General features: G+C 57.3%; 48 protein-coding genes and 1 pseudogene (1 of these 49 running past the window's edge). 25 read left to right on the top strand and 24 right to left on the bottom strand.

Features of this window, described 5'->3' with window-relative positions; all coding sequences use genetic code 11:
• Positions 1-73: 73 nt before the first annotated feature.
• The gene (locus ENTHG_RS19635) at positions 74-478 is read right to left on the bottom strand and encodes an OsmC family protein (protein WP_044183769.1); all 405 of its coding nucleotides are present in this window, start codon (positions 476-478) and stop codon (positions 74-76) included.
• 307 nt (positions 479-785) lie between these two features.
• Between ENTHG_RS19635 and crp the strand changes: the two genes are divergently transcribed.
• Positions 786-1,418, top strand: a complete 633-nt coding sequence (gene crp, locus ENTHG_RS19630; RefSeq protein WP_000242755.1) for a cAMP-activated global transcriptional regulator CRP — start codon at positions 786-788, stop codon at positions 1,416-1,418.
• Positions 1,419-1,469: 51 nt separating this feature from the next.
• Entirely contained in the window at positions 1,470-3,548 is a 2,079-nt protein-coding gene (locus ENTHG_RS19625; RefSeq protein ID WP_044183766.1) for a YccS/YhfK family putative transporter, read from the top strand.
• Here ENTHG_RS19625 and argD read toward each other — a convergent pair.
• The 5 genes from argD to ppiA form a co-directional block, all read right to left on the bottom strand.
• Positions 3,545-4,765, bottom strand: coding sequence for a bifunctional acetylornithine/succinyldiaminopimelate transaminase (gene argD / locus ENTHG_RS19620; RefSeq protein WP_044183763.1), 1,221 nt, complete (start codon positions 4,763-4,765; stop codon positions 3,545-3,547). The two genes, ENTHG_RS19625 and argD, sit on opposite strands and share 4 nt — an antisense overlap.
• Before the next feature lie 79 nt (positions 4,766-4,844).
• Entirely contained in the window at positions 4,845-5,417 is a 573-nt protein-coding gene (gene pabA, locus ENTHG_RS19615) for an aminodeoxychorismate synthase component 2 (protein ID WP_044183760.1), read from the bottom strand.
• A gap of 31 nt (positions 5,418-5,448) precedes the next feature.
• On the bottom strand, positions 5,449-6,051 hold the full coding sequence (locus ENTHG_RS19610) for a putative adenosine monophosphate-protein transferase Fic (RefSeq protein ID WP_044183757.1): 603 nt from the start codon (positions 6,049-6,051) through the stop codon (positions 5,449-5,451).
• A complete protein-coding gene (locus ENTHG_RS19605; RefSeq protein ID WP_044183754.1) occupies positions 6,048-6,212 on the bottom strand; it encodes a YhfG family protein in 165 nt (54 codons plus the stop codon). Before ENTHG_RS19605 ends, ENTHG_RS19610 begins: the two co-directional genes overlap by 4 nt.
• A 129-nt stretch (positions 6,213-6,341) precedes the next feature.
• Complete coding sequence (ppiA, locus tag ENTHG_RS19600; protein ID WP_044183751.1) at positions 6,342-6,914, bottom strand: peptidylprolyl isomerase A; 573 nt, start codon at positions 6,912-6,914, stop codon at positions 6,342-6,344.
• A 436-nt stretch (positions 6,915-7,350) separates the two neighbouring features.
• Here ppiA and nirB point away from each other — a divergent pair, with 436 nt between their 5' ends.
• The 9 genes from nirB to ENTHG_RS19555 all read left to right on the top strand — a co-directional run bounded on the left by nirB (position 7,351) and on the right by ENTHG_RS19555 (position 17,876).
• Positions 7,351-9,894: a nitrite reductase large subunit NirB gene (gene nirB / locus ENTHG_RS19595; RefSeq protein ID WP_044183747.1), complete on the top strand. Its 2,544-nt coding sequence runs from the start codon at positions 7,351-7,353 to the stop codon at positions 9,892-9,894.
• The gene (nirD, locus tag ENTHG_RS19590) at positions 9,891-10,217 is read left to right on the top strand and encodes a nitrite reductase small subunit NirD (protein ID WP_044183744.1); all 327 of its coding nucleotides are present in this window, start codon (positions 9,891-9,893) and stop codon (positions 10,215-10,217) included. The genes nirB and nirD overlap by 4 nt, the downstream gene beginning before the upstream one ends.
• Positions 10,218-10,416: 199 nt before the next feature.
• A complete protein-coding gene (nirC, locus tag ENTHG_RS19585; protein ID WP_044183740.1) occupies positions 10,417-11,226 on the top strand; it encodes a nitrite transporter NirC in 810 nt (269 codons plus the stop codon).
• Positions 11,227-11,237: 11 nt separating this feature from the next.
• The gene (gene cysG / locus ENTHG_RS19580; RefSeq protein ID WP_044183737.1) at positions 11,238-12,602 is read left to right on the top strand and encodes a siroheme synthase CysG; all 1,365 of its coding nucleotides are present in this window, start codon (positions 11,238-11,240) and stop codon (positions 12,600-12,602) included.
• Positions 12,603-13,002: 400 nt separating this feature from the next.
• Complete coding sequence (gene frlA / locus ENTHG_RS19575; protein WP_044183734.1) at positions 13,003-14,343, top strand: fructoselysine/psicoselysine transporter FrlA; 1,341 nt, start codon at positions 13,003-13,005, stop codon at positions 14,341-14,343.
• A 20-nt stretch (positions 14,344-14,363) separates the two neighbouring features.
• Entirely contained in the window at positions 14,364-15,386 is a 1,023-nt protein-coding gene (gene frlB / locus ENTHG_RS19570) for a fructoselysine 6-phosphate deglycase (protein WP_044183730.1), read from the top strand.
• Between the two features lie 49 nt (positions 15,387-15,435).
• Positions 15,436-16,266 (top strand): fructoselysine 3-epimerase, encoded by an 831-nt coding sequence (frlC, locus tag ENTHG_RS19565; protein WP_044183728.1) that lies wholly within the window; start codon positions 15,436-15,438, stop codon positions 16,264-16,266.
• Positions 16,263-17,048, top strand: a complete 786-nt coding sequence (gene frlD / locus ENTHG_RS19560; protein ID WP_044183725.1) for a fructoselysine 6-kinase — start codon at positions 16,263-16,265, stop codon at positions 17,046-17,048. Before frlC ends, frlD begins: the two co-directional genes overlap by 4 nt.
• A gap of 96 nt (positions 17,049-17,144) precedes the next feature.
• On the top strand, positions 17,145-17,876 hold the full coding sequence (locus tag ENTHG_RS19555) for a GntR family transcriptional regulator (RefSeq protein WP_044183722.1): 732 nt from the start codon (positions 17,145-17,147) through the stop codon (positions 17,874-17,876).
• A gap of 74 nt (positions 17,877-17,950) precedes the next feature.
• On the opposite strand, the gene trpS is transcribed toward ENTHG_RS19555, so the two are convergent.
• From trpS to ENTHG_RS19495, 12 genes are all read right to left on the bottom strand, one after another.
• Positions 17,951-18,955: a tryptophan--tRNA ligase gene (gene trpS, locus ENTHG_RS19550; RefSeq protein ID WP_044183719.1), complete on the bottom strand. Its 1,005-nt coding sequence runs from the start codon at positions 18,953-18,955 to the stop codon at positions 17,951-17,953.
• Positions 18,948-19,709: a phosphoglycolate phosphatase gene (gph, locus tag ENTHG_RS19545; RefSeq protein ID WP_044183716.1), complete on the bottom strand. Its 762-nt coding sequence runs from the start codon at positions 19,707-19,709 to the stop codon at positions 18,948-18,950. The genes trpS and gph overlap by 8 nt, the downstream gene beginning before the upstream one ends.
• A complete protein-coding gene (gene rpe / locus ENTHG_RS19540; RefSeq protein ID WP_044183714.1) occupies positions 19,702-20,379 on the bottom strand; it encodes a ribulose-phosphate 3-epimerase in 678 nt (225 codons plus the stop codon). The genes gph and rpe overlap by 8 nt, the downstream gene beginning before the upstream one ends.
• A 67-nt stretch (positions 20,380-20,446) precedes the next feature.
• The gene (gene dam / locus ENTHG_RS19535) at positions 20,447-21,277 is read right to left on the bottom strand and encodes an adenine-specific DNA-methyltransferase (protein WP_044183711.1); all 831 of its coding nucleotides are present in this window, start codon (positions 21,275-21,277) and stop codon (positions 20,447-20,449) included.
• Between the two features lie 185 nt (positions 21,278-21,462).
• Positions 21,463-22,782, bottom strand: a complete 1,320-nt coding sequence (gene damX / locus ENTHG_RS19530; protein ID WP_044183708.1) for a cell division protein DamX — start codon at positions 22,780-22,782, stop codon at positions 21,463-21,465.
• An 89-nt stretch (positions 22,783-22,871) separates the two neighbouring features.
• Positions 22,872-23,960, bottom strand: a complete 1,089-nt coding sequence (gene aroB / locus ENTHG_RS19525; RefSeq protein ID WP_044183706.1) for a 3-dehydroquinate synthase — start codon at positions 23,958-23,960, stop codon at positions 22,872-22,874.
• Positions 23,961-24,136: 176 nt separating this feature from the next.
• Positions 24,137-24,658, bottom strand: a complete 522-nt coding sequence (aroK, locus tag ENTHG_RS19520) for a shikimate kinase AroK (protein ID WP_044183704.1) — start codon at positions 24,656-24,658, stop codon at positions 24,137-24,139.
• Between the two features lie 294 nt (positions 24,659-24,952).
• Positions 24,953-26,191 carry a DNA uptake porin HofQ gene (gene hofQ / locus ENTHG_RS19515; RefSeq protein ID WP_044183701.1) on the bottom strand — a complete coding sequence of 413 codons (1,239 nt, stop codon included), beginning with the start codon at positions 26,189-26,191 and terminating at the stop codon, positions 24,953-24,955.
• Complete coding sequence (locus ENTHG_RS19510; RefSeq protein ID WP_052332740.1) at positions 26,103-26,510, bottom strand: HofP DNA utilization family protein; 408 nt, start codon at positions 26,508-26,510, stop codon at positions 26,103-26,105. Before ENTHG_RS19510 ends, hofQ begins: the two co-directional genes overlap by 89 nt.
• The gene (locus tag ENTHG_RS25720; protein ID WP_052332739.1) at positions 26,497-26,955 is read right to left on the bottom strand and encodes a HofO family protein; all 459 of its coding nucleotides are present in this window, start codon (positions 26,953-26,955) and stop codon (positions 26,497-26,499) included. The genes ENTHG_RS19510 and ENTHG_RS25720 overlap by 14 nt, the downstream gene beginning before the upstream one ends.
• Positions 26,939-27,478: a PilN domain-containing protein gene (locus ENTHG_RS19500; protein WP_044183699.1), complete on the bottom strand. Its 540-nt coding sequence runs from the start codon at positions 27,476-27,478 to the stop codon at positions 26,939-26,941. The genes ENTHG_RS25720 and ENTHG_RS19500 overlap by 17 nt, the downstream gene beginning before the upstream one ends.
• A 117-nt stretch (positions 27,479-27,595) precedes the next feature.
• On the bottom strand, positions 27,596-28,264 hold the full coding sequence (locus ENTHG_RS19495) for a DNA utilization protein HofM (protein WP_425325303.1): 669 nt from the start codon (positions 28,262-28,264) through the stop codon (positions 27,596-27,598).
• Positions 28,265-28,384: 120 nt separating this feature from the next.
• Between ENTHG_RS19495 and mrcA the strand changes: the two genes are divergently transcribed.
• Positions 28,385-30,937 carry a peptidoglycan glycosyltransferase/peptidoglycan DD-transpeptidase MrcA gene (gene mrcA / locus ENTHG_RS19490; RefSeq protein ID WP_044183696.1) on the top strand — a complete coding sequence of 851 codons (2,553 nt, stop codon included), beginning with the start codon at positions 28,385-28,387 and terminating at the stop codon, positions 30,935-30,937.
• An 85-nt stretch (positions 30,938-31,022) separates the two neighbouring features.
• Here mrcA and nudE read toward each other — a convergent pair whose 3' ends face one another.
• On the bottom strand, positions 31,023-31,583 hold the full coding sequence (gene nudE / locus ENTHG_RS19485; protein WP_044183694.1) for an ADP compounds hydrolase NudE: 561 nt from the start codon (positions 31,581-31,583) through the stop codon (positions 31,023-31,025).
• Positions 31,584-31,898: 315 nt separating this feature from the next.
• Here nudE and ENTHG_RS19480 point away from each other — a divergent pair, with 315 nt between their 5' ends.
• From ENTHG_RS19480 to pckA, 5 genes are all read left to right on the top strand, one after another.
• A complete protein-coding gene (locus ENTHG_RS19480) occupies positions 31,899-34,037 on the top strand; it encodes an intracellular growth attenuator family protein (RefSeq protein ID WP_044183692.1) in 2,139 nt (712 codons plus the stop codon).
• 64 nt (positions 34,038-34,101) lie between these two features.
• Positions 34,102-34,782: a GMP/IMP nucleotidase gene (yrfG, locus tag ENTHG_RS19475; protein WP_044183690.1), complete on the top strand. Its 681-nt coding sequence runs from the start codon at positions 34,102-34,104 to the stop codon at positions 34,780-34,782.
• A complete protein-coding gene (gene hslR / locus ENTHG_RS19470) occupies positions 34,782-35,183 on the top strand; it encodes a ribosome-associated heat shock protein Hsp15 (RefSeq protein ID WP_044183687.1) in 402 nt (133 codons plus the stop codon). Before yrfG ends, hslR begins: the two co-directional genes overlap by 1 nt.
• A gap of 24 nt (positions 35,184-35,207) precedes the next feature.
• A complete protein-coding gene (gene hslO / locus ENTHG_RS19465; protein ID WP_044183684.1) occupies positions 35,208-36,086 on the top strand; it encodes an Hsp33 family molecular chaperone HslO in 879 nt (292 codons plus the stop codon).
• A 347-nt stretch (positions 36,087-36,433) separates the two neighbouring features.
• A complete protein-coding gene (gene pckA / locus ENTHG_RS19460) occupies positions 36,434-38,053 on the top strand; it encodes a phosphoenolpyruvate carboxykinase (ATP) (RefSeq protein WP_044183681.1) in 1,620 nt (539 codons plus the stop codon).
• A 119-nt stretch (positions 38,054-38,172) separates the two neighbouring features.
• Here pckA and envZ read toward each other — a convergent pair whose 3' ends face one another.
• Together envZ and ompR are read right to left on the bottom strand one after the other, a co-directional pair.
• Positions 38,173-39,519, bottom strand: coding sequence for a two-component system sensor histidine kinase EnvZ (envZ, locus tag ENTHG_RS19455; protein WP_044183678.1), 1,347 nt, complete (start codon positions 39,517-39,519; stop codon positions 38,173-38,175).
• Positions 39,516-40,235, bottom strand: coding sequence for an osmolarity response regulator transcription factor OmpR (ompR, locus tag ENTHG_RS19450; RefSeq protein ID WP_001157751.1), 720 nt, complete (start codon positions 40,233-40,235; stop codon positions 39,516-39,518). The genes envZ and ompR overlap by 4 nt, the downstream gene beginning before the upstream one ends.
• Before the next feature lie 203 nt (positions 40,236-40,438).
• On the opposite strand from ompR, the gene greB reads away from it, so the two are divergent.
• From greB to feoC, 5 genes and pseudogenes are all read left to right on the top strand, one after another.
• Positions 40,439-40,918: a transcription elongation factor GreB gene (gene greB / locus ENTHG_RS19445; protein WP_044183675.1), complete on the top strand. Its 480-nt coding sequence runs from the start codon at positions 40,439-40,441 to the stop codon at positions 40,916-40,918.
• A gap of 80 nt (positions 40,919-40,998) precedes the next feature.
• Positions 40,999-43,320, top strand: a pseudogene (locus ENTHG_RS19440) (Tex family protein); the annotation flags it as partial.
• Between the two features lie 445 nt (positions 43,321-43,765).
• Positions 43,766-43,993 (top strand): ferrous iron transporter A, encoded by a 228-nt coding sequence (gene feoA / locus ENTHG_RS19435; RefSeq protein ID WP_044183672.1) that lies wholly within the window; start codon positions 43,766-43,768, stop codon positions 43,991-43,993.
• 27 nt (positions 43,994-44,020) lie between these two features.
• Positions 44,021-46,339 (top strand): Fe(2+) transporter permease subunit FeoB, encoded by a 2,319-nt coding sequence (gene feoB / locus ENTHG_RS19430; RefSeq protein ID WP_044183669.1) that lies wholly within the window; start codon positions 44,021-44,023, stop codon positions 46,337-46,339.
• Between the two features lie 12 nt (positions 46,340-46,351).
• Positions 46,352-46,594, top strand: a complete 243-nt coding sequence (gene feoC, locus ENTHG_RS19425) for a [Fe-S]-dependent transcriptional repressor FeoC (protein WP_044183666.1) — start codon at positions 46,352-46,354, stop codon at positions 46,592-46,594.
• Positions 46,595-46,627: 33 nt separating this feature from the next.
• Here the strand turns inward: feoC and ENTHG_RS19420 are convergent, their stop codons facing one another.
• The gene (locus tag ENTHG_RS19420; RefSeq protein ID WP_044183663.1) at positions 46,628-46,897 is read right to left on the bottom strand and encodes a YdgH/BhsA/McbA-like domain containing protein; all 270 of its coding nucleotides are present in this window, start codon (positions 46,895-46,897) and stop codon (positions 46,628-46,630) included.
• 114 nt (positions 46,898-47,011) lie between these two features.
• Positions 47,012-47,782, bottom strand: a complete 771-nt coding sequence (gene bioH / locus ENTHG_RS19415) for a pimeloyl-ACP methyl ester esterase BioH (protein ID WP_044183661.1) — start codon at positions 47,780-47,782, stop codon at positions 47,012-47,014.
• Positions 47,783-47,820: 38 nt separating this feature from the next.
• Here bioH and gntX point away from each other — a divergent pair, with 38 nt between their 5' ends.
• From gntX to gntT, 3 genes are all read left to right on the top strand, one after another.
• Entirely contained in the window at positions 47,821-48,504 is a 684-nt protein-coding gene (gene gntX / locus ENTHG_RS19410) for a DNA utilization protein GntX (protein ID WP_044183657.1), read from the top strand.
• A gap of 58 nt (positions 48,505-48,562) precedes the next feature.
• Positions 48,563-49,138, top strand: coding sequence for a Fe-S biogenesis protein NfuA (nfuA, locus tag ENTHG_RS19405; RefSeq protein ID WP_044183654.1), 576 nt, complete (start codon positions 48,563-48,565; stop codon positions 49,136-49,138).
• Positions 49,139-49,463: 325 nt separating this feature from the next.
• Entirely contained in the window at positions 49,464-50,780 is a 1,317-nt protein-coding gene (gene gntT / locus ENTHG_RS19400) for a gluconate transporter (protein ID WP_044183649.1), read from the top strand.
• Between the two features lie 64 nt (positions 50,781-50,844).
• Here gntT and malQ read toward each other — a convergent pair whose 3' ends face one another.
• Positions 50,845-52,550: the 3' portion of a 4-alpha-glucanotransferase gene (gene malQ, locus ENTHG_RS19395; protein WP_044183646.1), read on the bottom strand. Its footprint extends 382 nt past the window's final position; the window shows 1,706 of its 2,088 coding nt (coding positions 383-2,088); the start codon falls outside the window, past its right edge; the stop codon is at positions 50,845-50,847.

Genomic DNA, 52,550 nt, shown 5'->3' with positions numbered 1-52,550 from the left:
TAGGGTTTGCTCCCTCTCCCTGTGGGAGAGGGCCGGGGTGAGGGCACCAGACCGCACCAGCCCCCCCACTATCTCACCCCTCGACCACCTCATACGAGTGGGTAATATTGACTGCTTTTTCCAGCATCAGCGCCACCGAACAGTACTTCTCGGCGGAAAGATCCACCGCCCGGGATACCGCGGCGTCTTTCAACCCTTTGCCGGTAACGATGAAGTGCAGATTAATGTGCGTGAACAGGCGCGGCGCTTCTTCACGACGTTCGGACGTCAGCTTCACTTCGCAATCCGTCACGTCATGACGGCCTTTTTGCAGGATAGAGACCACGTCAATCGCGCTGCAGCCGCCCGCCGCCATTAACACCATCTCCATCGGACTTGGCGCTTTGTCGCCGGAATTGCCGTCCATCAGCACCTGGTGTCCGGAGGCAGACTCGCCAATGAACGTTAACCCTTCTACCCACTTCACACGAGCTTGCATTTTGTTTACTCCGCAGTTGCGATTTTCTTTACAGATTACGCGTACATAAGAAAAGGCGCAACGGAAGGCGACTTGCGTCAAGCTGAAGCGAGACACCAGGAGACAGCCGACAAAACCTATGCTAAAACAGACAGAATGCTACAGTGATACATTGACGTTATGCATGTATGCAGAGGACATCACATAATACAGGCCGCAGGCACATCTGACGGTCCACTTCCCAGGTAACGGGAAGAGAGATTGCAACCCCGGACGCAATATGTGAATCCAGCGTCTGGAGCCAGCTTATAACAGAGGAAAACCGCGCATGGTGCTTGGCAAACCGCAAACAGACCCGACTCTCGAATGGTTCTTGTCCCATTGCCATATTCATAAGTACCCATCGAAGAGCACGCTGATTCACCAGGGTGAAAAAGCGGAAACGTTGTATTACATCGTCAAAGGCTCAGTGGCTGTGCTGATCAAGGATGAAGAAGGTAAAGAGATGATCCTCTCTTACCTGAACCAGGGAGATTTCATTGGTGAACTGGGTCTGTTCGAAGAGGGTCAGGAGCGTAGCGCATGGGTACGCGCCAAGACAGCTTGTGAAGTGGCTGAAATTTCCTATAAAAAATTCCGCCAGCTAATCCAGGTGAACCCGGATATTCTGATGCGCCTGTCCGCTCAGATGGCGCGTCGCCTGCAGGTCACGTCAGAGAAAGTGGGTAACCTCGCCTTCCTCGACGTAACGGGCCGCATCGCGCAGACGCTGCTGAATCTGGCGAAACAACCCGACGCCATGACCCACCCGGACGGTATGCAGATCAAAATTACCCGTCAGGAAATTGGTCAGATTGTCGGCTGTTCCCGCGAAACAGTAGGCCGCATCCTGAAGATGCTGGAAGATCAAAACCTTATTTCCGCGCACGGTAAAACTATCGTCGTGTACGGTACACGTTAATTTCCCCGGACGGCGCGTTGTTAAAGACGCGCCGTTTTTGTTTGTCTCCCCATGTGGCGCAGGCTGATCTACCACCCGGAAATAAACTACGCACTGCGGCAAACGCTGGTGTTAAGCATCCCTGTGATTGTGGGTTTGATCGCAGGCCGCCTGGACCTGGGGTTACTCTTCTCGCTCGTTCCCGCCTGCTGCAATATCGCCGGTCTTGATACCCCCCATAAACGGTTTTTTAAACGCGTGGTCATCGGCGGCTCGCTGTTTGCCGGCTGTAGCCTGGCGGTGCAACTGCTGCTGGCGCAAAATATCCCTCTGCCGCTGATCCTCACCGCGCTGGCGATGATACTTGGCGTCACGGCGGAGATAAGCGCGCTGCACGCCAGGCTTTTGCCCGCCTCGCTGATTGCCGCCATCTTTACCCTGAGCCTTGCCGGAAATATGCCGGTGTGGGAGCCGCTGCTTATCTACGGGCTGGGCACCTGCTGGTACGGGGCGTTCAACGCCTTCTGGTTCTGGCTGTGGAGGGAGCAGCCGCTGCGTGAATCCATTAGCCTGCTTTACCGGCAGCTGGCGGACTATTGCGAAGCAAAATATAGCCTGCTGACCCAGCATGCTGACCCGGAAAAAGCGCTGCCGCCGCTGCTGGCGCGCCAGCAAAAAGCGGTCGACCTTATCAGCCAGTGCTACCAACAGCTGCATATGCTGTCGGGCAACAAACACGGCGAATATAAAAGGCTGCGCCGGGTCTTCCAGGTGGCCCTGGATTTGCAGGAACATATCTCCGTCAGCCTGCACCAGCCCGAAGAGGTTCAGGCGCTGGTGGAACAGAGCCACGCCGAAGAGGTCATTCGCTGGAATGCCCAGACGGTGGCCGCGCGCCTGCGGGTGATGGCGGACGATATTCTCTATCACCGTTATCCGCAGCGCTTTTCAATGGATAAGCAGATTGGCGCGCTGGAAAAGATCGCCCGTCAGCACCCGGACAACCCGGTAGGCCAGTTTTGCGCCTGGCATTTCAGCCAGATAGCCCGCGTGCTGCGTACCCAGCGCCCGCTCTACGTGCGTAACTTAATGGCGGAAAAACAACGTCGTCTGCCGCTCATCCCGGCGCTTAAAAGCTATCTGTCGCTGAAATCGACCGCCCTGCGTAACGCCGCCCGCATCAGCGTGATGCTCAGCATCGCCAGCCTGATGGGCAGCGCGCTCAATCTGCCGAAGCCTTACTGGATACTGATGACGGTGATGTTCGTCACCCAAAACGGCTACGGCGCAACGCGCGTGCGCATTCTGCACCGTTCGGCGGGAACGATGGCGGGGCTGATTATCGCGGGCATTACCCTGCACTACCATCTGCCGGATGCCTTTACTCTACTCTGCATGCTGGTGGTCACGCTGGTCAGCTATCTGATTATCCGCAAAAGCTACGGCTGGGCGATGGTAGGCTTTACCCTGACGGCGGTTTATACGCTGCAGCTGCTCACCCTGAATGGCGATCAGTTTATCGTTGCCCGGCTTATCGATACGCTGATTGGCTGCCTGATCGCCTTCGGCGGCATCGTCTGGCTGTGGCCGCAGTGGCAAAGCGGCCTGCTACGACGCAACGCCCATGACGCACTGGAAACCTATCAGGATGCCATCCGACTGATCTTAAGTGACGATCCGCAGGCCACGCCGCTGGCCTACCAGCGAATGCGCGTCAACCAGGCGCATAATGCGCTGTTCAACTCGTTAAATCAGGCGATGCAGGAGCCAGGGTTTGATACCCGCTACCTGTCAGATATGAAGCTGTGGGTCACCCACAGCCAGTTTATCGTTGAGCACATTAACGCCATGACCACTCTGGCGCGGGAGCATACGATGCTGACCCCCGACCTGGCGCAGCGGTATTTGCAGTCCTGTGAAATCGCCCTGCAACGCTGTCAGCAGCGGCTGGAGTATGACGGGCCGGGAAGCTCCGGGGACGTGAATATTCTGGAATCGCCAGAGACCATGACGCACGGGCCGATGAGTACGCTGGAGCAGCATCTGCAGCGTATTCTCGGCCACCTCAACACCATGCACACTATTTCGTCAGTGGCATGGCGTCAACGCCCGCATCACGGCAGCTGGCTTAAACGGCGGTTACGCTCTTAACCGTTAATCACGCTGGCCGCCGCCTTCGCAAAGCGGGCCATGCCTTCATCAATATCGCTCTCTTCGACCACCAGCGACGGCGCAAAACGCATGACGTCAGGGCCGGCATTAAGCACCATCACCCCCTCCCCGGCTGCCGCATAGAGGAAATCACGCGCCCGGCCCTTATACTGCGGCTTAAGCTCGGCGCCAATCAGCAGGCCCATGCCGCGAATATCGCTGAACAGATCGTACTGTTGGTTAATTTTTTCCAGATGCTTAACGAACAGCGCGCGCTTCTCATTGACGCCGTTCAGTACTTCCGGGGTATTAATGATATCGAATGCCGCGCCTGCTACCGCGCAGGCCAGCGGGTTGCCGCCGTAGGTGGAGCCGTGAGAACCGGCGTGGAAGGCGCTGGCAATGTCTTGCGTAGTGAGCATGGCGCTAATGGGAAAACCGCCGCCGAGCGCTTTCGCGCTGGTGAGGATGTCCGGGATCACGCCGTAGTGCATATAGGCAAACAGTTCGCCGCTGCGCCCCATTCCGCTCTGCACCTCGTCAAACACCAGCAGGGCTTGATGCTCATCGCACAGCGCGCGCAGCCCCTGCAAAAACTCCGGCGTCGCGGCGGTCACGCCGCCCTCACCCTGAATCGGCTCAACCACCACCGCGCAGGTGTGGTCATCCATCACCGCTTTTACCGCGTGCAGATCGTTAAACGGCACATGGACGATATCCGCCGGTTTTGGTCCGAAGCCGTCGGAATATTTGGGCTGGCCGCCAACGGAAACGGTGAACAGCGACCGGCCATGAAACGCGTTATGAAAGGCGATGATTTTGCTTTTGAAAGGGCTGTGGCGCACGCAGGCGTAATGGCGGGCCAGCTTAAACGCGGTTTCGTTGGCCTCGGTGCCGGAGTTCATAAAGACAACGCGTTCAGCAAAGGAGGCATCAATGATTTTACGCGCCAGCCGCAGCGCGGGCTCGTTGGTAAAGACATTGCTGGTGTGCCACAGCGTTTCACCCTGAGTTTTCAGCGCCTCAACCAGCGCCGGATGGCAGTGGCCCAGCGCCGTTACCGCGATGCCGCCCGCGAAATCAACATACTCTTTGCCCTGCTGGTCCCATACGCGGCTGCCTTTTCCCTTAACCGGAATAAAATCTGCCGGTGCATAAATTGGCAGGATGACTTCATCGAATGTTGACCGTGTGATTGCTGTGTGTTCAGTTGCCATGTACCTCACCCTTTTTTAAGCAAAAAACAGAAGTGAAAATATAATCACAAAATATGCTTAAAAAATCACTTTATAGCAACTAAAAATGGCTGCGATGCAGAAAGTTATTCAGTAAGGCATGGCCCTGCTCGCTCAGAATACTCTCGGGATGGAACTGTACCCCCTCCAGATCCCATTCGCGGTGGCGGATCCCCATAATCTCCTGCTTTTCGCTCCAGGCGGTGACCGTGAAGCAGTCCGGCAGCGAAGGGGGATCGATAAGCAGGGAGTGGTAGCGGGTGACGGTGAGCGGGTTATTCAGCCCGTGAAAGACGCCTTCGCCCGTGTGGGTGACTGGCGAAGTCTTGCCGTGCATAACCTGCTGCGCCCGGACAATGCGCGCGCCAAAAACCTGGGCGATAGCCTGGTGGCCCAGGCAGACGCCCAGCATCGGCAGCCTGCCCGCATAGTGACGAATGACCTCCAGCGATACGCCGGACTCATCCGGCGTGCAGGGGCCAGGAGAGATGACAATGCTGGCGGGCGACATTAACGCAACGTCAGCAAGCGTAATCTCATCATTACGCCTGACCTCTACCTGCGCGCCCAGCTCGCAAAAATACTGATACAGATTCCAGGTAAAAGAGTCGTAATTGTCGATAAGCAGAATCATGGCGGCCTCGTGAAAAAATAGCCGCCCTATTCTACTCAGTTTCCCCGGCTTCGCTCACCACTTTAGCAAAGATAGCGTTGAGGGGCGCAAGGTCGCCCATCGCGCCGGTCTGGTTAGCTTCGCGCCACTTTTCCGGGTCGATGTCACGCCAGTCGAGACGGTATCCGGCATGCAGCGCCAGCTGTTCAAAGAAGATGCGCTGCGTGATGCCGTTCCCCACGCGAAACGGATGGAGCATATTGATTTCGCAATAATAGTGCGCCAGCCGCTCGATAAACTGCGCTTTTTCCAGCCCTTGCAGCCAGTCCTCATCTTCCAGGGACTGCATCAGCGCATTACCTTCATTCTCGATATAGGCAAAGTGGCAAAAACGGGTGTCGCCCTGGTAGATATCTACCTCACGAAACTGCCCTGCCCACTCAAAAATATCCTGGTAAAGATGACGGTGGATGGCGCTCAGATGCGGCAGGCCGCGTGCGACGGGACCAATATCCAGCGTGGCGGCCCGTAAAGCCGTCAGCTCCCAGGCTGTCTGCTCAAGCCGCTGGGCCTGACGGATGCCCAGTAAGTTTCGCATGACATTGATACCCGCGTAGAGATACGGGTCGCGGTCGTCGCCTACTTTATCACTCATTGCGCCCCCTTAATTTCTGCCAGTCGAGCCTCGGCCTCGTCGGGCGTGAGCGTTACCAGCGGGCTGTCCACCCCTTCGAGTCGACGGCTGGCCTGGAAATTGACGTTGCGATACTGCTCCCAGAGACGGGATTTTTGTCGGTCAGTGAGTTTTTTCGGCATAACGCCTCCCTGATGTCACGCTCATGTGCCTGAAAGTATAAGCAGCAAATTGGCGTTACGCAGGGTGCGGGTAGGTTTACAGCAGAAAGAGAGGAAAGCACGGACCAGAGCAGCCCGTGCGAAACGGCGTTATGGCAGAACCTTCGCCGAGAGGATAACTACCGGTTTTGTCGGCACATTTTGATACGGACCAACGTCATGGGTCGGCACCTGAGAGATTTTATCCGCCACGTCCATGCCTTTCACAACTTTACCGAAGACGGCATAGCCAAAATCGCGCTGGCCGTGATCGAGGAAAGCGTTGTCAGCCACGTTGATAAAGAACTGGCTGGTGGCGCTGTCTTTATCTGCGGTGCGCGCCATGGCGATGGTGCCGCGCGTGTTGCGCAGGCCGTTATCGGCTTCGTTTTTGATGGGCGGGTTAGGCTGTTTCTGCTGCATCTGTTCGTTAAAGCCGCCGCCCTGCACCATGAAGCCTGGGATCACGCGGTGAAACGTGGTGTTGTTATAAAAACCACTGTTCACATAATCAACAAAGTTTTTCACCGATACCGGCGCTTTCTGGCTGTTCAACTCCAGCTCGATGTTGCCCGCGGACGTGGTAAGCAGAACATGAGGATCGCCTTTTGCCGCCAGCGCAGAGGAAGAGAAAGCAGAGAGGGCAAAAACAGCCGCAACAGCCGCCAGAGTCGATTTAACCATGAGGTATCCTTAACGAAATGCAGGTACGAAAGCGAATGGCTTGATTTTAAAGAGCACACCGCCGCCAGGCCAGCGTTTTACTTAATTTTACGCAATTGAAACATCTGTTACGGCTGGACACAGCCTCCGGACCATTTACCGCCCGGTAAAGCATTCACCGAACTTATAAATCCCGCCGTTTTAGCGCCTAAAATCCCCTTTATCCTGAGGTATTAATCCTGAAACCCTGTTTCAGGCATTTGCCAAATTCCCCGCCGATTTTTGCTTATTATTTCCGCAAACGTGAATTGCCTGAAAGATCCGTGACTTATAAAAAACGCGAAAAATCAATCATCTACCCATTAAGGAGTAGGCAAAGGTGTAATTGATTTGCATCAATAATCGCGCCAGCTGAATCGTTAAGGTAGGCAGTAATAGAAAAGAAATCGAGGCAAAAATGAGCAAAGTCAAACTCGCTATCATCGGTAACGGCATGGTCGGCCACCGTTTTATTGAGGATCTTCTCGATAAAGCCGATGCCTCCCTGTTCGACATTACCGTGTTTTGTGAAGAACCCCGTAAAGCCTACGATCGCGTTCACCTGTCTTCTTACTTCTCGCACCATACTGCGGAGGAGCTGTCGCTGGTTCGTGAAGGTTTTTATGAAAAGCATGGCGTGAACGTGCTGGTTGGCGAACGCGCGATCACCATTAACCGTCAGGAAAAGGTGATCCACTCCAGCGCCGGGCGCACCGTCTACTACGACAAGCTGATCATGGCGACCGGCTCTTACCCCTGGATCCCGCCCATTAAAGGCTCTGAAACCCAGGACTGCTTTGTCTACCGCACCATTGAAGATCTCAACGCCATTGAAGCCTGCGCCCGTCGAAGCCGTCGCGGCGCGGTAGTCGGCGGCGGTCTGCTCGGTCTGGAAGCGGCTGGCGCGCTGAAAAACCTCGGCGTGGAGACGCACGTCATTGAGTTTGCCCCGATGCTGATGGCCGAACAGCTCGATCAGATGGGCGGCGAACAGCTCAAACGCAAAATCGAGAGCATGGGCGTGCGCGTGCACACCAGCAAAAATACCAAAGAGATCGTGCAGGAAGGCACCGAGGCGCGTAAAACCATGCGCTTTGCCGACGGCAGCGAGCTGGAAGTGGATTTTATCGTCTTCTCTACCGGTATCCGCCCGCGCGACAAACTGGCAACCCAGTGCGGCCTGGCCGTCGCTCAGCGCGGCGGCATCATGATTAACGATGCCTGCCAGACCTCTGACCCGGATATCTACGCCATCGGCGAGTGCGCCAGCTGGAACAACCGCGTTTATGGTCTGGTGGCGCCGGGCTACAAAATGGCCCAGGTCGCGGTCGACCATATCCTCGGCACCGCCAATGCCTTCGAAGGCGCGGATCTGAGCGCCAAGCTGAAATTGCTGGGCGTGGATGTAGGCGGGATCGGTGACGCGCATGGCCGCACGCCGGGCGCACGCAGCTATGTCTACCTTGATGAAAGCAAAGAAGTTTATAAACGGCTGATTGTCAGCCCGGACAATAAAACCCTGCTCGGCGCGGTGCTGGTGGGCGACACCAGCGATTTCGGCAACCTGCTGCAGCTGGTGCTGAACGCCATCGAGCTGCCGGAAAACCCGGACGCGCTGATTCTGCCAGCCCATGCAGGCAGCGGTAAGCCCTCTATCGGCGTTGATAAACTGCCGGACAGCGCGCAAATTTGTTCCTGCTTCGACGTTACCAAAGGCATGCTGGTTGCCGCTATCAACAAAGGCTGCCACACCGTCGCGGCGCTGAAAGCGGAAACCAAAGCCGGCACCGGCTGCGGCGGCTGTATTCCGCTGGTGACCCAGGTGCTGAACGCCGAGCTGGCGAAACAGGGCATAGAAGTTAATAACAACCTGTGCGAACACTTCGCTTACTCCCGTCAGGAGCTGTATCACCTGATTCGCGTGGAAGGGATTAAATCCTTCGACGAACTGCTGGAAAAACACGGCAAAGGTTACGGCTGCGAAGTCTGTAAACCGACCGTCGGCTCCCTGCTGGCCTCCTGCTGGAATGAATATGTGCTGAAACCGCAGCATACGCCGCTGCAGGACACCAACGACAACTTCCTGGCGAACATCCAGAAGGACGGCACCTACTCGGTTATTCCGCGCTCCGCCGGCGGCGAAATCACCCCGGAAGGATTGGTTGCTATCGGCCGCGTCGCCCGCGAATTTAATCTCTACACCAAAATCACCGGCTCCCAGCGTATCGGTCTGTTCGGCGCGCAGAAAGACGACCTGCCGGAGATCTGGCGTCAGCTCATTGAAGCAGGTTTCGAAACCGGCCACGCCTACGCCAAAGCGCTGCGCATGGCGAAGACCTGCGTCGGCAGCACCTGGTGCCGTTATGGCGTGGGTGACAGCGTGGGCTTCGGCGTCGAGCTGGAAAACCGCTACAAAGGTATCCGCACGCCGCACAAGATGAAGTTCGGCGTCTCCGGCTGTACCCGTGAATGTGCGGAAGCGCAGGGGAAAGACGTGGGCATTATCGCCACTGAAAAAGGCTGGAATCTGTACGTTTGCGGTAACGGCGGCATGAAACCGCGCCACGCGGACCTGCTGGCGGCGGATCTGGATCGTGAGACCCTGCTCAAATACCTTGACCGCTTTATGATGTTCTACATCCGTACGGCGGACAAACTGACCCGTACCGCTTCATGGCTGGACAATCTGGAAGGCGGCATCGACTACCTCAGAAGCGTCATTATCGACAACAAGCTGGGGTTGAACGAACAGCTGGAGGCCGAAATGGCCCGCCTGCGCGATGCGGTGATCTGCGAGTGGACCGAGACCGTCAACAATCCGCAGGCGCAGGTACGCTTCAAACACTTTATCAACAGCGACAAACGCGACCCTAACGTTCAGGTGGTGCCAGAGCGCGAGCAACATCGCCCGGCAACGCCGTATGAACGCATTCCGGTCAAACTGGTGGAGGAAACCGTATGAGCCAGTGGAACACCGTCTGCACAATCGACGACATCATCCCCGCCACGGGCGTCTGCGCGCTGGTGAATGATAAGCAGGTGGCGATTTTCCGCCCGCGTCATGACGAGCAGGTTTTCGCCATCAGCAATATCGACCCGTTCTTTGAAGCGAGCGTGCTTTCCCGCGGTCTGATTGCCGAGCATAACGGCGAACTGTGGGTAGCAAGCCCGCTGAAAAAGCAGCGTTTCCGCCTGCGTGACGGGCTGTGCATGGAAGACGAAAGCCGCTCTGTTGAGCACTATGACGTTCGCGTGAAGGACGGCCAGGTGCAGCTGAGAGGCTGATGAATATGGGGGTGCAATACCCCCGCTTTAAAATTTTCTCCCCTCTGGGAGCCTTTCAACTTTTTACACGAATCATTTGTGCTGCCTCGCAGCGGCAACTGAACGACTCCCCAGCAGCATAGTTCACTATATGACTGGGGTAAGTGAAGGCGGCCAACAAAGAGGCAGCGCGAAGGATGAAGTGTAAAGGATAATCACTATGTTTACCGACACCATTAATAAGTGTGCGGCTAACGCTGCGCGCATTTCACGCCTCTCGACCAATAACCCGGTAGGTTTCTGGATAAGCTCCGCCATGGCTGGCGCTTATGTAGGCTTAGGGATTATTTTGATTTTCACCCTTGGCAACCTGCTTGACCCCGCCGTGCGCCCGCTGGTTATGGGTGCGACCTTCGGTATCGCTTTAACGCTGGTGATCATCGCCGGTTCTGAACTCTTTACCGGTCACACGATGTTCCTCACGCTGGGCGTGAAAGCAGGCACCATCAGCCACGGCCAGATGTGGACGATCCTGCCGCAAACCTGGCTTGGCAACCTTATCGGCTCGGTCTTTGTCGCGCTGCTTTACAGCTGGGGCGGCGGCAGCCTGTTGCCGGTCGATACCAGCCTGGTGCATGCCGTGGCGCTGGCAAAAACCTCTGCGCCCGCAGGCGTACTGTTCTTTAAAGGCGCGCTCTGCAACTGGCTGGTTTGCCTGGCGATCTGGATGGCGATCCGTACCGAAGGGGCGGCGAAATTCCTCGCTATCTGGTGGTGTCTGCTGGCTTTTATCGCCTCCGGCTACGAGCACTCCGTCGCCAACATGACGCTGTTCGCCCTCTCCTGGTTCGGTCATCACAGCGATGCCTATACCCTCTCCGGCATTGGCCACAACCTGCTGTGGGTAACACTCGGCAATACTTTGTCCGGTGCCGTGTTTATGGGCCTGGGTTACTGGTATGCTACGCCGAAAGCGGAGCGCCCGTCTCCGGTAAAAGCTGCTCACAGCGAAGCGGCAATCAATAACTAAGAGGTAGTGTCGTGGACCATTTACCCATATTTTGTCAACTACGTGAACGCGCCTGTCTGCTGGTCGGCGGCGGCGAAGTCGCAGAGCGTAAAGCACGGCTTTTAATGGATGCGGGTGCACGGCTTACCGTTAACTCACTCACCTTCGTTCCCCAGTTTTACGCCTGGGCGAACGAAGGGATGCTAACCCTGGCAGAAGGCGACTTTAACGAAAGCCTGCTCGATCCCTGCTGGCTGGTGATTGCGGCTACCGATGATGAAGCCGTCAATCAGCGGGTTAGCAACGCGGCGGAATCGCGCCGTATCTTCTGCAACGTGGTGGACGCGCCGAAGCAGGCGAGTTTCATCATGCCATCGATTATCGACCGTTCGCCGCTGATGGTGGCGGTCTCTTCCGGCGGCACCTCGCCGGTGCTGGCCCGCCTGCTACGGGAAAAGCTGGAGTCGCTGCTGCCCCAGCATCTCGGCCATGTGGCAAGCTATGCCGGTAAGCTGCGTCGTCGGGTGAAGGAGAGCTTCGCCAGCATTGCTGAACGTCGCCGCTTCTGGGAAAAGCTGTTTGTGAACGACAGGCTGGCCCAGTCGCTGGCGAACCAGGATATGCCCGCCGTGACAAAGATAACGGAGCAGCTGCTTGCCGAACCGCTGGACCATCATGGCGAAGTGGTGCTGGTGGGCGCAGGGCCAGGGGACGCCGGACTGCTCACGCTTAAAGGGTTACAGCAGATTCAGCAGGCCGATGTGGTGGTCTACGACCGGCTGGTCTCTGATGAAATCATGAATCTCGTGCGCCGCGACGCCGATCGCGTATTCGTCGGCAAGCGCGCTGGCTACCACTGCGTGCCGCAGGAAGAGATTAACCAGATCCTGCTGCGGGAAGCGCAAAAGGGCAAACGGGTGGTACGCCTGAAAGGGGGCGACCCGTTTATCTTCGGGCGCGGCGGCGAAGAGCTGGAAACGCTGTGTCACGCCGGGATCCCCTTCTCGGTCGTGCCGGGCATCACCGCCGCCTCCGGCTGCTCTGCCTATTCAGGCATCCCTCTGACCCACCGCGATTTCGCCCAGAGCGTGCGTCTGGTTACCGGCCATTTAAAAACCGGCGGCGAGCTCGACTGGGCGAACCTGGCGGCGGAAAAACAGACCCTGGTCTTCTATATGGGGCTGAACCAGGCGGCGACCATTCAGGAAAAATTGATTGAGTACGGTATGCAGGCGGATATGCCCGTCGCGCTGGTAGAAAATGGCACCTCGGTAAAACAGCGCGTCGAGAGCGGCGTTCTGACGGAGCTGGCCGCACTCGCCCAGCGGGTGGAAAGCCCGGCGCTCATTATCGTTGGTCGCGTCGTTGGTCTGCGCGACAAGCTTAAATGGTTTTAAGAGATTCCCGGGTGCGCTTACCCGGGCGACACATCATGTAGCGCTGAAGTTTTCGTAGCCCGGATAAGGCGTTACGCCGCATACGGCATTCCCGGGTGCGCTTGCGCTTACCCGGGCTACGCATCAGGCAGCGCTGTAGTTTTTGTAGCCCGGATAAGGCGTTACGCCGCATCCGGGACCTCGCCTATATTTTTCTGCATTAAATTCAATACGTTAATCATTCCATAACAATACAGTTGCTAGCCGGTAGCAATTTTGTGATCTCTCTCCACAATACAATTCATCATATGTTGTTATATTGATTATGTGTCGTCATATAGCAAAGCAACCGTTGGCTGTCGGCGGCTTTCAGACGACGCCCTTTTGACCCTACATACAACATTCTAAAAAAGGTATTGATATGGAAAGCCAGGAACTTCAACGCAAGCTCGGCTTCTGGGCCGTGCTCGCCATCGCCGTCGGCACCACCGTCGGTTCCGGTATTTTCGTTTCAGTGGGAGAAGTAGCAAAAGCGGCAGGCTCGCCGTGGTTAACCGTACTCGCCTTCGTCATTGGCGGCCTGATCGTCATTCCGCAGATGTGCGTTTACGCTGAACTCTCTACCGCCTACCCGGAAAACGGCGCCGATTATGTCTATCTGAAAAATGCAGGTAGCCGCCCGCTGGCCTTTCTCTCCGGCTGGGCGAGCTTCTGGGCGAACGATGCCCCTTCATTGTCGATTATGGCGCTGGCGGTGGTCAGCAATCTCGGCTTTCTGATGCCGCTCGACCCGCTTACCGGCAAGCTGGTGGCGACGGGGCTTATCATCATGTTTATGCTGCTGCACCTGCGTTCCGTTGAAGGCGGCGCCGCCTTCCAGACGCTCATCACAATCGCCAAAATTATTCCTTTCACCATTGTTATCGGCATCGGTATTTTCTGGTTCAAAACCGATAACTTCACCGTGCCGGAGACAACGGCCACCGTTACCGCCGCCTCCGGCATTATGGCGCTGCTGGCAGGAGTATCGGCCACCAGTTGGTCTTATACCGGCATGGCCTCAATTTGCTATATGACCGGCGAAATCAAAAATCCCGGTAAGACGATGCCGCGCGCGCTGATTGGCTCCTGCCTGCTGGTATTAGTGCTCTATTCTCTGCTGGCGCTGGTTATCTCCGGCCTGATGCCTTTTGAAAAACTGGCGGCCTCAGGAACCCCCATTTCCGACGCGCTGACCTACATTCCGGCGCTGGGCAGCATGGCGGGTATTTTTGTGGCGATCACCGCGATGATCGTTATTCTTGGCTCGCTCTCCAGCTGCGTGATGTACCAGCCGCGCCTGGAGTATGCGATGGCGAAAGATAAGCTCTTTTTCAAATGCTTCGCCCATGTGCACCCGAAATACAACACCCCGGATGTGTCGATCGTTTTACAGGGGGCGCTGGGGATCTTCTTCATCTTTGTTTCCGATCTGACCAGCCTGCTTGGCTACTTCACGCTGGTGATGTGCTTCAAAAACACCCTCACCTTCGGCTCGATTATCTGGTGTCGCAAACGCGACGACTATAAACCGCTCTGGCGCACGCCCCTGTTTGGCCTGATGACCTTCGCCGCCATCGGCTCAAGCCTGATCCTTGTCGCCTCTACCTTTGTCTGGGCGCCCATTCCTGGTCTGGTCTGCGCCCTGATCGTTATCGCCACCGGCCTGCCTGCTTACGCCTTCTGGGAAAAGCGCAACCGTCGGCTGGCCGCACTTTCGTAAACCCGTCTGGAGAACGTTACATGTTGGATATTGATAAAAGCACCGTGGATTTCCTGGTTACCGAAAATATGGTGTCGGAAGTGGAGAAAGTTCTGCAACAGGATGTGCCCCGCGTTCACGGCATTGTTGATGAAATGCTTCGTCGCGGTATCGACCGGATCTATTTCGTGGCCTGCGGATCGCCGCTCAACGCTGCGCAAACGGCGAAACATCTTGCGGATCGTTATTCAGATTTACAGGTTTACGCCATGTCCGGCTGGGAGTTTTGCGACAACACGCCGCACCGCCTGGACAGCCGCTGCGCGGTGATTGGCGTGTCGGATTACGGCAAGACCGAAGAGGTCATTAAGGCGTTAGAGTTAGGCCGGGCCTGCGGCGCGCTCACCGCCGCCTTCACGAAAAAACCGGACAGCCCGATCACCGTCCCGGTGGAGTATGTGGTGGACTACCAGGCCGACTGCATCTGGGAAATCCATCTGTTGCTCTGCTACAGCGTGGTGCTGGAGATGGTAACCCGCCTCGCGCCGCATGCGGAAATCGGCAAGATCAAAACCGACCTGCAGAAACTGCCGCAGGCGCTGGGCCACCTGGTGCGCAACTGGGAAGAGAAAGGCCGTCAGCTCGGCGAACAGGCCAGCTCATGGCCGATGATCTACACCGTTTCCGCTGGCCCGCTGCGCCCGCTGGGATATAAGGAAGGGATCGTTACCCTGATGGAATTCACCTGGACACACGGCTCGGTTATCGAGAGCGGCGAGTTCCGTCACGGCCCGCTTGAAGTAGTGGAGCCCGGCGTACCGTTCCTGTTCCTGCTGGGTAATGACGAAAGCCGTCACACCACCGAGCGCGCCATCCGCTTTGTCAAAGCGCGTACCGATAACGTCATCGTTATTGATTACGCCGATATCGCCCAGGGCCTGCATCCGTGGCTGGCGCCGTTTCTGATGTTCGTGCCGATGGAGTGGCTCTGCTACTACCTGTCGATTTACAAAGATCACAACCCGGATGAACGCCGTTATTACGGTGGGCTTGTGGAGTATTGATTTCGCTATCCGGCCCGTCCGGGCCGGTTTTCCCGAAAGGAGAAGAGCAATGAAAACAGGCATGTTTACCTGCGGCCACCAGCGTTTACCGGTTGAAGAGGCGTTTCGTGACGCCCATGAGCTGGGCTATGACGGTATCGAACTGTGGGGCGGGCGTCCTCACGCCTTCGCCCCGGACCTGAAAGCGGGCGGCATCAGGAAAATTAAAGAGCTGGCCCGAACGTACCAGTTGCCGATTATCGGCTACACGCCGGAAACCAACGGCTATCCGTGGAATATGATGCTGGGCGATGAGCGCATGCGCCGTGAGAGCCTGGAGATGATCAAGCTGGCTATGGATATGGCCAAAGAGATGAACGCCGGGTTTACGCTGATCTCCGCCGCCCACGCAGGTTACCTGACCACGCCGGATGTTATCTGGCAGCGTCTCGCCGACAACCTGCATGAGCTGTGCGAATACGCGCAGGAGATTGAGATGGACCTGGTGCTGGAACCGCTTACGCCGTATGAGTCGAATGTGGTTCGTAACGCCAATGACGTGCTGCGCGCCCTTTCCCTTGTCCCCTCGCCGCGCCTGTACAGCATGATTGATATCTGCGCCCCCTGGGTACAGGGCGAGCCGGTGATGAGCTACTTCACTAAGCTTGGCGATAAGCTGCGCCATCTGCATATTGTCGACAGCGACGGCGCGAGCGACAGCCACTACATTCCCGGCGAAGGGAAAATGCCGCTGCGGGAACTGATGCAAGATGTTATCGCCAGCGGCTACGACGGCTACTGCACCATCGAACTGGTGACCATGTACATGAACGAGCCGCGGCTGTTTGCCCGCCAGGCGCTGGAACGCTTTCGCGCGTTGCTACCGGAGGCGCGCCCATGAAACGGCTGGCAACCATCGGCGATAACTGCGTCGATATCTACCCGCACCTGGGCAAAGCCTTTTCCGGCGGCAATGCGGTAAACGTGGCGGTTTACAGCACCCGCTACGGCATGCAGCCGGGTTGCGTGACCTGGGTTGGCGAAGACGAATATGGCCGGATGTTAAAAGACGACCTGGCCAGAATGGGCGTCGATACCTGTCACGTGCATGTGAAATGCGGCGTGACCGCGCAAACGCAGGTCGAGCTGAAAGGCAACGATCGGGTACTGGGCGATTATACCGAAGGGGTGATGGCGGACTTCACTCTGGATGAGCATGATTACGCCTGGCTTGAGGGCTACGATATCATCCACTCCGCCATCTGGGGCCACGCTGAACACGCCTTTCCCCGGCTGCACGCGGCGGGCAAAGTGACCGCTTTTGACTTTGCGGATAAGTGGGACAGCCCCCTCTGGCAGACTTTGCCGCCGCATCTTGATTTCGCCTTCGCCTCGGCGCAGCAGGAGGATGCGGCGTTACGGGCGCGTATGCAGGCGATAGTTGCGCACGGCGCGGGCATAGCTATCGTCACGCTGGGCGAAAATGGCAGCATCGCCTGGGATGGCGAGCGGTTTTACCGCCAGGCCGCCGCCCGGGTCGATGTGGTGGACACCATGGGCGCCGGAGATTCGTATATCGCAGGTTTCCTCTGCGCCTGGGCCTGCGGCAGGCCGCTTCCCGTCGCCATGGAGCAGGGTACGCTCAGCGCGGCGCGCACAATCCAGTACCACGGAGCATGGTAATCCGTCGCTGGCATGAGCCGCATCATGCCAGCGCTCTGTTACTCGCTGATAAACAACCCTATAATTCCCCTATTCCATTCTTTTCAGGGTTGAGCCATGCCAGCTACGGACCGCTATTCTCATCAACTGCTCTACGCCACGGTACGCCAGCGTCTGCTGGATGATATCGCTCAGGGCATCTACAAAGCCGGGCAGCAGATCCCTACCGAAAGTGAACTGTGCGCGCAGTACAACGTAAGCAGGATAACCATTCGCAAGGCTATCAGCGATCTGGTGGCGGATGGGGTGCTGATTCGCTGGCAAGGAAAAGGAACGTTTGTACAAAGCCAGAAGGTGGAAAACGCCTTGCTGACCGTCAGCGGTTTTACCGATTTTGGCGTTTCACAGGGTAAGCCGACCAAAGAGAAGGTGATAGAGCAGGCGCGTATCTCCGCCGCCCCCTTTTGTGAAAAGCTGAATATTCCCGGTAATAGCGAAGTGTTTCATTTGAGCCGGGTGATGTATCTCGACAAGGAGCCGCTGTTTATCGACAGCTCGTGGATCCCGCTGTCGCGCTATCCGCAATTTGACGAGCATTACACAGAAGGGGCATCAACCTACCAGCTGTTTCAAAAGCATTTTGACACGCGGGTAGTGAGCGATAAAAAAACGATCGATATTTTCGCTGCCACCCGTTCGCAGGTGCAGTGGCTCAAGTGTGAACTGGGCGAGCCGCTGTTTCGCATCAGCAAAATCGCCTTCGATCAGCATAACAAACCGGTGCACGTTTCCGAGCTGTTCTGCCGGGCCAACCGAATTACGCTGACCATTGATAACCAGCACGCGTAGCCAGAACATCCCGGATGCGGCGTAAAGACGCCTTATCCGGGCTACCTTCTGGTTAGGGTGAAGGATTCGTAGGCTTACGGCTTCGCCACGAAACCAATGGCTTCGTAGACTTTTTTCAGCGTTTCCGACGCGCGGGCGCTGGCTTTATCCGCCCCTTCCTTCATGATCTTCTGCAGCAGGGCTTCGTCATCACGGAAATGGTGGTAGCGCGCCTGCAGCTCGGTCAACATACCGGATACCGCATCCGCCACTTCACCTTTCAGGTGACCATACATTTTACCCTCGAAGTGCTGCTCCAGCTCGGCAATGCTCTGGCCGGTCACGGCGGAGAGGATATCCAGCAGGTTAGAAACGCCCGCTTTCTCTTTAATATCGTAACGCACTACCGGCGGCTCTTCGGAGTCGGTCACCGCGCGTTTGATCTTCTTCACGACCGATTTCGGATCTTCCAGCAGGCCGATAACGTTGTTGCGGTTATCGTCGGACTTGGACATTTTCTTCGTCGGCTCCAGCAGGGACATCACGCGCGCGCCGGATTTCGGAATAAACGGCTCCGGCACTTTGAAGACGTCGCCGTAGATGGCATTAAAACGCTGGGCGATATCGCGGCTCAGCTCCAGATGCTGTTTCTGATCTTCCCCTACCGGCACCTGGTTGGTCTGGTAAAGCAGAATGTCCGCCGCCATCAGTACCGGATAATCAAACAGCCCGGCGTTGATGTTTTCCGCATAGCGGGAAGATTTATCTTTGAACTGGGTCATGCGGCTCAGTTCGCCGAAGTAGGTGTAGCAGTTCAGCGCCCAGCTCAGCTGCGCATGCTCCGGCACGTGAGACTGTACGAAGATGGTGCTTTTTTCAGGATCGATCCCGCACGCCAGGTAGAGCGCCAGAGTATCAAGCGTCGCTTTACGCAGCTGCTGCGGATCCTGACGCACGGTAATGGCGTGCTGGTCAACGATGCAGTAGATACAGTGATAGTCATCCTGCATGTTCACCCATTGACGCAGCGCACCCATGTAATTACCAATGGTCAATTCACCTGAGGGCTGTGCGCCGCTGAATACGATGGGCTTAGTCATTTTTCACTTCCTGAGTTTCACTGTGCGGGAGCCCGAGCGCGGGCAGTAGTTCGTTAAAGCGGTCGAACACATAGTCCGGCTCGCTTAAAGTAATCGGTTCGCCGTAATTGTAACCATAGGTCAGCCCTACAGAGCAACAGCCTGCGGCGCGAGCGGCGAGAATATCGTTGCGCGAATCGCCAACGAACAGCAGTTCACCCGGCGCGAGAGCCAGCTTTTCGGCCACCAGCAGCAGCGGTTCCGGGTGCGGCTTTTTGTTCTTCACGTCGTCACCGCCGATAACCACATCAAAATAGCTATCGATGCCCAGCGCTTCGAGCAGCGGCGCGACGAAGGGGGTGGGTTTATTGGTCACCAGCGCCAGCGGCAGGCCCTTACCATGCAGCGCCGCCAGCGTCTGCGCCACGTCAGGAAAGAGAACGCTCCCCTCTTTCACCGACTCGGCGTAATAGCGGTCGAACAGCTTACGCAGCATAAACGCCTGCTCTTCCTGCGGAATATCGGCGCTGTCGATAGCGGGCTTGCCGATGGCGGCACGCTGCGCGTTACGCTCCTGCAGCGACCACGCCAACGCGCGGGACATCAGCACATCCGCACCGTTGCCAATCCAGGTAATTACCCGCGCTTCACCCGCCTGCGGCAGCTCCAGCGCGTACAGGGCGTTATCCACCGCCGCGGTTAAACCCGGCGCGCTGTCCACCAGCGTGCCGTCCAGATCGAACGCTACTCCTCGAATCGCCTGCATCTTAACCATGACTTACCTTTGCCAGTTCACTGCGCATTTCATCAATCACTTTTTTGTAATCCGGCTGGTCAAAAATGGCCGAGCCCGCGACAAACATATCCGCCCCTGCCGCCGCGATCTCTGCGATATTGCTGGCTTTCACGCCGCCGTCTACCTCCAGGCGAATGTCGAAGCCGGATGCGTCAATGCGGCGACGCACTTCACGCAGCTTTTCCAGGGTATGAGGAATAAATGATTGCCCGCCGAAGCCTGGGTTAACCGACATCAGCAAGATAACGTCCAGCTTATCCATCACGTAATCGAGATAGCTCAGCGGCGTGGCCGGGTTAAAGACCAGCCCTGCTTTGCAGCCATGCTCTTTAATCAGCTGCAATGTGCGATCGATATGTTCTGAGGCCTCGGGATGAAAGGTAATGATGCTGGCGCCGGCGGCGGCAAAATCAGGTACCAGCCGATCGACGGGCTTTACCATCAGGTGGACATCAATCGGCGCGGTGATGCCATACTTGCGCAGCGATTTCAGCACCATTGGGCCCATCGTCAGGTTCGGCACATAGTGGTTGTCCATAACATCAAAATGAACCACATCTCCACCTGCGGCCAGCGCGCTGGCTGTGTCTTCGCCCAGACGGGCAAAATCCGCCGACAGAATGGAAGGGGCAATCAAATACTGTGTCATCCGCATCTCCTTTTGAACAAATTCTGGTCAATTATACCGGTTGAAGACGAACGCATTATCGAGAGCGTTACTTCAGGCTGGCCGCCGTCGGGTGATACAAGGCCAGCAGTTCGTTCACTTTTTTACGCGTCCCGCCGTTACTGCTGATGCTGCGCCGTACTTTCACCACATGGAGCTTTGCCTGACTATACCACTCGCGGGTCATCACGGTATCGTGATTGGAGATCAGCACCGGGATCTGGTTGCGCACCAGATTTTCGGCGATCTCCGCCAGATGCGCCTGCTGCTCCAGACTAAAGCTATTGGTATGGTAAGCCGTAAAATTCGCGGTTGCCGAAAGCGGGGCGTACGGCGGGTCGCAGTAAACTACCGAGTTAGCATCCGCACGCGCCATGCTGTCCGCATAGGATTCGCAATAAAAAAAGGCATTCTGCGCCTTTTCCGCAAAGTGGTACAACTCCGCTTCCGGGAAGTAGGGCTTCTTATAGCGGCCAAAAGGCACGTTGAATTCGCCGCGCAGGTTATAGCGGCACAGGCCGTTATAGCCGTGGCGATTCAGATACAGAAAAAGCGTCGCCCGACGGAACCCGTCCTGGCTCTGGTTGAACTCTTCCCGTAGCTGATAGTAGGTTTCAGACTGGTTAGTCGAGGCGGTAAACAGCTCCCGCGCGCTCTGAACATACTCATCAGCGCGGTCTTTAACAATATTGTAAAGCCCAATAAGATCGCTATTGATATCCGCCAGGATGTAACGAGAGTAGGTGGTATTGAGAAATACCGAACCTGCGCCCACAAAGGGCTCGATCAGGCACTCGCCCTGCGGCAAATGCCGTTCTATATCGGCAAGCAGGGGGTATTTTCCCCCTGCCCATTTCAGAAAAGCGCGATTTTTTTTCATGCTGGATGATTGATTACACTCTCTCCGGCTGTGGAGACAGCTCCAACAGCATCCTGCGCTTTATACACATAACTTATCTGCCTTGCGGACGGCGCGACCTTGTGACATCGACAGCGCGATAGTTTGCGCTGTCGACGTTTCAAGGTTGCCATACTGGCGCACCCTAAAGAACGGGCGAAATGAAATTACCGCAGATCGGCCTGTACCTGATTGAGCGGTTTGGCCCAGGGGTTTTTCGCCTGAACATCAGCGGGTAGCGTAGAGACCGCGCGTTTCGCCTCATCTTTCGAAGCATAAACGCCGCTTACCAGCACATACCACGGCTGACCGTTACGGGTTGTCTCATAGACCACAAAGTTTTTCAGATTCTCTTTTTTCGCCCACGCGTTCAGGTTGTTGTAGTTAGAAGAACTACTCAGCTGCAGCGTGTAGTGGCTGGACGGTGCCGATTTCAGCGATCCGACGTTGCCCGTTGAAACCGGCGCAGCGGTGCTGGCGGTTTTCGGCGGCGTTGTGGTCGTAGTAGCAGTAGCAGCCGGCGCTTTCGGCGCGGTTGCTGGCGGCGTCGTGGTCGCCGTTGCCGTCGGCGCTTTCACCGGCGCGGCAGGAGTGGTCTCAGCGCGTTTAGGCGCCTGCGCGACAGCCTTCGGCTCCGTTTTAGCGACCGGCGCTTTCGCCTGCTGCTGCGGCTGCTGGCGTTTCGGCTCGATCACCACCGTTTTGCGCTCTGGACGGGTGGTTGTATGGCTTTCGCCTGCTGCTGCATTGTGTGCGGATGAACCGCCGCCGTTGCGCACCGGCGCGACGGTAGCCGGTTCAGTCGGCAGGGTGCTGCTTGCCACGGCGCTGTCAATTTGCGTCTGGTTTTGCGGCTGCGACAGCGCGGTGTTCAAATCGCCCTGTACTTCAAGACGCTGCTGGCCCTGCTGGGTAGCAGGCGTCTGGCTCTGCGACGGGGTAGAGGAGATAGGCGGAAGCGTGACTTCCTGGCCTTGCTGCGAAGACGCGCCTGCGGTCTGTTCCGCAGAGGTCGTGCCAGGAGCAGGCTGAGCGCCATTCGCCTGATCGGCTGCGCCGCCGTTGCCGGAGAGATCGATATTTCTGCTGGCCGGCTCATTCTGGCTGGCAGCGGTGTCGTTCGACGGCGCTTTCAGCGCCGAACCAATGCCGACAATCAGCAGCAGCAGCACCAGAACGCCAACCCCCATCATGATGTACTGACGGGACGCAGGCTTCGCGGCAGCGGCTTTTTTACGTTTACGGGGACGGCGTTCTACACGCTCCTCGTCAACTGAGTCCTCTTCCGGCTCATAATCTTCTTCATACGCTTCGCGTTCATCACGCGCTTTACGCGCACGAGAAGGACGACGATCGTCGGCGTCGAGCTCAACGTCGTCAAAGTTGATTTGCGGCTCATCAACACGTTCAGAAGATTGACGAGAACGACCAGTACGACGATCGCTGGGATCGGGTTTCAGCTCGTCTTCTGGTTTGAATTCATCCATTTAACACCCCACTCAAAGGCTTATGCCAACGACAATCGCACATCACCCGAAGTTAAACACCACGCACGCGCGGCAAACCTTTCTAATCATTACGCCTGCTGACAATCAGCAATAGCGCCAAGGACAACCTCTTGTGACACTCCGCCACGTACTTCGCTTTTCCCTAAAGCCAGCGGGAGCACTAAACGCAGTTCGCCCGCCAGCACTTTTTTATCGCGCAGCATATGCGGAATATAGGCCTGCGCGGACATCTCCTGCGGGCCATTCACCGGCAAACCTGCGCGTTCAAGCAGCGTGATAATGCGCTGCGTATCTTCGTTACGGAACTGGCCTAACCGCTCTGATGCGCGCGCCGCCATGACCATGCCCGCCGCGACAGCCTCTCCATGCAGCCAGTTGCCATAGCCCATTTCAGCTTCAATGGCGTGACCGAAGGTGTGGCCCAGATTGAGTAAAGCACGTAAGCCTGTTTCACGCTCGTCAGCGGCGACAACTTCGGCCTTCAGCTCACAACAACGGCGAATACAGTAAGCCATTGCCGCGCCGTCCAGACGCAGTAGCGCATCCAGATTCTCTTCAAGCCAGACGAAAAATTCACCGTCAAGAATGATGCCGTACTTGATCACTTCCGCCAGACCGGAAGAGAGCTCGCGGGCAGGCAGCGTGTTCAGGCAGTCAAGATCCACCACCACCGAGGCCGGCTGGTAAAACGCGCCGATCATGTTTTTGCCAAGCGGATGGTTGACGGCGGTTTTGCCGCCGACGGAGGAGTCGACCTGAGAAAGGAGTGTGGTAGGCACCTGGATAAAGCGTACGCCGCGCTGATAGCTGGCGGCGGCAAAGCCGGTCAGATCGCCAATGACACCGCCGCCAAGCGCAACGAGAGTGGTATCACGACCGTGCGGTTTTTGCAAAAGCGCGGTAAACACCGTATCCAGCACCGCCAGGCTTTTGTACTGTTCGCCATCGGGTAGCACGACGCTGTCGACCTTCACGCCTGCCGTTTCCAGCACGTGACGAAGCTTGTCGAGATAGAGCGGAGCCAGCGTTTCATTGGTCACCAGCATCACCTGGTCACCGGCTTTCAGGGGTGAGAAGGAAGCTGGATCGTTGAACAAGCCAGCCGCGATGGTAATGGGGTAACTACGCTCCCCAAGAGTGACTGTGATCCTCTCCATTGCGCGACATCCACCTTAAATGCTTAGCCTGGCCCCAGGCTATAAGTTTGTCATTCTGAAACCTGGCTGCTCGCGCCCGCGAGTCATGCAAATACGTCCCGGTAGCCGGGTTGCGGATATCCAGTCATTCCTGCAACCACTGCGCAAACCCGCAGGCAAGTGCTTTAAAGCCAGAATTAGTTGCTTTCCAGCATATGGATAATCTGGTTAGCAACCACTTTAGCGCTCTGATCGTCAGTACGAATGGTTACGTCGGCAATCTCTTCATATAGCGGATTGCGTTCGTCAGCCAGCGCTTCCAGCACCTCACGCGGCGGAGCTTCCACCTGTAAGAGCGGACGTTTTTTGTCACGTTGAGTACGAGCCAGCTGCTTTTCGATAGTGGTTTCCAGATACACCACTACACCACGGGCGGAGAGACGATTACGGGTTTCGCGAGATTTCACAGAGCCGCCGCCGGTCGCCAGTACAATTCCCTGTTTTTCCGTTAGCTCATTGATGATTTTTTCTTCGCGATCGCGGAAACCTTCTTCACCTTCTACATCGAAGACCCAGCCCACATCAGCTCCGGTTCGTTTCTCAATCTCTTGATCAGAATCGTAAAATTCCATATTGAGTTGTTGAGCTAACTGACGCCCAATAGTGCTTTTGCCGGCACCCATAGGCCCAACCAGAAAGATATTGCGTTTCTCTGCCATTTTTTCGGTACTACTAAGACTATTCGTTGATGATAAATCCGCTCCGTTGACACCGTGCGAAGCCGGACATGAACTGAAACCTCATATGCGATAGTGCGAGAGTCAGACCAAAAATTATCTCAGTACTGCAACAGGTTTGGCAACTGAATAAATCACCAACCTGACGTTAATACGACTTATGGTAAGACGGAGATAGCTGACGCTCAAATCGGTACTCCTTGTAAGCTAAATCATCTCTCACGTCAAACACCTGTCGCGTGTTGTGCATAAAAAGGAGCGCAGCCCAGGTATGGATCAACGTACAGGGACAAGGCGTGGCGTAATAAAGACCACCAGTTCGCGGCGTTCATTATCTTTTCCGTCATGACGAAACAGTCGACCAAGCCAGGGAATGCTGCCAAGCAACGGCACGCTGTCAGTGGCCGCTTTGTTTTTTTGAGAAAAAATGCCGCCCAGCGCCAGCGTATCGCCGCTGTTAATCTCTACCTGCGTTTCAATTTCCTGCTTATCGATGGCCAGCACCTCGCCATCGGCCTGCTGGAGCACCTGCCCCGGCACGTTCTGGCTGATCCGTAGTTTCAGGCGCACGCGCTTATCAGGCAGCACGGTCGGCGTGACCTCCATACCGAGCACCGCCTCTTTGAACTCCACCGACGTGGCCCCGCTTTCGCCGCTGGAGACCTGATAGGGGATTTCGCTACCCTGCTTTATGCTGGCGGGCTGCCTGTGCGACGCCAGCAGCCGCGGGCTGGCGATAATCTCCAGCTGCTGTTTTTGCTCCAGCGCTGAAAGCTCGAGATCCAGCAGCCGTCCGTTGATGCTGCCGATATTAAAGCCCGCCCGCACGGTGGCCTCCTCCACGGAGAGATCGGCCGAAAGCGCGGTAACCTGCCCGCGCTGACCGGGCTTTGTCGCCTCAGCCAGCCCCCATTTAACGCCCAGCTCGCGCAGGCTTTTCTCATTGATGGTGACGATATGTGCCGCCAGTTCCACCTGCTCAATGGGCAAATCCATTTGCGCCACCCACTTTTCCATGGCGTTCAGGGCGGCCTTGTGATCGCGGATCAGCAGGCGGTTGAGCCGCGTGTCGACGGTCAGCGTGCCTTTCGGGCCAAGCAGTTTCGCCCCCGCCTTCGCCAGTTCCCCCGCGTCGGCATAGCGTAATGCGATACTGCGATCTTCCAGCGGCAGGCTCTGTTTCTGTTTTTCCTGCGCCGCCTCGCGGGCGTCGCGCTGTTGTTGTAGCCAGGCGGCGGAGTGGACGAACAGAATGTTGCCTTCGCTACGCAACGACAGCCCGGCGCTGGCGACGACGGTCTGCAACGCCTGCTTCCACGGCACCTCCACCAGATGTAGCGAGAGGGTGCCGGATACCTCCGGGGCGATAACAAGGTTGCGTTTTTCCTGCTCGGCCAGCGCCTGTAATACCTGCGCTACCGGCACATCATCCACCATCAGCGTGACCGGCGCGGGCGCTTTTGCGCTTGCCAGCGTGCTGATAAGGCACAGCATCGCCATCACTTTTTGTCGCATCCTGAACTCCTTCTCGTTGCCAGCGCCAGCGCTGGGGCTCGCATCCCTGAGCAAGCGTGATACGCATTGCCTCTTTACCAACCTCATCAATTCGCCAGCCGCCGGGCAGGGTATCGCCAGCCCTTACGCGCCGCCACCGGCCTTGCGGTTCGCGCACAATGCCCGTGGCCGCTTCCCCGGCGACAACCATCCCCTGGTAGCGCCACTGGGTAAGCGCCGCTGCCATACAGCGGTCCGGCGGCGGCCTGAACGGGTCGCGCATCGCCGTGAGCAGGAGCATCAGTAAAACCGCCGCCGCCAGGCGTTTACTCCTGCTCATCGTCTTCCACCTGCAGTAAAAAGTGCAGCCCGCCCTCTTTGGCGGTGACGGAGAACGCTGGCGCGCGCATATGGCATTCAGCAAGATGAGAAAAGACCGCCGGTATTCGTTCCCACGCCGCATCAAGAGTCATCTCGCCGCCGCGCAGGGATGGCCGCCATTGAATCAGCCGCAGCCCCGGCTCGCTAAATGCCAGCGGCGAAAAGGGCGTTTTGCTGGCGACAAACGCCGGTGCAGGGGGTTTCAGCGCCAGCAGCGCACGCCAGCGCGCCGCAAGCTGCGCCTGCGTAGCCGCCTGCTGCTGCTCAAGTGACGCCCGCTCCCGCGACACGGGCTGCACCAGCCCCCACCACAGCAGCAACGAAAGCATCGCCATCAGCAGCGCCATGCAGCCTGCGCGCCCCCTCGCGGTTAAGCCGTACCAGATATCAAGGCAGCGCCACATGCTCGCTATCCTCAACAAGCTGATATTGAAAGCGCCAGCGCCCCTGCGTATCCCGCGCCGTCTCGCCGGTGTGGCTCAGGCGAAAGCCGCGCGTCGCTTTCAATGCATGCTCCATGTCATGCAGGGCCGAAAACGAACGGGCCAGGCCAGAAATGGCCAGTTGCCCCTGACGATACCGAATTTCGGTAAGCCAGGCGCTTTCAGGCATGGCTTGCGCCAGCGTCGACAGCCGGGGATGCCAGGCAAGCGTGGCCTCCAGCCGCTGCGCCTGCGCCTGCTGGCGAAGCCACGCCTCGTGGAGCGCCTGATAATGGGGCTGCCTGCCGCTCAGTGCGGCAAGGGCACCCTCGTCAGACCGCAGCCGCAGCGCGGCGGCGAGCCGGTCGACGCGGGCACAAGCGTACAGCCCGCCTGTCGCCAGCGCGATGACCAGCCCGCCCGAAAGAAGAAAGCAGCAGTAGCGCCGCCTGCTGGCCTGCCGCTGTCGCTGTCGCCACGGCATAAGGTTGACGAGCTGCGTCATCAGGGGCGCTCTCCCAGCGCCAGCGCAATGGCGACGGCGTAGCGGTCGCCGTTTTCCGGCAGCGGCGGCTGCAGCCGCACCAGCGTACCCCAGGGGTCAAAACCGTTCGCCGCGTCGCTACAGAGCGTTATCTGCGCCTCCGCCAGCCCAAGCGTTGCCGCCAGATCGCACGGCGCGGGAGCCTCTTCGCGCGCCCGCCGCCCCCAGCCGTACTGTGTCGCCCACAGCCATTGTGCCTCGTCCTGCCAGACAACGCAGGCGGCGGGGGGCGTCAAAAAGGGGATGAAGCGCTGTAGCGCGCAGGCGTCCGGGGTGATCGCCGCCAGGTTGAGGCGCAAATTTTTTCGCCATCTCCAGCAGCTCCGCCACCTCTCTACGCTGCGCGGCCGTCACGCTCCAGGCCTGCTCCAGCGAATCTTCCGCATAGTCAAAGCGCAGATCGTCTGTCGACATCTCCAGTTCGCGCGCCACCGCGTGAGACAGCCAGGTGGTCAGCGCTTTCTCCCGCAGGAACATGGCCGGGCGCGGCAGCTTTTTTTGCAGCGTTCGGGCAGCGGGAAAGGCAAGACGCACCTGATGGCGCTGCGGTAGCGCGTCGCGCCAGGGCTGGAGTGCGGAAAAGAGCTGCTGCGGCGCTTTAAGACGCCCGTTATCCACGGTGCCTGCCGGTAAAGGAATGTGCCACCAGCGGCGCAGCGCCCGCCCCGATCGACCAGAGGAGAGCGCCACGCTAAGCGCGCTATCTTGCTGAATATGCAGACCAATCTGCCAGTGCCCGAATGCCATAAATTGCGACCTCCCTATCGCCAGTCAAGTGAACGGCTATATCAATGCATCAGGCTTGCATTTATACTACCGCGCGGTTGTTTATAAACTGCCCAAATGAAACTAAATGGGAATCCTCCGGTGAAGTTCGTAAAGTATTTATTCATCCTTGCAGTCTGTTGCATTCTGCTGGGAGCAGGCTCGATTTATGGCCTGTACAAATTTATTGAGCCACAGCTACCTGATGTCGCCACGCTGAAAGATGTGCGGTTACAAATTCCAATGCAGGTCTATAGCGCTGATGGCGAATTGATTGCGCAGTATGGTGAAAAGCGTCGTATTCCCGTCACATTGCAGCAAATTCCACCGGTTATGGTAAAAGCGTTTATCGCGACCGAAGACAGCCGTTTTTATGAACATCACGGCGTCGATCCGGTCGGGATTTTCCGTGCGGCCAGCGTCGCGCTCTTTTCCGGCCACGCTTCGCAGGGGGCCAGTACCATTACGCAGCAGCTGGCGCGTAACTTCTTCCTCAGTCCTGAACGTACTCTGATGCGTAAACTGAAAGAGGTTTTCCTGGCCATCCGCATCGAGCAGTTAATGAACAAGGATGAAATCCTTGAGCTCTACCTGAATAAAATTTACCTCGGCTATCGCGCTTACGGCGTGGGTGCGGCGGCGCAGGTCTATTTTGGCAAATCGGTGGATCAGCTAAGCCTGAGCGAAATGGCGGTTATCGCCGGTTTGCCGAAGGCGCCGTCCACATTTAACCCGCTCTACTCTCTTGACCGCGCCACCTCCCGGCGCAACGTGGTGCTGGGGCGTATGCTCAGCGAGCACTACATTACTCAGGAGCAGTACGACCAGGCCCGCGCGGAACCTATTGACGCTAATTACCACGCACCGGAAATTGCCTTTTCTGCCCCTTATCTTTCGGAGATGGTGCGTCAGGAGATGGTCAACCGCTACGGCGAGAAAGCCTACGAAGATGGCTACCGCGTCTATACCACCATCACCCGTAAAGTGCAGCAGGCCGCGCAGGACGCGGTGCGCAACAACGTGATGGATTACGACATGCGCCACGGTTACCGCGGCCCGTCGAACGTGTTGTGGAAGCCCGGCGAGCAGGCCTGGGATAGCAAGAAAATCACCGATACCCTGAAAGCGCTGCCGACCTACGGGCCGCTGGAACCGGCGGTGGTGACGGCGGCGAATCCGCAGGAGGCCACCGCCCTGCTTAGCGACGGCACGTCAGTGTCGCTGCGCATGGATGGGGTACGCTGGGCGCGCCCTTACCGCTCAGATACCCAGCAGGGGCCAACGCCGCGTAAGGTGACGGATGTGGTGCAAACCGGCCAGCAAATCTGGGTCCGCATGGTTAACGAAGCCTGGTGGCTGGCGCAGGTGCCGGATGTCAACTCGGCGCTGGTCTCCATCAACCCGCGCGATGGCGCTGTACTGGCGCTGGTAGGCGGCTTCGATTTCAACCAGAGCAAGTTTAACCGTGCAACGCAGGCGCTACGCCAGGTGGGTTCGAACATTAAACCGTTCCTCTACACCGCGGCGATGGATAAGGGCCTGACGCTGGCAAGCATTCTGAACGACGTGCCCATCTCCCGCTGGGATGCGGGTGCAGGCTCCGACTGGCGGCCCAAGAACTCGCCGAATGAGTATGCGGGCCCAATTCGCCTGCGTCAGGGGCTTGGACAGTCGAAAAACGTGGTTATGGTGCGCGCGATGCGTGCGATGGGCGTCGATTACGCGGCGGAATACCTGCAGCGCTTCGGCTTCCCGGCGCAGAATATCGTGCATACCGAGTCGCTGGCGCTGGGGTCCGCATCGTTTACGCCGCTCCAGGTCGCCCGTGGTTACGCGGTCATGGCCAACGGCGGTTTCCTGGTCGATCCGTGGTTTATCGCCAAAATCGAGAACGATCAGGGCGGCGTGCTGTTTGAGGCGAAGCCGAAAATCGCCTGCGCCGACTGCGATATTCCAGTGATTTACGGCGATACGCCGAAATCGGACATGCTGGAAAATAAAGATATGGAGAACGTGGCCATTTCGCAGGAGGAGCAGAATCCGTCCGTCCCGATGCCGCAGCTGGAGCAGGCTAACCGCGATCTGGTGGCAAGAAGCGGCGGCGAAGAGTACGCCCCCCACGTCATCAGCACGCCGCTGGCGTTCTTAATTAAAAGCGCGCTGAACAGCAACATTTTCGGCGAACCGGGCTGGCAGGGTACGGGCTGGCGCGCAGGCCGCGATCTGAAACGTAATGATATCGGCGGTAAAACCGGGACGACCAACAGCTCGAAAGATGCCTGGTTCTCAGGCTATGGGCCGGGCGTGGTGACCTCCGTCTGGATCGGTTTTGACGACCATCGCCGTGATTTAGGCCGCACCAGCGCATCCGGAGCGATAAAAGATCAGATCTCCGGCTATGAAGGCGGGGCGAAAAGCGCCCAGCCAGCGTGGGATGCCTACATGAAAGCGGTACTTGATGGCGTGCCGGAAGAGCCGCTAACGCCGCCGCCGGGCATTGTTACCGTCAATATCGACCGCAGCACCGGGCAACTGGCCAGCGGCGGCAGCAGTCGACAGGAGTACTTTATCGAAGGGACGCAGCCGACTCACCAGGCGGTACATGAAGTGGGAACGACCATTATTGATAATGGCGAGACGCACGAGTTGTTCTGATTGCAGCAGCCTCCCGGATGCGGCGTAATAACGCCTTATCCGGGCTACGCAAGCCAAACTATAAAAAAGCGCGAAAGCGCTTCTTTTATAGCCGTCCCTGCCCTTTCAGCCACTCCCTCAACAGAAAGAGCGCGCTGACGTTACGGGCTTCATGAAAATCAGGCTCTTCCAGCAGATCCATCAGATGGGCAAGAGGCCAGCGCTCCTGCGGCAGAGGCTCCGGCTCGTCTCCGGGCAGCGATTCGGGATAGAGATCCTCAGCCACCAGGATATTCATTTTGCTGGAAAAGTAGGAAGGCGCCATGCTGAGTTTTTTCAGGAAGGTGAGGTTATGCGCGCCGAAACCCACCTCTTCTTTAAGCTCCCGGTTAGCCGCCTCATAGATAGTCTCGCCAGGGTCGATTAACCCTTTCGAGAAACCCAGCTCATACGATTCCGTACCCACGGCATATTCGCGGATCAGAATAATGTGATCGTCCACGACAGGCACAATCATCACCGCCTCGCGCGTGGAGGGCCGCATACGTTCATAAACGCGTCGTTCGCCGTTGCTGAACTCCAGATCCACGCTTTCGACATTAAAAAGCCGTGAAGAAGCAACGGTTTTAACGTTCAGAATGGTGGGTTTTTGCAATGATTTGCTCATTATTATCGGTCTTTCCAGAGAATACTGCCGTCATTGTGCGACATACCACACGGTTTCGGCAATGCACTTGCAGTTTCATTTACAATTCTGCAACCTGATTGTATTGCTCCTCCAAATAAACCTAAAAGTCAAGAGGTTGAAATCAAACTAAGAATTTGCTGATATTCCAATTATCGCGGCTTTGCTAAACTCCCGCGAGTGGCCAGGCGCGTCTTATAAAATCAACGAGTTGCCTGGTACTCTTCTCATTACATTGATTACGTGGAATAGGGTGCGACTGACTACACCTGTTAAAATAAGTAAAATGGGGAAAGCATGAGCACCATGTTTATTTTTCTCGCTGCTATGCTGGCCTGCGCATGCCTTGTCGGGTGGTTTTACAGAATGCGATCGCAACGGCGATATCGTCTGCCACATCAGCAAGCCTTCGCTGGCGCGACAACCCGTAAATTAACTCCAGATGAGCGCAACGCCGTTGAAAATTATCTGGAATCGCTCTCCCGTATCCGCCAGGTACCCGGCCCCACCGGCGCCACCACTGCCCCCGTTTCTCTTGCGCTTAACGCGCAAAGCAATACCGTTATCAGCGTTACGCGCGCCATTACCCGCTATGGCATTACCACCGATGCGCCCAATAAATGGCGTTACTATCTCGATTCCGTGGAAGTCCATCTCCCGCCGTTCTGGGAGCAGTACATTAACGACGAAAACAGCGTCGAACTGATTCGCACGGATACCCTACCGCTGGTGATTTCCCTGAACGGCCACTCGTTGAGCGAGTTCAGGCCCGATGAGCAGGCACTGCTGCCGGAGCACCCCGCGTCGCATCACTCCGCCATACGTGGTGAAGAGTCAGAACAAATTGAGCTGCTCAATATCCGTCATGAAACCCCGGAAGAGTATGCGCTAAGCCGTCCGGACGGCATGCGCGAGGCGCTGCTTATTTGCACTTCACTTCTCCTCTTTTTCTTCTGCCTCGTCACGCCCGACGTGTTTGTGCCGTGGCTGGCTGGCGCGGGCATTATGCTGCTCGCCGCCGGGCTTTGGGGGCTGTTCGCTCCCCCAGCCCGAAACGCCCTGCGTGAAATCCACTGCCTGCGCGGAACGCCCAAGCGCTGGGGGCTGTTTGGCGAAAATAATCAGGAACAGATCAATAATATTTCTCTGGGCATTATCGATCTGATTTACCCGCGTCACTGGCAGCCGTTTATTGCCCAGGATCTGGGACAGCAGACGGATATTGATATCTATCTGGACCGGCATGTCGTTCGTCAGGGCCGTTTTTTATCGCTTCATGACGAGGTAAAGAACTTCCCGCTGCAGCACTGGGTGCGTAGCGCCGTTATCGCATTTGGCGCGCTGGTGGTGCTGATAATGCTGCTGCTGTGGGTACCGCTGGATATGCCCATCAAATTTACGCTTTCGTGGATTAAAGGCTCGCAGACCATTGAAGTAACCAGCGTCAACCAGCTCGAAGAGACCCGTCTGCGCGTGGGCGATGCCCTGAGCATTCGCAGTACCGGTATGTGCAGCATCCATTCAGCCGGCAACTGGACCGCACGGCAAAGCTCGCCTTTTACGCCGTTCGACTGTTCGCAGATTATCTGGAATGATGCGCCGCCGCTGCCGTTGCCGGAATCGGAGACGGTCACGAAAGCGACCGCGCTGGTTCAGGCGGTAAACCGGCAGCTTCATCCTACGGCGGATGAGGCTTCCCATGTCAGCCCGGCTCTGCGCAGCGCGATTCAAAAATCGGGCATGGTGCTGCTGGACGACTTCGCCGAGATTGTGCTGAAAACCCAGGATTTGTGCGCTGCGCAGGACGACTGCCTGCGCCTGAAAAACGCGCTGGTGAATCTCGGTAACAGCAAAGACTGGGAGACCCTGACCGCACGCGCCAGCGCGGGCAAGCTCACGGGCGTGAACGTGCTTTTGCGGCCGGTCAGCGCGGAATCTCTCGATAATCTGGTCACCACCTCTACCGCGCCGTTTATTTTGCGGGAAACCACCCGCGCCGCGCAGGCCCTGAACAGCCCGGCTCCCGGCGGCTTTTTGATTATCAGTGAAGAGGGCAGCGAGCTGGTGGATCAGCCCTACCCTCCCGTCGCGCTGTATGACATTCCGGCTACGGAGCAGTGGACGGAATTTCAGCGGCTGGCGGAAATGCTGATGCAAACGCCGTTTAGCGCCGAAGGCATTATCACCAATATCTCCACGGACGCTAACGGGACACGCCATATTCGCCTGCACCGTATGCCGGACAACAGCAGCGGCCTGTGGCGCTATATCAGCACCTCGCTTCTGCTACTGGCTTTAGTGGCCTGTTGCCTCTACAACGGTTTTCTGGCTGTGCGCCGCTATCATCGTAACCGCACCCGTCTGACGGAGATCCAGCGTTATTACGAAAGCTGCCTCAACCCAACGCTGATGACCCACCCCGATAACCTCAGCTGATAACCGATTTGCGCGTCCGTGTGTTAATCTGACGCGCATTTCTCTTTCTGGCCGGAGTTTTCCCATGCACACTGATATCGACTGGCAGAACGTAGACACCGTTCTGCTGGATATGGATGGTACGCTGCTCGATCTCGCCTTCGATACCTATTTCTGGCAAACGCTGGTGCCTGAAACATTCGGCGAAAAACAGGGTATTACCCTTGCCCAGGCGCAGGACGTCATCCGCCAGGCGTATCACGCGGTGCAGCATACGCTAAACTGGTACTGTCTGGACTACTGGAGCGAGCGGCTTGGGCTGGATATCTGCGCGATGACCACACAGCAGGGGCCACGGGCGGTATTACGTGAAGATACGGTTCCGTTTCTTGATGCGCTGAAAAAAAGCGGCAAACGGCGCATTTTGCTGACCAATGCGCATCCGCATAATCTGGCGGTCAAACTCGAACATACCGGTCTCGCTTCGCACCTTGATTTATTACTTTCCACCCACACATTTGGTTATCCGAAAGAGGATCAGCGTTTGTGGCAGGCCGTAGCGCGCGAAACAGGTTTAAACCCCGAAAGAACCCTGTTTATTGACGACAGCGAGCCGATTCTGGATGCCGCCGCCACGTTTGGTATTCGTTATTGCCTGGGCGTGACCAACCCGGATTCCGGGCTGGCGGAAAAGCGCTATCTGCGCCATCCCGGTATGAACGACTATCGCCGCCTGATTCCTTCGCTGAGCCGACAGGAGGGTTAATGAAAGAACAGTCGACGCCTGAGGTCCGCCTGGACAAATGGCTGTGGGCGGCGCGCTTTTATAAAACGCGCGCGGTGGCCCGCGAAATGATCGAAGGCGGCAAAGTGCACTACAACGGCCAGCGCAGTAAGCCGAGCAAGCTTGTGGAGCTTAACGCCACTCTGACGCTGCGGCAGGGCAATGACGAACGCACGGTCATTGTGAAAGGCATTACTGAACAGCGCCGCCCTGCCAGCGAAGCCGTCCTGCTCTATGAAGAGACGGCGGAGAGCGTCGAAAAACGCGAAAAAGTGGCGCTGGCGCGCAAGATGAACGCGCTGACCATGCCGCACCCGGATCGTCGGCCTGACAAAAAAGAGCGCCGCGACCTGCGAAAATTTAAATTCGGTGACAGCGAGTAACGCGCACCCGCAAGAGAGAAAACTATGGCTCAACATGACCAATTACACCGTTACCTGTTCGAAAACTATGCCGTGCGCGGCGAGCTGGTAACCGTTTCTGAAACCTGGAAGCAGATCCTCGAAAATCACGACTATCCGCAGCCGGTGAAAACCATTCTCGGCGAGCTGCTGGTCGCGACCAGTCTGCTGACCGCGACCCTGAAATTTGCCGGGGATATCACCGTGCAGTTGCAGGGCGACGGCCCGATGAGCCTGGCAGTCATCAACGGGAATAACCGCCAGCAGATGCGCGGCGTGGCGCGGGTACAGGGCGATATCGCCGACGATGCGGATCTGAAAACCCTGGTGGGCAATGGCTATCTGGTCATTACCATCACCCCGGAAGAGGGCGAACGCTATCAGGGCGTGGTAGGCCTCGAAGGCGACACGCTGGCGGCCTGCCTGGAAGATTACTTCCTGCGTTCCGAACAGCTGCCGACCCGCCTGTTCATTCGTACCGGCAACGTCGAAGGCGCACCGGCCGCAGGCGGCATGCTGCTGCAGGTTTTACCGGCGCAGGATACCCAGGCCGAGGACTTCGAGCATCTGGCGACGCTGACGGAAACCATTAAAGCCGAAGAGCTGCTTGAGCTTCCGGCGCAAGAAGTGCTGTGGCGTCTGTATCATGAAGAAGAGGTCACGCTGTACGATCCGCAGGAGGTGGAGTTCAAATGCACCTGTTCGCGCGAACGCTGCGCTGGCGCGTTAAAGACGCTGCCTGATGAAGAAGTGGATAGCATCATCGCTGAAGAGGGCGAGATCGATATGCACTGCGATTATTGCGGCAACCACTACCTGTTTAATGCGATGGACATTGCGGAAATCCGCAACAACGCCTCTCCTGCCGACCCGCAGGTGCACTAATCCCCCCGCTGCGCTATTTATCACGCCACCTCACGGTGGCGTTTTTGTTTTGCGCGTCACGTTTCTGCTAAAATGCCCGGTGAAAGTCTTACGTAATTTACTTTCATGAAAGCGATTACAGTCACAAACCTGCCGTTTAAAATACTGCTTTATGTCGCTTTGATAACATTAACTCGATGAATATGTCTATTATTGCCAGAATCTGTATCGCCCCGTGACCTTTGTCACAGCGTTTTCCGTATGTTTGCGTTTGTCGAGATACGTAAATCTATGAGCCTCATCGCGGTCAGCGGATAAAGAACAACCCTACAATTTCAGGCAGTACATATTGGCTAAGGAGCAGTGACATGCGCGTTAACGAATTAACCCCGCAGGATCTCAAGGCTTATGGTATCAACGATGTCCAGGATATCGTTTACAACCCCGACTACGATACGTTGTATCAGGAGGAGCTCCGTCCAGATCTGCAAGGATACGAGCGTGGCGTGTTGACCAATTCCGGCGCTGTCGCGGTGGACACCGGTATTTTTACCGGCCGCTCGCCGAAAGATAAGTACATCGTCCGTGACGACATAACCCGCGACACCGTCTGGTGGTCCGATAACGGTAAAGGTAAGAACGACAACAAACCGCTCACGCAGGAAGTCTGGCAACATCTTAAAGGGCTGGTGACGCAGCAGCTTTCCGGCAAGCGTCTGTTTATTGTCGACGCCTTTTGCGGCGCCAACGTTGATACCCGCCTTTCCGTCCGCTTTATTACCGAAGTCGCCTGGCAGGCCCACTTCGTGAAGAATATGTTCATTCGCCCGACCGACAGCGAATTACAAGCGTTCGAGCCCGACTTTATCGTGATGAACGGCGCGAAGTGCACCAACCCGCAGTGGAAAGAACAGGGGATGAATTCAGAAAATTTCGTCGCCTTTAATCTTACCGAGCGCATTCAGTTAATTGGCGGCACCTGGTACGGCGGCGAGATGAAAAAAGGGATGTTCTCAATGATGAACTACCTGCTGCCGCTCAAGGGTATCGCCTCAATGCACTGCTCGGCGAACGTGGGCGAAAAAGGCGATGTGGCGGTCTTTTTTGGGCTCTCCGGCACCGGTAAAACCACCCTTTCCACCGACCCGAAACGCCGACTGATTGGCGACGATGAACACGGCTGGGATGACGATGGCGTCTTTAACTTTGAGGGCGGCTGCTACGCCAAGACCATTCGCCTGTCGGAAGAGGCCGAGCCGGACATCTTCCACGCTATCCGCCGCGATGCGCTGCTGGAAAATGTGGTCGTGCGCGCTGACGGCTCCATCGACTACGATGACGCCTCCAAAACGGAGAACGCCCGTGTCTCCTACCCTATTTATCATATTGATAATATCGTTAAGCCGGTTTCTAAAGCCGGGCACGCCACCAAAGTTATCTTTCTGACAGCGGATGCGTTCGGCGTTCTGCCGCCGGTTTCCCGCCTGACGGCAAACCAGACGCAGTATCACTTCCTCTCTGGCTTTACCGCTAAACTTGCCGGCACCGAGCGCGGCGTTAACGAGCCGACGCCTACCTTCTCCGCCTGCTTTGGCGCGGCGTTCCTGTCACTCCACCCGACGCAGTACGCCGAGGTGCTGGTGCAGCGGATGCAGGCGGCAGGCGCGCAGGCGTATCTGGTCAATACCGGCTGGAATGGCACAGGAAAACGCATCTCCATTAAAGATACGCGGGCGATCATCGACGCCATTCTTGACGGTTCGCTGGATGATGCCGAGACCTTTACCCTGCCGATATTCGATCTGGCGATCCCCACCTCGCTGCCGGGGGTAAACCCGGCGATCCTCGATCCGCGGAATACCTACGGTTCGCCGGAGCAGTGGCAGGAGAAAGCCCAAACGCTGGCGAAACTGTTTATGCAGAATTTCGAGAAGTATACCGATACGCCAGCGGGCGCGGCGCTGGTGAGCGCAGGTCCAGGGTTATAGCCAAACGGCAACGCACAGGCTTCCCGGATGCGGCGCTAAACGCCTTATCCGGGCTACAAATTTTTGTAGCCCGGATAAGCGTCATGCGCACCCGGGAGGTCCGCATGCAGCTACAGATCTCAGCTCTCTTTAACCTGCCCACGCGTGACCGGAACCGGTAGCCAGGCGCGAATACAGAGCCCGCCACGCTCGCTGGTGCCCAGCTCCAGCAGGCCGTTGTGGTTGTCCACAATACGCTGAACAATCGCCAGCCCCAGGCCTGTGCCGCTGGTGCTGCGGGCGCTGTCGCCGCGCACAAACGGCTGGAACAAGTGCTTGCGCTGTTCTGGCTTAATGCCCGGCCCGTCATCCTCCACCTGGAACCAGGCGCGGTTGAGCTCCATGCCGCTGCTAACCTTAATCCACCCCTGGCCGTAGCGCGCCGCGTTGACCACCATGTTGGCGAGGGCGCGTTTAATGGAGAGAGGGTGCATGCGCACCATAATCTCGCCGGGGTGCAATTCGGTATCTATCTCACGCTCGTAGCCGCTCTCTGCGGCAACAACCTCGCCCAGCACCGCATTAAGGTCGGCCAGCTCCATCGGCATCTCCTGGCCGGTGCGCAGATAGTCAATAAACTGCTCGATGATGGCGTTGCACTCTTCGATATCTTTATTGATCGACTCCGCAAGATAGCCGTCCTCTTCCGCCATCATTTCGGTCGCCAGCCGGATGCGGGTCAGCGGCGTGCGCAGGTCGTGGCTCACCCCCGCCATCAGCAAAGTACGGTCGTCCGCCAGCTGCTTCACTCCCGCCGCCATCTGGTTGAAGGCGCGGGTCACGGAGCGCACCTCGGAGGCGCCATATTCACGCAGCGGCGGCGGAATATGCCCTTTCCCCACCTTCAGCGCGGCGTGTTCAAGGTCCACCAATGGCCGGTTCTGGATGCGGATAAAGAGCCACGCGCCGCCTATTGCCAGCAGCATGATCGCCAGCGTATAGCGGAACAGCGGCGAGAAATCGCCCTGGTGGATTTCCGTTAGCGGCACGCGCACCCAGATGTTGGGTGACAGCCATGTTTTCAGCCAGACCACCGGCGAGCTTTTATTGACCTCGACGCGGACTTCCGTCGGGCCGCCAAGCTGCTGCGCCATCTGCTGACTGAGAAATTCATAGTGTTGCGCCCAACGCAGGCCCGCATCTTCTGCGGCCTCGTTGGAGTAGAGCGAGATACCCAGTTCGCGATAGATTTCGCGACGAAAGGCGGGTGGCACCACCAGTTGCGTGCCGTCCTCCAGTTGCAGTTTGTCGGTCATCAGCATACGGACTTCGTAGGCGAGAACCTTATTAAACTGCTGGAGGCTCGGCAGAATGGCGAAGTTCAGCACCACCAGGTAGGTTGTCACCAGGCTTGCGAACAGCAGGGTGACAATCAGCAACAGCGTGCGGGCAAATGAACTGCGCGGCGAGAAGCGCATTCGCCTCATGCTTTAGAGCCGTCCGGTACAAAGACGTAGCCCAGGCCCCACACGGTCTGAATATAACGCGGGTGCGCCGGATCTTCTTCCACCATGCGGCGCAGACGGGAGATCTGTACGTCAATGGAGCGTTCCATTGCCGAATACTCGCGGCCACGGGCCAGGTTCATCAGCTTATCGCGGGAGAGCGGCTCGCGCGGGTGGCTGACCAGCGCTTTCAGCACGGCGAACTCCCCGCTGGTGAGCGGCATCGGCTCGTCTTCGCGGAACATTTCACGGGTGCCAAGGTTGAGCTTGAACTTACCGAAGGCAATGACCGCCTCTTCCTGAGAAGGCGCGCCCGGCAGTTCGTTCGCCTGACGGCGCAGCACCGCGCGAATACGCGCCAGCAGTTCACGCGGGTTGAAGGGTTTCGGGATATAGTCATCGGCGCCGATCTCCAGCCCGACAATACGGTCAACCTCTTCCCCTTTTGCCGTCACCATAATGATCGGCATCGGGTTGCTCTGGCTACGCAGGCGACGGCAGATAGAGAGCCCGTCTTCCCCCGGCAGCATTAAATCAAGAACCATTAAGTGAAAGGACTCACGGGTCAGCAGGCGATCCATCTGTTCTGCGTTAGCGACGCTACGAACCTGGAAGCCTTGCTCGGTAAGATAACGTTCAAGTAATGCGCGTAGACGCATATCGTCATCTACGACCAGAATCTTATAATTCTCTTGCATTGTTTATACTCCCAAAGGATCCGACAATTATGGGTATGTATTCTAAAAAAGTGCGCGTCTACAGCCAGTTAATTCTGGTATAAATTCTAGTCGAAATTGTTACAAAGCATATTTTACAGCAGCTTATCTGGACAATTCATCACAGAAACTACGCTGAGCGCCAGGCTATTTGCAAAGAAATTGATTCGTTAGAAGGCAATAAGATGAAAACGCCCCTGATCACGCGAGAAGGTTATAACAAGCTTAAACAGGAACTGGATTTTCTCTGGCGTCAGGAGCGCCCGGAAGTCACCAAAAAAGTCACCTGGGCGGCCAGCCTCGGCGACCGTAGCGAGAACGCCGACTATCAGTACAACAAAAAGCGCCTGCGGGAGATAGACCGCCGGGTGCGCTACCTGTCGAAGTGCCTGGAGAATTTAAAGATCGTCGATTACTCCCCGCAGCAGGAGGGCAAGGTGTTTTTCGGCGCATGGGTAGAGATTGAGAATGATGACGGCGATACCCTGCGGTTTCGCATCGTAGGCTACGATGAAATTTTCGGTCGTAAGGATTACATCTCTATCGACTCGCCGATGGCCCGCGCGCTGCTGAAAAAAGAGGTGGGCGATGTCGCGGTCGTACAAACGCCCGGCGGCGAGGCAACCTGGTACGTCAACGAAATCGAGTACGTTAAATCGTCCTGAACTTCCCCCGACGGCTGGCATTTTTGCCAGCCAGTCCGTATAACTATCCCCTGATTTTTGATCCACTAGATGAAAAAGCCATGATGAATGATTCGCTCTGCCGCATTATTGCGGGTGAACTCCAGGCACGTGCTGAACAGGTAGAAGCCGCTGTTCGCCTGCTGGATGAAGGGAACACCGTGCCGTTTATCGCACGTTATCGTAAGGAAGTCACCGGCGGTCTGGACGACACGCAGCTGCGTAATCTGGAAACCCGTCTGGGCTACCTGCGCGAACTGGAAGAACGCCGTCAGGCCATTCTTAAATCCATCGGCGAGCAGGGCAAGCTGACCGACGATCTGGCGAAAGCCATCAACGGCACCCTCAGCAAAACCGAGCTGGAAGATCTCTACCTGCCCTACAAACCGAAGCGCCGCACGCGCGGGCAAATCGCCATTGAGGCGGGGCTGGAGCCGCTGGCCGACCTGCTGTGGAACGAGCCGTCCCACGATCCGGAAACAGAAGCCGCGAAGTATATCGACGCCGATAAAGGCGTAGCCGATTCCAAAGCCGCCCTCGACGGCGCGCGCTACATTCTGATGGAGCGTTTCGCCGAAGACGCCGCGCTGCTGGCGAAGGTACGTGATTACCTGTGGAAAAACGCCCACCTGGTTGCTGCCGTGGTAAGCGGCAAAGAGGAAGAAGGGGCCAAGTTCCGCGACTACTTCGACCATCACGAGCCTATCTCCAGCGTACCGTCGCACCGGGCGCTGGCCATGTTCCGTGGCCGCAACGAAGGGATATTGCAGCTTTCGCTCAATGCCGATCCGCAGTTTGATGAACCGCCGAAAGAGAGCCACTGCGAACAGATTATTCAGGATCATCTTGGGCTGCGCCTGAACAACGCGCCGGCGGACAGCTGGCGCAAAGGCGTCGTGAGCTGGACCTGGCGCATTAAGGTGCTGATGCACCTGGAAACCGAACTGATGGGCACCGTCCGCGAGCGTGCGGAAGAAGAAGCGATTAACGTCTTCGCCCGTAACCTGCACGACCTGCTGATGGCCGCCCCGGCAGGCCTGCGCGCGACAATGGGTCTCGATCCTGGCCTGCGCACCGGCGTAAAAGTCGCCGTGGTGGACGGCACCGGCAAACTGGTGGCGACCGACACTATCTACCCGCATACCGGCCAGGCGGCGAAAGCGGCGGTAGCCGTGGCGGCGCTGTGTGAAAAACACAACGTCGAACTGGTGGCTATCGGCAACGGTACGGCATCGCGCGAGACCGAGCGTTTCTTCCTCGACGTGCAGAAGCAGTTCCCGAAGGTCACCGCGCAGAAGGTGATCGTCAGCGAGGCGGGCGCGTCTGTCTATTCCGCCTCCGAACTGGCGGCGCTGGAGTTCCCGGACCTTGATGTGTCCCTGCGCGGCGCGGTCTCTATCGCCCGTCGCTTACAGGACCCGCTGGCGGAGCTGGTGAAGATCGATCCGAAATCCATCGGCGTCGGCCAGTATCAGCATGACGTCAGCCAGACGCAGCTGGCCCGTAAGCTGGATGCGGTGGTAGAAGACTGCGTGAACGCCGTTGGCGTTGACCTCAACACCGCCTCCGTTCCGCTGCTCACCCGCGTGGCGGGACTGACCCGGATGATGGCGCAGAATATCGTCGCCTGGCGCGATGAAAACGGCCAGTTCCAGAACCGTCAGCAGCTGCTGAAAGTGAGCCGTCTGGGGCCGAAAGCCTTTGAGCAGTGCGCGGGCTTCCTGCGCATCAACCACGGCGACAACCCGCTCGACGCCTCAACCGTGCACCCGGAAGCCTATCCGGTGGTGGAGCGCATTCTGGCGGCGACGCAGCAGGCGCTAAAAGAGTTGATGGGCAACAGCAGCGAACTGAAAGCGCTGAAAGCGGCTGATTTCACCGACGATAAATTCGGTGTGCCCACCGTTACCGACATCATCAAAGAGCTGGAAAAACCGGGCCGCGATCCGCGCCCTGAGTTTAAAACCGCGAAGTTCGCCGACGGCGTGGAGACCATGAACGACCTGCTGCCGGGCATGGTGCTGGAGGGGGCGGTCACTAACGTCACCAACTTCGGCGCGTTTGTTGACATCGGCGTGCACCAGGATGGCCTGGTACATATCTCATCGCTGGCCGATAAGTTTGTGGAAGATCCGCATACCGTGGTGAAAGCAGGCGATATCGTGAAGGTCAAAGTGCTGGAAGTGGACCTCCAGCGCAAGCGCATCGCGCTGACCATGCGGCTTGATGAACAGCCAGGCGACAGTAACGCGCGCCGCGGCGGCGGTAACGACCGCGCGCAGGGTAACCGCCCGGCGGCGAAAGCGGCAAAACCCCGTGGCCGCGACGCGCAGCCAGCCGGGAACAGCGCCATGATGGATGCGCTGGCGGCCGCCATGGGCAAAAACGTTAATCTTCTGCCCCCTCCGCGAGGAGGGGGTTTTACCGCTGGAAAAGCTCCCCCTGACAAATTGTCAAAATTATTAACCAACCCGCTCCGCCGCTTGTATTTTTATTGCGTTGATATTCAGTATTATTTTCAAGTCATTAACAACTTAATTCATTATTTACCCATAAAGTGATGAAATAAATTCAAATAACTTTTCATCTCTTCGACATCTCTATTCCACGCGCTAAAAAGTTAATGCGATAAATATTGAGCCATATCAACTTAATTTCGAATTGTGATTTCCCTCGGGCCTGCGTCGCGGTTTAATAGCGATGATAGAAACCATTCTCATTATCATTGCCTGAATGACGTATCCCGCATTCGCTTGTTGGCTAACCGGTTGGTTTCATGCCCGTCCGGCATGAACAGAACACAAATTTCGATATTAATAAGTAGGCTCTATGCAATTCTCACCTGAAAGCACCTGGAAAATAACGGGTTTTTCAAGCGAAATAAGCCCGGCGTGGCGCCAGAAACTCCTCTCTTTAGGTATGTTGCCTGGCTCATCATTTAGTGTGGTGCGTATCGCGCCCTTAGGCGACCCCATTCATATTGAAACCCGACGCGTTAACCTGGTGTTAAGAAAAAAGGATCTGGCGTTTCTGGAACTGGAAGCCCTTTCCCGTTAATGGTCAGAAAATAAAGAGTAATGCACCATGCAGAAATTAACTGTGGGATTAATTGGTAATCCTAACTCCGGCAAAACAACGTTATTTAACCAGTTGACCGGCGCTCGCCAGCGGGTGGGCAACTGGGCTGGCGTAACGGTTGAGCGTAAAGAGGGGTTATTTGCCACTACCGATCATCAGGTTACGCTGGTTGACCTGCCCGGCACCTATTCGCTAACCACTATCTCCTCGCAGACCTCGCTTGATGAGCAGATCGCCTGCCACTACATCCTCGGCGGCGAAGCCGATGTATTGATTAACGTCGTGGACGCCTCCAACCTTGAGCGCAACCTCTACCTCACGCTGCAACTGCTGGAGCTGGGCATCCCCTGCGTGGTGGCGCTCAACATGCTGGATATCGCGGAAAAACAAAAGGTGCGGATCGATATCGACGCGCTTTCCGCCCGTCTCGGCTGCCCGGTAGTACCGCTGGTATCAACCAAAGGGCGCGGTATTGAAGCCCTGAAAATGGCGCTCGATCGCCATCGCGTCAACAGCGATGTTGAGCGGGTTCATTACCCGCAGCCTCTCGTGGAGGAAGCGGAAAAACTCGCGCAAAGCATGTCTTCGGCAATGTCCGCGCAGCAGCGCCGCTGGCTCGGCCTGCAAATGCTGGAGGGCGATATTTACAGTCGCGCCTACGCCGGGAATGCCGCTCAATATCTGGACGCCTCCCTTGCCCGCCTGAAAGGGGAGATGGACGATCCGGCGCTGCATATCGCTGACGCTCGCTACCAGACTATCGCCGCCGTCTGTGAAGCGGTCAGTAATACCTTAACCGCCGAGTCCAGCCGTTTTACCGCAGCCCTCGATCGTATCATTCTGAACCGCGTGCTTGGCCTGCCGATTTTCCTGTTCGTCATGTACCTGATGTTCCTGCTCGCCATTAACATTGGCGGCGCGCTGTCGCCCATTTTCGACGCGGGCTCGGTGGCGATTTTCGTGCACGGCATTCAGTGGCTTGGCTATACGCTGCACTTCCCGGACTGGCTGACGGTATTTCTCGCGCAGGGGCTCGGCGGCGGTATCAACACCGTGTTACCGCTGGTGCCGCAAATCGGCATGATGTACCTGTTCCTCTCATTCCTGGAGGATTCCGGCTACATGGCGCGGGCCGCGTTCGTGATGGATCGCCTGATGCAGGCGCTCGGTCTGCCGGGTAAATCGTTCGTGCCGCTGATTGTCGGCTTCGGCTGCAACGTGCCCTCCGTCATGGGCGCTCGCACGCTGGATGCGCCGCGCGAACGGCTGATGACCATTATGATGGCGCCGTTTATGTCCTGCGGCGCGCGGCTGGCGATTTTCGCCGTCTTTGCCGCTGCGTTCTTTGGTCAGCAGGGGGCGCTGGCCGTCTTCTCGCTGTACGTGCTGGGCATTGTGATGGCCATTCTGACCGGCCTGATGCTGAAACACACCATTATGCGCGGTGAAGCGTCGCCGTTTATTATGGAACTGCCCGTCTACCACGTACCGCACCTGAAAAGCCTGGTGCTGCAAACCTGGCAGCGCCTGAAAGGCTTCGTACTGCGCGCCGGTAAAGTCATTGTGGTGGTGAGCATTTTCCTCAGCGCCCTCAACAGTTTCTCCCTGAGCGGCAAACCGGTGCACAACATTAACGACTCGGCGCTGGCCTCCGTCAGCCGCGTCTTCACCCCCTTGCTGGAGCCGATTGGCGTTCACGGCGACCACTGGCAGGCCACGGTCGGGCTGTTTACCGGCGCCATGGCGAAAGAGGTCGTTGTGGGTACGCTTAACACCCTCTACACCGCCGAGAATATTCAGGAAGAGGAGTTCAATCCGGCGGAATTTAGCCTGACCGACGAACTGGGCGGCGCGCTGGAAGAGACCTGGAGCAGCCTGAAAGAGACATTCAGCCTGAGCGTGCTGGCGAACCCTATTGAAGCCAGCAAAGGCGATGGCGAAATGGAGACCGGCACCATGGGCGTGATGAGCGAAAAATTCGGCAGCCCGGCCGCAGCCTACAGCTACCTGATTTTCGTTCTGCTCTACATCCCCTGCATTTCGGTAATGGGGGCTATCGCCCGGGAATCCAGCCGCGGATGGATGGGCTTCTCTATTCTGTGGGGGCTCAATATCGCGTATTCGCTTGCCACCCTCTTCTACCAGACAGCAAGCTTTAGCCAGCATCCGGCCTATAGCCTGACCTGCATTCTGGCGGTGATCCTCTTCAACGTGCTGGTTATTGGCGCTCTGCGCCGCGCCAGAAGCCGCGTGGATGTCAACCTGCTGGCAACGCGTAAAACCGTTGCCAGCTGCTGCGACAGCCCCGCTGGCGACTGTCATTAACCGGAGGTAAAGATGGCATCGCTACTGGATATCCGCAATATGCTGGCGCTACAGGGCCGTATGGAGGCCAGCCAGCTGAGCGCCGCGCTACATCTGTCACCCTCGCTGGTAGAGGCGATGCTCCATCGCATGGAGGCAATGGGAAAAGCGGCGCGCGTTGAAGAGGAATTACAGAATTGCCTGACAGGGGAGTGTAAAAACTGCCCCGAAGGGAAAACGGCCTGCCGCCGTGAGTGGTGGACGCTGACAGCGTAAGAAAGCGGATCAGCCGACCCGCTTCACAGGCAATTACTTATAGACATCCGCGGTGGCGTGGATGTCTTTCTCATTTTTCTCGCCGCTGGTCACAACGAAGTAAGTGCCGCCCAGCTCATCCGCTTTTTTCGACAGCTCTTTTTTAGCATCCATCGGCGCGGTGGTGTCTGACGTAGTAATGGTGCCGACTTTCGTCAGATTCATATCTTTCACTTTATCTTTTTCCAGTTCCTGGGCCGCCATAACGCCAAACGACAGGGAACCGATCACCAGAGATGCAACAATACCTGTAACAAGTTTCATACCATGATTCTCCTCAGGTTCTAAAATGTTGTGTCGTTACGGCGCATACGTTCCATAGCGCCGTAACATAATGAGTATTGTTGCAAAACGGCTATTTTTCCAGCCGTGCAATAATTACGCTGGGTGATTAATCGCCGCCAGCGCCTCGCAAAAAGCATCCGGATGGGAGATGAACGGCGCATGGGCCGCTTTGGGGAAAATCACCGATTTACTCTGCGGCCACAGCGAATCCAGCAGGGGAACAATTTTGCGCGGCACCAGCCCGTCAAGATGGCCATAAAGCCGCAAGAACGGCATCTGCAGCGAGCTCAGTGCTGTACGCAGGTCGGCGGTTTTAAGGATCTCCAGCCCGCCGTTCAGCACCTCCGCGCCGGGCATGGGCAGAGAAAGCACCGCCTCTTTAAGCCTGCGGGCATCCTGCCGCGCCGTCTCCGTGCCCAGCGTTTGTAGCGCCAGGAAACGCTCGACCGTGCGCTGAAAATCCTCGCTTAACTGATGCTGAAACCCTGCCAGGACCTCGGGCTTGATGCCCGGCCACGCCTCCTGCGCGCTAAAACAGGGCGATGAGGCGACCGTCACCAGCGCGCTTACGCGGGAAGGGGCGGTTAAGGCGATCTGGCTTGCCACCAGCCCGCCAAGGCTCCAGCCCAGCCACACCGCCCGCTGCGGCGCCTGCGCCAGCACGGTTTGCGCCATCTCTTGCAGGCTCATCGCCGGGAAACCACCGCTGCGCCCGTAGCCCGGCAGATCCACCAGATGCAGTGTAAATTGCGAGCGAAGCTGCGGCACGATGCAATCCCAGACCTGCGCATTCAGCCCCCACCCGTGCAGCAGCACAAGATGACGATCGCCTTCACCTTTGGTTTCCCACCAGATCTCTTTCATCAGTTATTGTTCTCGTTGTTTAAACAGGGAGGTTAACTATGCTAACAGTGCCCGGCTTATGCTGGCTATGCGGAATGCCGCTTGCGCTCTCACGCTGGGGGCTGTGCTCAAGCTGCACGCGGGCTGTCGCCATGCTGGGCATCGTCTGCCCGTGTTGCGCGCTGCCAGCCGCAAGCGCCGCTCTCCCCTGCGGTCGCTGCCTGCGCAAATTACCCGCCTGGCACGCTATGGTTGCCGTCAGCGACTATCGTCCTCCGCTGAGCGGCCTGGTACATCAGTTTAAATTCAGCCGTCGCCCTGAGATGGCCGCGGCTCTGGCGCGGCTTCTGCTGCTGAAAGTGGTCTATACGCGCGCAGCAGGCGTGCTCCCCCGCCCCGATATGATAATTAGCGTACCGCTTTACCGGCGAAGAGCGTGGCGCAGAGGCTACAACCAGAGCGATCTGCTGTGCCGGGAGCTGGCTCGCTGGCTGCGCTGCCGCTATTCACCGTCGGCGATGGTCAGAGTTCGCCCGACGGCTATCCAGCACCACCTCAGTGCGCGGCTACGCAAACGTAACCTGAAAAATGCCTTTCGCCTTGAATTGCCCGTGCAGGGGCTCCATATGGTTATCGTGGATGATGTCGTCACTACCGGTAGCACCGTCGCAGAGATAAGTCAGTTGTTAAAACGCAACGGCGCGGCGTCTGTTCAGGTATGGTGCCTGTGTCGAACCTTGTAGACCCTCGATGATGGGCGTATTATAACCAAGTAAAATAGTCAACTATTAGGCCATTGCTATGATCCGAATCTCCGATGCCGCGCAAGCGCATTTCGCTAAACTGCTGGCAAATCAGGAAGAAGGGACGCAAATCCGCGTGTTTGTGATTAATCCAGGCACGCCGAACGCTGAATGCGGCGTCTCTTATTGCCCGCCAGACGCAGTGGAAGCCACTGACACCGCCCTCAAATTCGAACAGCTGACCGCCTACGTCGATGAGTTAAGCGCCCCGTATCTGGAAGATGCGGAAATCGATTTTGTTACCGACCAGCTCGGCTCCCAGCTCACCCTGAAAGCGCCGAACGCTAAAATGCGTAAAGTGTCCGATGACGCGCCGCTGATGGAGCGCGTTGAGTACCTGCTGCAGTCGCAAATCAACCCGCAGCTTGCCGGTCACGGCGGCCGCGTTACGCTGATGGAAATCACTGACGAAGGCTACGCCATCCTGCAATTTGGCGGCGGCTGCAACGGTTGTTCAATGGTCGACGTGACCCTCAAGGAAGGGATCGAGAAGCAGATGCTGAACGAATTCCCGGAACTGAAAGGGGTGCGCGATTTGACCGAACACCAGCGCGGCGAACACTCTTACTACTGATGTCTCATCACGTTCTCCCGTCAGGGAGAACGTGTTACCCGTATCTTTTTTGTCCTTTTTTGCCCCTCTTTTTCCTCTCATTTCCTGCCTGTTTTTTGACAAGCTTCTCAGATTGCAAATTTAAACCAGGCCGGTGATTCTCTTTTGCCAAATGTTACCCGTATCATCTTGCGCGACGCCAAAATTATAAAAACATCCAGCTATTCTTTTAGACGGCGGATGTAAGCCGGAATTGGCGCCGCAGCGCTCCGTTATGCTCGTTATTAGCGCATCGCAGACGCTGACAGAAAAACGTTACCCATAACAAATTAAGGCCAGGTAAATCATGCCATTAGTCATCGTTGCTATCGGTGTAATCTTGTTGTTGTTATTAATGATCCGCTTCAAATTGAACGGATTTATCGCTCTGATTCTGGTCGCGCTTGCCGTCGGCCTGATGCAGGGCATGCCGCTGGATGCCGTTATTAAATCAATCAAAGCCGGTGTTGGCGGAACCCTTGGCAGCCTTGCGCTGATCATGGGCTTCGGCGCGATGCTGGGTAAAATGCTGGCGGACTGCGGCGGCGCGCAGCGCATCGCCACTACGCTGATTGAAAAATTTGGCGAGAAGCATATTCAGTGGGCCGTGGTACTGACCGGCTTTACCGTTGGTTTCGCCCTGTTCTACGAAGTGGGCTTCGTGCTGCTGCTGCCGCTGGTCTTCACCATCGCCGCTGCCGCGCGCATTCCGCTGCTGTATGTCGGCGTGCCGATGGCGGCCGCGCTCTCTGTGACCCACGGCTTCCTGCCGCCGCACCCCGGTCCGACCGCTATTGCCACCATCTTCCATGCTGATATGGGCAAAACGCTGCTCTACGGTACGCTGCTGGGTATTCCGACCGTTATTCTCGCAGGCCCGGTGTATGCCCGCTTCCTGAAAGGTATCGATAAGCCGATTCCGGAAGGGCTCTACAATAAAAAGACCTTTAGCGAAGAAGAGATGCCGGGCTTTGGCGTGAGCGTCTGGACAGCGCTGGTGCCGGTGATTCTGATGGCCCTGCGCGCCGTTGCTGAAATGCTGCTGCCGAAAGGCCACGCCATTCTGCCTTACGCGGAGTTCTTCGGCGACCCGGTGATGGCAACCATGATCGCGGTGCTGATTGCCGTCTTCACCTTCGGCCTGAACCGTGGCCGTTCTATGGACGACATCAACGACACGCTGGTCAGTTCGATCAAGATTATCGCCATGATGCTGTTGATCATCGGCGGCGGCGGCGCGTTCAAGCAGGTGCTGGTGGATAGCGGCGTGGATAAATATATCGCCTCTCTGATGCATGCAACCAACCTGTCGCCGCTGTTTATGGCCTGGTCAATTGCCGCCGTGCTGCGTATCGCGCTCGGTTCTGCAACCGTCGCGGCAATTACCGCTGGCGGTATCGCCGCCCCGCTGATCGCCACTACCGGCGTAAGCCCGGAACTGATGGTCATCGCCGTGGGCTCCGGCAGCGTGATTTTCTCTCACGTTAACGATCCGGGCTTCTGGCTGTTCAAAGAGTATTTCAACCTGACGATCGGTGAGACCATCAAGTCATGGTCGGCGCTGGAAACAATTATTTCGGTGTGCGGCCTGGTAGGTTGTCTGCTGCTGAATATGGTGATTTAACCCTCAACCCTCACCCCGGCCCTCTCCCTGAAAGGGAGAGGGTGGGATAAACGTCCTTCCTGCACTACTTCTTATTTAACGCCTTTCTTCGCTTATCCAGATCCTTAATCAGCTTATTGACGCCATCGTCGGCGAACATCGCTTCAAGGGAGGTGGAGAGCTTACGCCGCCAGTTTTTATACTGCGAACTGGTGCCTGGCACATTCACCGGTCCGGCCATATTCAGCCAGTCTTCCGGTTGCAGGCCCAGCAGGCCGCTGTTGCTGTCGGCGATATAACGCTGCATGGCGCGGTTGAGCGTGGCGGTCATCGCCATGCGTGAGGCGCTGCGCCCGACCCGTTTTGGCAGGCAGCCGTGCTTGTGCAATGCGTCAAGCAGCCCCTGCTTCGCCCGTTCGCGGTCGGCATACAGCCCACGCAAAATCTCTTCATCCGGATAAAGCCCCAGGGTTTTACCCAGCGTCAGGTCGCCGCTTTCCCAGTAGCCGCGCAGGGTCGGCAGGTCATGGGTGGTGGCAACCGCCATTGACTGCGCGGGGTACTCTTCCGGCGCGCGAAAGCCATTGTGTCCGTCGCCTTCGAAATAGAGCACCTTGTACGAATAGACGCCGCTATCACGCAGTTTACCGACGATCTCTTTCGGCACGGTACCCAGGTCTTCGCCAATCACCATGCATTGATGGCGCTGGCTTTCGAGGGCGAGAATCGACAACAGATCGTCCACCGGATAGTGGACATAAGCCCCCTGATCCGCCGTTTCGCCATAGGGGATCCACCACAGGCGCAGCATCGACATCACATGATCGATTCGCAGCGCGCCGCAGCTTTGCATATTGGCGCGCAGCAGGTCGATGAAAGGCTCATAGGCCCGGGCGGCCATAATATGAGGGTCCATCGGCGGCAGCCCCCAGTTTTGTCCGAGCGGGCCGAGGATATCCGGCGGCGCGCCTACCGAGGCTTTCAGGCAGTACAGCTCGCGGTCGCACCAGGTTTCCGCTCCGCCTTCGGCCACGCCAACCGCCAGGTCGCGGTACAACCCAACAGGCATACCGTAGCCCTGGCTTACCTGCCAGCACTCGGCAAACTGTTTCCAGGCCAGCCACTGCAGCCAAAGGTAAAAATTCACCTCATCGGCATACTCTTCACAAAAGGCCTTAACGTCCGCACTGTCGGTGGACTGATAGCCCTCCGGCCACGCCGGCCAGCCCCAGCGGGAGGCGTCCTGCTGCATCTGGTTGGCGTGCAGCGCGTCGAATGCCGCCTGCCAGTAAAGGCTTTCGCCCTCCTGCTGCACAAAGGCGGTAAATGCGGCGCGGGCTTCATCCTCCGCTTCGCGGGCCGCAAACTGTTTCCAAGCCAGGCGCAGCGCCGCAAGCTTAAGCGTGGTCACGGCGGTATAGTCGACAAACTCCTCCGCCCGCGCTTCATTCAGCGCCTGTTGCGTGGCAGGCAGCTTCCACCACGCCTGCGCCTCTTTGCTTTGGCGGAAATCTTCCACCGCCTGCACATCGATATAAACCACGTTCAGCCAGCGACGGGACGACGGGCTATACGGGCTGGCGCTTTCCGGGCTCGCCGGATAAAGCGCATGGATGGGGTTCAGCCCAATAAACGCGCCGCCGCGGCGGGCCACTTCGCCGAGCATAGCTTTGAGATCGCCAAAATCGCCGATCCCCCAGTTGTTTTCCGAGCGCAGCGTGTAGAGCTGCACGCAGGCGCCCCACAGCTTTTTGCCTGCCAGCAGCGCCTGCGGCTCATAGCAGCGCTTTG

The sequence above is a fragment of the Phytobacter massiliensis JC163 genome, assembly GCF_000321045.1.
In the GTDB taxonomy this organism is placed as follows: Bacteria; Pseudomonadota; Gammaproteobacteria; order Enterobacterales; family Enterobacteriaceae; genus Phytobacter_A; species Phytobacter_A massiliensis.
Note: the sequence above shows the minus strand (reverse complement) of the source record. Positions and strands in the feature narration are given on the sequence as shown.

Excerpts from the sequence above, each read along its gene's own strand:
- ENTHG_RS19635 (WP_044183769.1), bottom strand. The coding sequence starts at position 478 with ATGCAAGCTCGTGTGAAGTGGGTAGAAGGGTTAACGTTCATTGGCGAG.
- crp (WP_000242755.1), top strand. The coding sequence starts at position 786 with ATGGTGCTTGGCAAACCGCAAACAGACCCGACTCTCGAATGGTTCTTG.
- ENTHG_RS19625 (WP_044183766.1), top strand. The coding sequence starts at position 1,470 with ATGTGGCGCAGGCTGATCTACCACCCGGAAATAAACTACGCACTGCGG.
- argD (WP_044183763.1), bottom strand. The coding sequence starts at position 4,765 with ATGGCAACTGAACACACAGCAATCACACGGTCAACATTCGATGAAGTC.
- pabA (WP_044183760.1), bottom strand. The coding sequence starts at position 5,417 with ATGATTCTGCTTATCGACAATTACGACTCTTTTACCTGGAATCTGTAT.
- ENTHG_RS19610 (WP_044183757.1), bottom strand. The coding sequence starts at position 6,051 with ATGAGTGATAAAGTAGGCGACGACCGCGACCCGTATCTCTACGCGGGT.
- ENTHG_RS19605 (WP_044183754.1), bottom strand. The coding sequence starts at position 6,212 with ATGCCGAAAAAACTCACTGACCGACAAAAATCCCGTCTCTGGGAGCAG.
- ppiA (WP_044183751.1), bottom strand. The coding sequence starts at position 6,914 with ATGGTTAAATCGACTCTGGCGGCTGTTGCGGCTGTTTTTGCCCTCTCT.
- nirB (WP_044183747.1), top strand. The coding sequence starts at position 7,351 with ATGAGCAAAGTCAAACTCGCTATCATCGGTAACGGCATGGTCGGCCAC.
- nirD (WP_044183744.1), top strand. The coding sequence starts at position 9,891 with ATGAGCCAGTGGAACACCGTCTGCACAATCGACGACATCATCCCCGCC.
- nirC (WP_044183740.1), top strand. The coding sequence starts at position 10,417 with ATGTTTACCGACACCATTAATAAGTGTGCGGCTAACGCTGCGCGCATT.
- frlA (WP_044183734.1), top strand. The coding sequence starts at position 13,003 with ATGGAAAGCCAGGAACTTCAACGCAAGCTCGGCTTCTGGGCCGTGCTC.
- frlB (WP_044183730.1), top strand. The coding sequence starts at position 14,364 with ATGTTGGATATTGATAAAAGCACCGTGGATTTCCTGGTTACCGAAAAT.
- frlC (WP_044183728.1), top strand. The coding sequence starts at position 15,436 with ATGAAAACAGGCATGTTTACCTGCGGCCACCAGCGTTTACCGGTTGAA.
- frlD (WP_044183725.1), top strand. The coding sequence starts at position 16,263 with ATGAAACGGCTGGCAACCATCGGCGATAACTGCGTCGATATCTACCCG.
- ENTHG_RS19555 (WP_044183722.1), top strand. The coding sequence starts at position 17,145 with ATGCCAGCTACGGACCGCTATTCTCATCAACTGCTCTACGCCACGGTA.
- trpS (WP_044183719.1), bottom strand. The coding sequence starts at position 18,955 with ATGACTAAGCCCATCGTATTCAGCGGCGCACAGCCCTCAGGTGAATTG.
- gph (WP_044183716.1), bottom strand. The coding sequence starts at position 19,709 with ATGGTTAAGATGCAGGCGATTCGAGGAGTAGCGTTCGATCTGGACGGC.
- rpe (WP_044183714.1), bottom strand. The coding sequence starts at position 20,379 with ATGACACAGTATTTGATTGCCCCTTCCATTCTGTCGGCGGATTTTGCC.
- dam (WP_044183711.1), bottom strand. The coding sequence starts at position 21,277 with ATGAAAAAAAATCGCGCTTTTCTGAAATGGGCAGGGGGAAAATACCCC.
- damX (WP_044183708.1), bottom strand. The coding sequence starts at position 22,782 with ATGGATGAATTCAAACCAGAAGACGAGCTGAAACCCGATCCCAGCGAT.
- aroB (WP_044183706.1), bottom strand. The coding sequence starts at position 23,960 with ATGGAGAGGATCACAGTCACTCTTGGGGAGCGTAGTTACCCCATTACC.
- aroK (WP_044183704.1), bottom strand. The coding sequence starts at position 24,658 with ATGGCAGAGAAACGCAATATCTTTCTGGTTGGGCCTATGGGTGCCGGC.
- hofQ (WP_044183701.1), bottom strand. The coding sequence starts at position 26,191 with ATGCGACAAAAAGTGATGGCGATGCTGTGCCTTATCAGCACGCTGGCA.
- ENTHG_RS19510 (WP_052332740.1), bottom strand. The coding sequence starts at position 26,510 with ATGAGCAGGAGTAAACGCCTGGCGGCGGCGGTTTTACTGATGCTCCTG.
- ENTHG_RS25720 (WP_052332739.1), bottom strand. The coding sequence starts at position 26,955 with ATGTGGCGCTGCCTTGATATCTGGTACGGCTTAACCGCGAGGGGGCGC.
- ENTHG_RS19500 (WP_044183699.1), bottom strand. The coding sequence starts at position 27,478 with ATGACGCAGCTCGTCAACCTTATGCCGTGGCGACAGCGACAGCGGCAG.
- ENTHG_RS19495 (WP_425325303.1), bottom strand. The coding sequence starts at position 28,264 with ATGGCATTCGGGCACTGGCAGATTGGTCTGCATATTCAGCAAGATAGC.
- nudE (WP_044183694.1), bottom strand. The coding sequence starts at position 31,583 with ATGAGCAAATCATTGCAAAAACCCACCATTCTGAACGTTAAAACCGTT.
- ENTHG_RS19480 (WP_044183692.1), top strand. The coding sequence starts at position 31,899 with ATGAGCACCATGTTTATTTTTCTCGCTGCTATGCTGGCCTGCGCATGC.
- yrfG (WP_044183690.1), top strand. The coding sequence starts at position 34,102 with ATGCACACTGATATCGACTGGCAGAACGTAGACACCGTTCTGCTGGAT.
- hslR (WP_044183687.1), top strand. The coding sequence starts at position 34,782 with ATGAAAGAACAGTCGACGCCTGAGGTCCGCCTGGACAAATGGCTGTGG.
- hslO (WP_044183684.1), top strand. The coding sequence starts at position 35,208 with ATGGCTCAACATGACCAATTACACCGTTACCTGTTCGAAAACTATGCC.
- pckA (WP_044183681.1), top strand. The coding sequence starts at position 36,434 with ATGCGCGTTAACGAATTAACCCCGCAGGATCTCAAGGCTTATGGTATC.
- envZ (WP_044183678.1), bottom strand. The coding sequence starts at position 39,519 with ATGAGGCGAATGCGCTTCTCGCCGCGCAGTTCATTTGCCCGCACGCTG.
- ompR (WP_001157751.1), bottom strand. The coding sequence starts at position 40,235 with ATGCAAGAGAATTATAAGATTCTGGTCGTAGATGACGATATGCGTCTA.
- greB (WP_044183675.1), top strand. The coding sequence starts at position 40,439 with ATGAAAACGCCCCTGATCACGCGAGAAGGTTATAACAAGCTTAAACAG.
- feoA (WP_044183672.1), top strand. The coding sequence starts at position 43,766 with ATGCAATTCTCACCTGAAAGCACCTGGAAAATAACGGGTTTTTCAAGC.
- feoB (WP_044183669.1), top strand. The coding sequence starts at position 44,021 with ATGCAGAAATTAACTGTGGGATTAATTGGTAATCCTAACTCCGGCAAA.
- feoC (WP_044183666.1), top strand. The coding sequence starts at position 46,352 with ATGGCATCGCTACTGGATATCCGCAATATGCTGGCGCTACAGGGCCGT.
- ENTHG_RS19420 (WP_044183663.1), bottom strand. The coding sequence starts at position 46,897 with ATGAAACTTGTTACAGGTATTGTTGCATCTCTGGTGATCGGTTCCCTG.
- bioH (WP_044183661.1), bottom strand. The coding sequence starts at position 47,782 with ATGAAAGAGATCTGGTGGGAAACCAAAGGTGAAGGCGATCGTCATCTT.
- gntX (WP_044183657.1), top strand. The coding sequence starts at position 47,821 with ATGCTAACAGTGCCCGGCTTATGCTGGCTATGCGGAATGCCGCTTGCG.
- nfuA (WP_044183654.1), top strand. The coding sequence starts at position 48,563 with ATGATCCGAATCTCCGATGCCGCGCAAGCGCATTTCGCTAAACTGCTG.
- gntT (WP_044183649.1), top strand. The coding sequence starts at position 49,464 with ATGCCATTAGTCATCGTTGCTATCGGTGTAATCTTGTTGTTGTTATTA.